General features: G+C 72.9%; 49 protein-coding genes and 1 other RNA gene (1 of these 50 cut by a window edge). 24 read left to right on the forward strand and 26 right to left on the reverse strand.

All coding sequences use genetic code 11. The annotated features are described in order from the left end of the window. Positions 1–847: bifunctional RNase H/acid phosphatase (locus tag ABT084_RS09610; RefSeq protein ID WP_351040135.1), on the forward strand; the 847-nt coding region annotated here is incomplete at its 5' end. Between the two features lie 99 nt (positions 848–946). Here ABT084_RS09610 and rnpB read toward each other — a convergent pair. After that, an RNA gene (gene rnpB, locus ABT084_RS09615) (RNase P RNA component class A) lies at positions 947–1,348 on the reverse strand. 181 nt (positions 1,349–1,529) lie between these two features. Then, positions 1,530–2,996: an RNB domain-containing ribonuclease gene (locus ABT084_RS09620; protein ID WP_351040138.1), complete on the reverse strand. Its 1,467-nt coding sequence runs from the start codon at positions 2,994–2,996 to the stop codon at positions 1,530–1,532. A gap of 111 nt (positions 2,997–3,107) precedes the next feature. Here ABT084_RS09620 and yaaA point away from each other — a divergent pair, with 111 nt between their 5' ends. Continuing rightward, the gene (gene yaaA / locus ABT084_RS09625; RefSeq protein WP_351040141.1) at positions 3,108–3,908 is read left to right on the forward strand and encodes a peroxide stress protein YaaA; all 801 of its coding nucleotides are present in this window, start codon (positions 3,108–3,110) and stop codon (positions 3,906–3,908) included. A 119-nt stretch (positions 3,909–4,027) separates the two neighbouring features. Here the strand turns inward: yaaA and ABT084_RS09630 are convergent, their stop codons facing one another. Continuing rightward, positions 4,028–4,777: a bifunctional DNA primase/polymerase gene (locus ABT084_RS09630; RefSeq protein ID WP_351040144.1), complete on the reverse strand. Its 750-nt coding sequence runs from the start codon at positions 4,775–4,777 to the stop codon at positions 4,028–4,030. Positions 4,778–4,969: 192 nt separating this feature from the next. Between ABT084_RS09630 and ddaH the strand changes: the two genes are divergently transcribed. Continuing rightward, a complete protein-coding gene (ddaH, locus tag ABT084_RS09635) occupies positions 4,970–5,965 on the forward strand; it encodes a dimethylargininase (protein WP_351040147.1) in 996 nt (331 codons plus the stop codon). Here ddaH and ABT084_RS09640 read toward each other — a convergent pair. Further along, the gene (locus ABT084_RS09640; RefSeq protein ID WP_351040150.1) at positions 5,962–6,981 is read right to left on the reverse strand and encodes a small ribosomal subunit Rsm22 family protein; all 1,020 of its coding nucleotides are present in this window, start codon (positions 6,979–6,981) and stop codon (positions 5,962–5,964) included. The genes ddaH and ABT084_RS09640 overlap by 4 nt on opposite strands. Before the next feature lie 9 nt (positions 6,982–6,990). Next, positions 6,991–8,337, reverse strand: coding sequence for a multidrug effflux MFS transporter (locus ABT084_RS09645; RefSeq protein WP_351040153.1), 1,347 nt, complete (start codon positions 8,335–8,337; stop codon positions 6,991–6,993). Between the two features lie 119 nt (positions 8,338–8,456). Here ABT084_RS09645 and ABT084_RS09650 point away from each other — a divergent pair, with 119 nt between their 5' ends. The 3 genes from ABT084_RS09650 (at position 8,457) to ABT084_RS09660 (ending at position 11,135) form a co-directional block, all read left to right on the forward strand. Then, a complete protein-coding gene (locus ABT084_RS09650) occupies positions 8,457–9,227 on the forward strand; it encodes an SDR family oxidoreductase (RefSeq protein WP_351040156.1) in 771 nt (256 codons plus the stop codon). 442 nt (positions 9,228–9,669) lie between these two features. Beyond that, positions 9,670–10,527 carry a PhzF family phenazine biosynthesis protein gene (locus ABT084_RS09655; RefSeq protein WP_351040159.1) on the forward strand — a complete coding sequence of 286 codons (858 nt, stop codon included), beginning with the start codon at positions 9,670–9,672 and terminating at the stop codon, positions 10,525–10,527. Then, complete coding sequence (locus ABT084_RS09660; RefSeq protein WP_351040161.1) at positions 10,524–11,135, forward strand: GNAT family N-acetyltransferase; 612 nt, start codon at positions 10,524–10,526, stop codon at positions 11,133–11,135. Before ABT084_RS09655 ends, ABT084_RS09660 begins: the two co-directional genes overlap by 4 nt. A gap of 21 nt (positions 11,136–11,156) precedes the next feature. Here ABT084_RS09660 and efeU read toward each other — a convergent pair whose 3' ends face one another. Genes efeU through efeO form a run of 3 tightly spaced genes read right to left on the reverse strand, consistent with a single transcriptional unit; the run spans position 11,157 to position 14,480 of the window. Continuing rightward, positions 11,157–11,993, reverse strand: coding sequence for an iron uptake transporter permease EfeU (gene efeU, locus ABT084_RS09665; protein WP_351040164.1), 837 nt, complete (start codon positions 11,991–11,993; stop codon positions 11,157–11,159). An 18-nt stretch (positions 11,994–12,011) separates the two neighbouring features. After that, complete coding sequence (gene efeB / locus ABT084_RS09670) at positions 12,012–13,331, reverse strand: iron uptake transporter deferrochelatase/peroxidase subunit (RefSeq protein ID WP_351040167.1); 1,320 nt, start codon at positions 13,329–13,331, stop codon at positions 12,012–12,014. Between the two features lie 12 nt (positions 13,332–13,343). Further along, the gene (efeO, locus tag ABT084_RS09675) at positions 13,344–14,480 is read right to left on the reverse strand and encodes an iron uptake system protein EfeO (protein WP_351040170.1); all 1,137 of its coding nucleotides are present in this window, start codon (positions 14,478–14,480) and stop codon (positions 13,344–13,346) included. A 206-nt stretch (positions 14,481–14,686) separates the two neighbouring features. On the opposite strand from efeO, the gene ABT084_RS09680 reads away from it, so the two are divergent. Together ABT084_RS09680 and ABT084_RS09685 are read left to right on the forward strand one after the other, a co-directional pair. Further along, positions 14,687–15,397, forward strand: a complete 711-nt coding sequence (locus tag ABT084_RS09680; RefSeq protein WP_351040173.1) for a PhzF family phenazine biosynthesis protein — start codon at positions 14,687–14,689, stop codon at positions 15,395–15,397. Between the two features lie 70 nt (positions 15,398–15,467). Then, positions 15,468–15,800, forward strand: coding sequence for a hypothetical protein (locus tag ABT084_RS09685; protein ID WP_351040176.1), 333 nt, complete (start codon positions 15,468–15,470; stop codon positions 15,798–15,800). Positions 15,801–15,842: 42 nt separating this feature from the next. Here ABT084_RS09685 and ABT084_RS09690 read toward each other — a convergent pair whose 3' ends face one another. Continuing rightward, positions 15,843–16,490 carry a biliverdin-producing heme oxygenase gene (locus ABT084_RS09690; protein ID WP_351040179.1) on the reverse strand — a complete coding sequence of 216 codons (648 nt, stop codon included), beginning with the start codon at positions 16,488–16,490 and terminating at the stop codon, positions 15,843–15,845. 138 nt (positions 16,491–16,628) lie between these two features. After that, on the reverse strand, positions 16,629–17,486 hold the full coding sequence (gene map / locus ABT084_RS09695; protein WP_351040182.1) for a type I methionyl aminopeptidase: 858 nt from the start codon (positions 17,484–17,486) through the stop codon (positions 16,629–16,631). Positions 17,487–17,544: 58 nt separating this feature from the next. On the opposite strand from map, the gene ABT084_RS09700 reads away from it, so the two are divergent. Then, a complete protein-coding gene (locus ABT084_RS09700) occupies positions 17,545–17,790 on the forward strand; it encodes a hypothetical protein (RefSeq protein ID WP_351040184.1) in 246 nt (81 codons plus the stop codon). Between the two features lie 47 nt (positions 17,791–17,837). Here the strand turns inward: ABT084_RS09700 and ABT084_RS09705 are convergent, their stop codons facing one another. Next, complete coding sequence (locus tag ABT084_RS09705; protein WP_351040186.1) at positions 17,838–18,440, reverse strand: hypothetical protein; 603 nt, start codon at positions 18,438–18,440, stop codon at positions 17,838–17,840. 94 nt (positions 18,441–18,534) lie between these two features. Here ABT084_RS09705 and npdG point away from each other — a divergent pair, with 94 nt between their 5' ends. Then, positions 18,535–19,239, forward strand: a complete 705-nt coding sequence (npdG, locus tag ABT084_RS09710) for an NADPH-dependent F420 reductase (protein WP_351040188.1) — start codon at positions 18,535–18,537, stop codon at positions 19,237–19,239. A 115-nt stretch (positions 19,240–19,354) separates the two neighbouring features. After that, positions 19,355–19,522, forward strand: a complete 168-nt coding sequence (locus ABT084_RS09715; protein WP_351040191.1) for a hypothetical protein — start codon at positions 19,355–19,357, stop codon at positions 19,520–19,522. Here the strand turns inward: ABT084_RS09715 and ABT084_RS09720 are convergent. Continuing rightward, the gene (locus ABT084_RS09720) at positions 19,512–20,309 is read right to left on the reverse strand and encodes a site-2 protease family protein (RefSeq protein WP_351040194.1); all 798 of its coding nucleotides are present in this window, start codon (positions 20,307–20,309) and stop codon (positions 19,512–19,514) included. The two genes, ABT084_RS09715 and ABT084_RS09720, sit on opposite strands and share 11 nt — an antisense overlap. 99 nt (positions 20,310–20,408) lie before the next feature. Here ABT084_RS09720 and ABT084_RS09725 point away from each other — a divergent pair, with 99 nt between their 5' ends. Continuing rightward, positions 20,409–23,750: an AfsR/SARP family transcriptional regulator gene (locus ABT084_RS09725; protein ID WP_351040197.1), complete on the forward strand. Its 3,342-nt coding sequence runs from the start codon at positions 20,409–20,411 to the stop codon at positions 23,748–23,750. Positions 23,751–23,797: 47 nt separating this feature from the next. On the opposite strand, the gene ABT084_RS09730 is transcribed toward ABT084_RS09725, so the two are convergent. The 3 genes from ABT084_RS09730 to panB form a co-directional block, all read right to left on the reverse strand. Next, entirely contained in the window at positions 23,798–24,649 is an 852-nt protein-coding gene (locus tag ABT084_RS09730) for an ABC transporter permease (RefSeq protein WP_351040200.1), read from the reverse strand. Then, positions 24,646–25,677, reverse strand: a complete 1,032-nt coding sequence (locus ABT084_RS09735) for an ATP-binding cassette domain-containing protein (RefSeq protein ID WP_351040203.1) — start codon at positions 25,675–25,677, stop codon at positions 24,646–24,648. Before ABT084_RS09735 ends, ABT084_RS09730 begins: the two co-directional genes overlap by 4 nt. 123 nt (positions 25,678–25,800) lie before the next feature. Then, complete coding sequence (panB, locus tag ABT084_RS09740; protein ID WP_502968880.1) at positions 25,801–26,661, reverse strand: 3-methyl-2-oxobutanoate hydroxymethyltransferase; 861 nt, start codon at positions 26,659–26,661, stop codon at positions 25,801–25,803. 318 nt (positions 26,662–26,979) lie between these two features. On the opposite strand from panB, the gene ABT084_RS09745 reads away from it, so the two are divergent. Next, entirely contained in the window at positions 26,980–28,008 is a 1,029-nt protein-coding gene (locus tag ABT084_RS09745; protein ID WP_351040209.1) for an endonuclease/exonuclease/phosphatase family protein, read from the forward strand. 62 nt (positions 28,009–28,070) lie between these two features. On the opposite strand, the gene ABT084_RS09750 is transcribed toward ABT084_RS09745, so the two are convergent. From ABT084_RS09750 to ABT084_RS09765, 4 genes are all read right to left on the reverse strand, one after another. Next, the gene (locus ABT084_RS09750; RefSeq protein ID WP_351040212.1) at positions 28,071–29,825 is read right to left on the reverse strand and encodes an NAD+ synthase; all 1,755 of its coding nucleotides are present in this window, start codon (positions 29,823–29,825) and stop codon (positions 28,071–28,073) included. 53 nt (positions 29,826–29,878) lie between these two features. Beyond that, complete coding sequence (locus ABT084_RS09755) at positions 29,879–31,051, reverse strand: DUF4190 domain-containing protein (protein ID WP_351040215.1); 1,173 nt, start codon at positions 31,049–31,051, stop codon at positions 29,879–29,881. 118 nt (positions 31,052–31,169) lie between these two features. Continuing rightward, positions 31,170–32,873: a multicopper oxidase family protein gene (locus ABT084_RS09760; RefSeq protein ID WP_351040218.1), complete on the reverse strand. Its 1,704-nt coding sequence runs from the start codon at positions 32,871–32,873 to the stop codon at positions 31,170–31,172. A gap of 94 nt (positions 32,874–32,967) precedes the next feature. Next, on the reverse strand, positions 32,968–33,483 hold the full coding sequence (locus tag ABT084_RS09765) for a hypothetical protein (protein WP_351040221.1): 516 nt from the start codon (positions 33,481–33,483) through the stop codon (positions 32,968–32,970). A gap of 72 nt (positions 33,484–33,555) precedes the next feature. Here ABT084_RS09765 and ABT084_RS09770 point away from each other — a divergent pair, with 72 nt between their 5' ends. Together ABT084_RS09770 and ABT084_RS09775 are read left to right on the forward strand one after the other, a co-directional pair. Then, positions 33,556–34,242 (forward strand): DUF998 domain-containing protein, encoded by a 687-nt coding sequence (locus tag ABT084_RS09770; protein WP_351040224.1) that lies wholly within the window; start codon positions 33,556–33,558, stop codon positions 34,240–34,242. Next, positions 34,239–35,183: an alpha/beta fold hydrolase gene (locus ABT084_RS09775; protein WP_502968881.1), complete on the forward strand. Its 945-nt coding sequence runs from the start codon at positions 34,239–34,241 to the stop codon at positions 35,181–35,183. The genes ABT084_RS09770 and ABT084_RS09775 overlap by 4 nt, the downstream gene beginning before the upstream one ends. On the opposite strand, the gene ABT084_RS09780 is transcribed toward ABT084_RS09775, so the two are convergent. From ABT084_RS09780 to ABT084_RS09790, 3 genes are all read right to left on the reverse strand, one after another. Further along, positions 35,168–35,587 carry a CBS domain-containing protein gene (locus tag ABT084_RS09780; protein ID WP_351040227.1) on the reverse strand — a complete coding sequence of 140 codons (420 nt, stop codon included), beginning with the start codon at positions 35,585–35,587 and terminating at the stop codon, positions 35,168–35,170. The two genes, ABT084_RS09775 and ABT084_RS09780, sit on opposite strands and share 16 nt — an antisense overlap. 144 nt (positions 35,588–35,731) lie before the next feature. Continuing rightward, complete coding sequence (locus tag ABT084_RS09785) at positions 35,732–36,502, reverse strand: DUF305 domain-containing protein (protein ID WP_351040229.1); 771 nt, start codon at positions 36,500–36,502, stop codon at positions 35,732–35,734. Further along, positions 36,499–37,167: a thioredoxin-like domain-containing protein gene (locus ABT084_RS09790; RefSeq protein WP_351040232.1), complete on the reverse strand. Its 669-nt coding sequence runs from the start codon at positions 37,165–37,167 to the stop codon at positions 36,499–36,501. The genes ABT084_RS09785 and ABT084_RS09790 overlap by 4 nt, the downstream gene beginning before the upstream one ends. A gap of 215 nt (positions 37,168–37,382) precedes the next feature. Between ABT084_RS09790 and glnA2 the strand changes: the two genes are divergently transcribed. Continuing rightward, the gene (gene glnA2, locus ABT084_RS09795) at positions 37,383–38,744 is read left to right on the forward strand and encodes a gamma-glutamylpolyamine synthetase GlnA2 (protein ID WP_351040235.1); all 1,362 of its coding nucleotides are present in this window, start codon (positions 37,383–37,385) and stop codon (positions 38,742–38,744) included. 78 nt (positions 38,745–38,822) lie between these two features. Here the strand turns inward: glnA2 and ABT084_RS09800 are convergent, their stop codons facing one another. Then, positions 38,823–39,734: a hypothetical protein gene (locus ABT084_RS09800; RefSeq protein ID WP_351040237.1), complete on the reverse strand. Its 912-nt coding sequence runs from the start codon at positions 39,732–39,734 to the stop codon at positions 38,823–38,825. Positions 39,735–39,878: 144 nt separating this feature from the next. Then, a complete protein-coding gene (locus ABT084_RS09805; RefSeq protein WP_351040240.1) occupies positions 39,879–41,978 on the reverse strand; it encodes a PIG-L family deacetylase in 2,100 nt (699 codons plus the stop codon). Positions 41,979–42,459: 481 nt separating this feature from the next. Between ABT084_RS09805 and ABT084_RS09810 the strand changes: the two genes are divergently transcribed. Further along, positions 42,460–45,447 carry a bifunctional [glutamine synthetase] adenylyltransferase/[glutamine synthetase]-adenylyl-L-tyrosine phosphorylase gene (locus tag ABT084_RS09810; RefSeq protein ID WP_351040243.1) on the forward strand — a complete coding sequence of 996 codons (2,988 nt, stop codon included), beginning with the start codon at positions 42,460–42,462 and terminating at the stop codon, positions 45,445–45,447. A 351-nt stretch (positions 45,448–45,798) separates the two neighbouring features. Further along, positions 45,799–46,521: a methyltransferase domain-containing protein gene (locus ABT084_RS09815; RefSeq protein WP_351040246.1), complete on the forward strand. Its 723-nt coding sequence runs from the start codon at positions 45,799–45,801 to the stop codon at positions 46,519–46,521. Between the two features lie 87 nt (positions 46,522–46,608). On the opposite strand, the gene ABT084_RS09820 is transcribed toward ABT084_RS09815, so the two are convergent. Further along, positions 46,609–47,520 (reverse strand): phosphatase PAP2 family protein, encoded by a 912-nt coding sequence (locus ABT084_RS09820; protein WP_351040249.1) that lies wholly within the window; start codon positions 47,518–47,520, stop codon positions 46,609–46,611. A gap of 113 nt (positions 47,521–47,633) precedes the next feature. Beyond that, entirely contained in the window at positions 47,634–48,659 is a 1,026-nt protein-coding gene (locus ABT084_RS09825) for a LacI family DNA-binding transcriptional regulator (RefSeq protein WP_351040251.1), read from the reverse strand. A 303-nt stretch (positions 48,660–48,962) separates the two neighbouring features. Between ABT084_RS09825 and ABT084_RS09830 the strand changes: the two genes are divergently transcribed. From ABT084_RS09830 to ABT084_RS09855, 6 genes are all read left to right on the forward strand, one after another. Continuing rightward, the gene (locus ABT084_RS09830; protein ID WP_351040254.1) at positions 48,963–50,237 is read left to right on the forward strand and encodes an extracellular solute-binding protein; all 1,275 of its coding nucleotides are present in this window, start codon (positions 48,963–48,965) and stop codon (positions 50,235–50,237) included. Between the two features lie 7 nt (positions 50,238–50,244). Then, positions 50,245–51,267 (forward strand): carbohydrate ABC transporter permease, encoded by a 1,023-nt coding sequence (locus ABT084_RS09835; RefSeq protein ID WP_351040257.1) that lies wholly within the window; start codon positions 50,245–50,247, stop codon positions 51,265–51,267. Next, complete coding sequence (locus ABT084_RS09840) at positions 51,264–52,184, forward strand: sugar ABC transporter permease (RefSeq protein ID WP_502968882.1); 921 nt, start codon at positions 51,264–51,266, stop codon at positions 52,182–52,184. The genes ABT084_RS09835 and ABT084_RS09840 overlap by 4 nt, the downstream gene beginning before the upstream one ends. A 45-nt stretch (positions 52,185–52,229) precedes the next feature. Continuing rightward, positions 52,230–53,831, forward strand: a complete 1,602-nt coding sequence (locus ABT084_RS09845; RefSeq protein ID WP_351040260.1) for a glycoside hydrolase family 13 protein — start codon at positions 52,230–52,232, stop codon at positions 53,829–53,831. Then, positions 53,819–54,835: a LacI family DNA-binding transcriptional regulator gene (locus tag ABT084_RS09850; RefSeq protein ID WP_351040263.1), complete on the forward strand. Its 1,017-nt coding sequence runs from the start codon at positions 53,819–53,821 to the stop codon at positions 54,833–54,835. Before ABT084_RS09845 ends, ABT084_RS09850 begins: the two co-directional genes overlap by 13 nt. 282 nt (positions 54,836–55,117) lie before the next feature. Continuing rightward, on the forward strand, positions 55,118–56,530 hold the 5' portion of the coding sequence (locus ABT084_RS09855; protein ID WP_351040266.1) for a carbohydrate-binding module family 20 domain-containing protein. The gene runs 294 nt beyond the window's last position; the window shows 1,413 of its 1,707 coding nt (coding positions 1–1,413); its start codon is at positions 55,118–55,120; its stop codon lies beyond the right edge, outside the window.

Below are 56,530 nucleotides of genomic sequence, written 5' to 3' on the forward strand. Positions count from 1 at the left end.
TCGACCTCCGCCACCGAGGAGCGCAGCACCTCGCTTAGGTCGATCGGCCGCCGCCGCGCTGTCCGGGGCCCGTACGGCGTCCCCGGCGGGCACGGCGGTGACGGCCGGGGCGACGGCCGGAGCGACGGTCGAGGCGGACACGCTGTTCGCGGACGCACCGGCCCAGGCTCCGGCTCCGGCTCCGGCCCAGGCGTCCGCGCCCGGCTGGGGGGCGCCCGACCTCGGGACGCCCGCCACCTTCGTGCTGCTCCGGCACGGCGAGACCGCCCTCACCCCGCAGAAGCGCTTCTCCGGCAGCGGCGGCAGCGATCCCGAACTCTCCCCGGCCGGCCGCCGCCAGGCCGAGGCCGTGGCCGCCGCGCTCGCCGCCCGCGGCACCGTGCAGGCCGTCGTCAGCTCCCCGCTGCGCCGCTGCCGCGAGACCGCGCAGGCGGTCGCCGACCGGCTCGGGCTGCCCGTCACGGTCGAAGAAGGGCTGCGCGAGACCGACTTCGGGGCCTGGGAGGGCCTCACCTTCGGCGAGGTCCGCGAGCGCTACCCGGCCGACCTCGACGCCTGGCTGAGCTCCGCGAAGGCCGCCCCCACCGGCGGCGGTGAAAGCTTCGCCACCGTCACCCGCCGGGTCGCGGCCGCCCGCGACCGGCTGCTGGCCGAACACCGGGGCCGCACGGCCCTGCTGGTCACCCACGTGACACCGGTCAAGACCCTGGTCCGGCTCGCCCTCGGCGCCCCGCCGGAATCGCTGTTCCGGATGGAGCTGGCGGCGGCCTCGCTCTCGGCGGTCGCCTACTACGCCGACGGCAACGCCTCGCTGCGGCTGCTGAACGACACCTCGCACCTGAGGTAGGAACGGGTCCGGGTCCGGGAACGGGTCCGGGAACGGGTCCGGGAACGGGTCCGGCCCGCACCCCGAGGGGTGCGGGCCGGAGCCGTGACAAAGGCGCGCAGACCGACACAAGCTGTACGCCGGGTTCTGTCGCCCGGTGATCTCGCGATCGCCGGGGAGACGGCCATCCATCTAGGACCGGCGTTGCCACCGGCCTCGTGCGGTCTACCCGCGGACTCGGGCGGGCAGCCCTCGAACGTCCGCGCAGAGCCGTCCGGAGACGACTCCTCTTGACCTTGCTCCGGGTGGGGTTTACCTAGCCGCCTGAGTCACCTCAGGCGCTGGTGGTCTCTTACACCACCGTTTCACCCTTACCCGGGACCGAAGTCCCGGGCGGTCTGTTTTCTGTGGCACTGTCCCGCGGGTCACCCCGGGTGGCCGTTAGCCACCACCCTGCCCTGTGGAGCCCGGACGTTCCTCGGCGGGATCCGGAGACCCCGACGCGGCCGCCCGCTTGTGTCGTTCTGCGCTGCGACCATGCTACCCGGCCCCCACCGGTGCTTGACCTTGACGCAACGGCAGGGTTTCTCCTGGGGCCATGCGGATCGCGCGCCCGCTCGGCGCCTCCGGCGGGCCACGGCCGTACGCTTCCACGCCGAGGACCCGCGCGCGCTGGTCGCGGCCCTGCGCGCGCACCGGGCCGCTACGCCACCGTGAACAGCACGCCCGCCGGGCCCGCCGCACCCACCGCGGCCGGGTCCGCGGCGGCCAGCCTGACCCGGATCCGGGAACCCAGGGGAAGCGGCGCGGCCGCGGACTCGACCCGGCCCACCACCGCCGGGTCCTCCAGATGGACCGTGCCGACCGTCGGCTCGCGGTCCTTGACGTCGATCACCGTGGCCTCGAAGGTCTCGCCCACGTGGTCCTTGAGCAGCGCCGCCTCCACCAGGTCCACGCAGCCCCGCTCCACCGCGTTGGCCAGCCGGGAGCCGTCCGCCATCTCCTGGGGCAGGGTCGCCAGCGCGGCCACCGCCCACTCCGGCGGGGCGGTACCGGCCACCGCGGCCAGGCACAGCTCGCCCGCGTACCGGTCGACCAGGCGCCGCAGCGGGGCCGTGCAGTGCGCGTACGGCGCCGCGACCGCCGCGTGCAGCGCCGGGGAGGGGACCTCGCCGTTCGTGAACGCCGTGTACCCGGCCCCGCGCAGCAGGGCCGTGCACTCCTGGAGGAACGCGGCGTGCGCGGGCCGGCTCGGGTCCAGGGAGCGGATGAGCTGCGCGTACGGCACGTGGTGCGGCCAGTCGATGCGCAGCGCCGAGGCGGTGCGCTGCAGCCGGCCGACCGCGCCGTCGGGGGCCGAGGGCAGTGTCCGCAGGATGCCGGTGCCCGACGCGATCATCAGGTCCGCCGCGGCCATGCCCGTCATCAGGGAGATCTGCGCGTTCCAGCCGTCGGCGGGGAGCGGGGCCCGGTAGGCCAGCGTGTACGTGCCGTCCTGCTCGACGACCTCCTGCTCGGGCACGTTCAGCGAGATCCCGCCGCGCTCGGTCTCCAGGGTCTCGCGCAGCCTCCCGATGTCCTCGAGCAGGGCGAGGGACTCCTCCGCGGTGCCGTCGTCGATGGCCTTCTGGACGCCCTCGTAGTCCAGCTTGGCCCGGCTCCGTACGAGCGCCCGGCGGACGTCGGTGATCTCCACCCGGCCCTCCGCGTCCAGGTCGAGCCGCCACAGCAGCGCCGGGCGGGTCTGGTCGGGCAGCAGGCTGGCCGCGCCCTCGGAGAGCACCGGCGGATGCAGCGGGACCTTGCCGTCGGGGAAGTACAGGGTCGTCACGCGGCGGTGCGCCTCGGCGTCCAGGGCGCCGCCGGGGGTGACGAAGGCCGCCACGTCCGCGATGGCGTAGTGCACCCGGTACCCGCCGCCCGGGCGGCGGGCCAGGTGCATGGCCTGGTCCAGGTCGGTGGAGGCCGGCGGATCGATGGTGAACAGGGGAAGGCCGGTGGCGTCGACGGCGGGGGTGGGCGGCCGGGACGCCTTCGCGGCCCGCTCGGCCTCCGCCCGTACCGCCGCGGGGAACTCCCGCGGCACGTCCAGCCGCGTCCGCAGGTCACGCAGCGCGGCCGACAGGGCAGCGCCGTCCGCTCCGGTCATGTGCATGTGACGGCGTGGCATGGACCGAGCCTATGGCCGGTGCGGCGGGGCGGCGCGGCGAGCCGTCTACTCTGGCCGGGGGGCCGCACCCCCCGCCGCGCGCCGTCCCGGCCGTACTGAAGGAGAACCACCGTGCTCGTGTTGCTGCCGCCGTCCGAAGGAAAGGCCGCCGGCGGCTCCGGCGCACCCCTGAAGGCCGAGGAGCTGTCCCTGCCGGGGCTGGCCCCCGCCCGGGCGGCGGTGCTGGAGGAGCTGGTCGAGCTGTGCGCGGCCGACGAGGAGAAGGCGCGCGAGGTGCTGGGGCTGAGCGAGGGGCTGCGCGGTGAGGTCGCGAAGAACGCGGGCCTGCGGTCCGCCGTCGCCCGGCCGGCCGGGGAGATCTACACCGGGGTGCTGTACGACGCCCTCGGGCTGGCGGACCTGCCGGCGGGGGCGCGGGCGCTGGCCGACGGGTCGCTCCTGGTCTTCTCGGGGCTGTGGGGCGCGGTGCGGATGACGGACCGGATCCCTTCCTACCGGTGCTCGATGGGTGTGAAGCTGCCGGGGCTGGGGGCGTTGGGTGCGTACTGGCGTGCGCCGATGGCGGAGGTCATGCCGGAGGTGGCGGGGGACGGGCTCGTGCTGGACCTGCGGTCCGCGGCCTATGGCTCCGCCTGGAAGCCGAAGGGGGAGGTGGCCGGGCGGACGGCCACCGTGCGGGTGCTGCACTCTCAGGTGGTGGACGGGGTGGAGAAGCGGTCGGTGGTGAGCCACTTCAACAAGGCGACCAAGGGGCGCCTGGTCCGCGACCTCCTCCTGGCCGGGGCGAGCCCCGCGACCCCCGCGGAGCTGGTCACGTCCCTGCGGGACCTGGGCTTCACGGTGGAAGCCACGGCCCCCCCGAAGCCGGGCCGCCCCTGGTCCCTGGATGTGATCGTGACCCAGATCCACTGACCCCCTGGGCGCCGCCCGGACCCGCGCCTCAAACGCCGGCGGGGCTGGATATGCCGGACCCGGGTCTCAGCCTGCGGCGGGGGCTCCAGCGGCCCAGGGGCCGGGCTACGGCGGGGGCTCTAGCGGCCCAGGGGCCAGGCTACGGCCTGGGGGGCTTGGGCCGCGGTGCCGGCGTAGTGGGCGCAGGCGTCCGTCAGGGTCTCCAGGAGCGTCAGGGGGTCCGGGAGCCCGTGCTCGATGCCCCGGATCCAGCTGACCGCCAGGTCACCCGGCAGGACGGCCGGGGGTACGAGGACGTAGCTGCCCCGGCAGTGCCACCGCAGCCCGGGGTGCTCGTCCATGGTCTCGGGATGGCAGTCCAGCTCGCACGGCCACCACTCGTCCTCGTCCTCAGGCGTCCCCCGCGTCGCGGTGAAGAAGAGCATCCGCGCGTGGTCGCCCGTACCCCCGGACTCGGCGACCGGCCCCACCTCGATACCGGCGGCCAGCAGCCGCTCCAGCGCGCGGTGCCCGGCCTCCAGCGGGACGTCCAGGACGTCGTGGACCATGCCGGTCGCGGTGATGAAGTTCGCCTCGGGCTGGTTCCGCGCCCAGCGTTCGACCTGCGCGCGGTCGGTGGTCGACTGCGTCTGCCAGGCGAAGGAGATCGGGTGCCGCGCGGGCGTGGGACAGCCGATGCGGTCACACGAACATCGGTAACCGGCGGGATGGGCGGCGGGCGACAGCGGCAGGCCCGCGGCGGCGACGGCCACGAGCAGCGCTTCACGCTCGCGTCCGGGATCTTCGGCGGCCGGTTTGGACCGGCGGCTCAGCCATTGGGAAATCCTGCTCTGCGGACCGCGCGTGACGCGGTCGGACCCTGACCCCATCTATCCCCTCACCTCACCGTTACCCCGGCAGACCCCACCATGGTCCCACCATCCTGCGCCCCGCATGACCGCTCCTTGCGACCGGGGGTCTCCGGGCGAGGGCCCTTATTCCGTCAACAACCCTTACAGAACAGCTGATTTCAGCCACGCCCCGCCCCGGGTCGCCCGCCGTTCGCGCACAGGTACGGGCCGGTGAGATTCGCCACCACGCTGCGGGAACACCGCCGCGACGCCCCCGCCGCACCGCCGCAACGCCGGACCGCCCCGGAAACCACCCAATCAGTTCACTGCGCCGTTCCGCCCGAGGAGAGACGATTCTCTTCACACTCGGTCCACGTCCGCCGTGAGGAGCTTTCTTTGCGCAGAGACGCCACACCCCGGCGTTACCTGATGTGCCCACCCGCGCACTTCAAGGTCACGTACTCGATCAACCCGTGGATGGATCCCACGAAACCGGTCGACCTGCCCCTCGCACAAGCCCAATGGGAAGACCTGAGGGACCGTTACCGCTCCCTCGGCCACACCGTCGAGACGCTCCGGCCGCAGCCCGGCCTGCCCGACATGGTCTACGCGGCGAACGGCGCCACCGTCATCGACGGCCGCGTCCTCGGCGCCCGCTTCGCCTACCCGGAACGCGCCGCGGAGGCCGAGGCGCACCTCGACTGGTTCCGGAGCCACGGCTTCACGGAGGTGCACGAGCCGTCCCACATCAACGAGGGCGAGGGTGACTTCGCGGTCACCCGGTCCTACCTCCTCGCGGGCCGGGGCTTCCGCTCCAGCCCGCTCTCGCACGACGAGGCCCAGGAGTTCTTCGGCCGCCCGGTGATCGGCCTCGACCTGGTCGACCCGCGCTACTACCACCTGGACACCGCGCTCTGCGTCCTGGACGGCGACGAGGTCATGTACTACCCGGAGGCCTTCTCGCCCGGCAGCCGGGCGGTCCTGCGCCGCCTCTTCCCGGACGCCCTGCTCGCCTCCGGGCAGGACGCGGCGGCCCTCGGGCTCAACGCGGTGTCCGACGGCCGGCACGTCCTGCTCCCGCAGGCGGCGGCGGGCCTGATGGCCCCGCTGCGCGCGCGGGGCTTCGAACCGGTCCCGATGGACCTGACCGAACTGCTCAAGGGCGGCGGCAGCGTGAAGTGCTGCACCCAGGAGCTGCGCCCGGCCCCCGGGGAGGTGCCGGTCTAGGCCGTCTCGGTGGGGACCGGCGGCCATTCCTGGCCCCAGTCGGCGTCCCGCGCCGCCTTGTACAGGTCACCGTGGCGCTTGGTCACGGTGGCCCGGGACAGGCCCGGCGCGTCACCGGCCGCCGGTCCGCACAGGTCCAGCAGGACGAGCCCCTTGCGGATCTGCGGCCTGCGGGTGATGCGCGCGGTGGCGGGCGTCACCGGCAGGCGGGTGGCGGCGACGTAACTGAACTTCTCGTCCTCGTAGGCGAGGGAGCCGCCCTTGACCTGCCGGTGCAGCGAGGAGCGGCTGACCCGGGCCGAGAAGTGGCACCAGTCCTCGCCGACCACGACCGGGCAGGTCCCGTCGTGCGGGCAGGGGGCCGCGACCCGCATTCCGGCCCCGATCAGCAGGTCGCGGGCCTCGCGCACGCGCAGGTATCCGTCGGGCGTGCCCGGCTCGATGATCACCACGGTCTGCGCCGCCCGGGCCGCCTCGGCGACCACGGCGCCGCGCGCCGCGGGGGTCAGCTCGCCCAGTACGTACGACACCGTCACCAGGTCGGCCTCGGGCAGCTCCAGCCCCGCGCCGATCACCGCGCGCCGCCACTCCGCGCCGCGCAGCACCTCCGAGGTGGAGGACCCGGCCAGCTCCCGGCCCAGGGTGAGCGCGGGCTCGGCCCAGTCCAGCACGGTGGTCCGCCGGGGCCCGTCCCAAGTCGCGTCGACCGCCCAGGTCGCGGCTCCCGTGCCGCCGCCGACGTCCACGTGCGAGGCGGGCGCCCAGTCGGGGGCCGCGCTCGCGAGGGCGTCCAGGGCGGCCCGTACCGCCTCGAAGGTCGCGGGCATCCGGTACGCCGCGTACGCCGCGACGTCGGAGCGGTCGCGCAGGACCGGGGCGTCCGTCGGGATCTGCCCCCGGTAGCTGGCGATCAGCCGCTCGACGGCGGCCGTGGCCTGCTTCGGGGGGAGTCCGTCGAGCAGTCCGCCGAGTGCGGAGCGGAGGGTGTCGGCGGAGGTGGGTACGGAGGGGTTCACCCGGAGAGTTTACGGCGCCGCCGGGGCCATGGGTTCCCGCGGCCGCCAGGGGCGGCACAGGCCCACGAAGCAGGCGACGGACAGCAGCGAGCACACCAGCTGCACCACGGCCATCGGCACCGCGGTGTGCTCGCCCGCGATCCCGACGAGCGGCGAGGCGACCGCGCCGACCAGGAACGACGAGGTGCCGAGCAGGGCGGAGGCGGAGCCCGCCGCGTGCGGGGTCCGCATCAGGGCCTGGGCGTTGGTGTTGGGCAGCAGCAGGCCCATCGCGGACATCAGCACGAAGAGCGCGGCGGCGACCGGGAGGAGCCCGGCCTTCCCGAGGACCCCGCTCGACATCACGAGCAGCGCCACCGAGGCGGCCGTGATGATCGCGAGGCCCACGGCGAGCGCCTTGTCCAGGCTGACCCGGCCCACCAGCAGCTTGCCGTTGATCTGGCCGACGACGATCAGGCCGACGGAGTTGATGCCGAAGAGCAGGCTGAACTCCTGCGCGGAGGCGCCGTAGATCTCCTGGACGACGAAGGGCGACGCGGAGATGTAGGAGAAGAGGACGGCGAAGGCGAAGCCGCCCGCCAGGGTGTACCCCGCGAAGACCCGGTCGGCGAGCAGCCCGCGCATGGTGCGCAGGGCCGCGCCGACCCCGCCGGTCTGGCGGCGCTCCGGCGGCAGCGTCTCGCCGAGTCCGCGCCAGACCAGGACGGTGAGGAGGGTCCCGACGCCGGTCAGGACGAGGAAGACGCCGCGCCAGTCGGCGAAGCGCAGTACCTGACCGCCGACGAGCGGCGCGACGATGGGGGCGGCGCCGGAGATCAGCATGAGGGTGGAGAAGAACCGGGCCATCTCGACGCCGTCGTACAGGTCGCGCACGGCGGCCCGCGCGATCACGATCGCGGCCGCGCCGGCGAGGCCCTGGACCAGCCGGAAGCCGATGAGGAGCTCGACGGTGGGCGCGAAGGCGCAGACGGCAGTGGCCAGGACGTACACGACCATGCCGGTCAGCAGCGGGGTGCGGCGCCCCCACTTGTCGCTCATCGGACCGATGACCAGCTGGCCGAGGGCCATGCCGATGAGGCAGGCGGTCAGGGTGAGCTGGATGGTGGCGGCGGGGCTGCTCAGCGAGCTGGTGACGGCGGGCAGGGCCGGGAGGTACATGTCCATGGACAGGGGCGGGAGGGCGGTGAGCCCGCCGAGTATGAAGGTGACGAGCAGCCCGGTCCGGCGGGCGGCCGAGACGCTGGCGGCGGCGGACGGGGTGTCCGCGGTGGGTGCGGTGTCCGCGGTGTCCGGGATGTCCGGGGTGGGGGTGGGGGTGGGGGGTGTGGGGGTCGCCGCGGGACCTCTCTCCGTCATACGAAACTCCGTCTTCTCGTCAGTCGTCTTGTCGGTTCTTCACACCCCTGGCCGACCCATGCTCTCAGCTATCGGAACGGTCGGGGGCCCGGGCGCCCGCTCCCGTACCCTGCGGCCTCATGAACGCAAGCACGAAGAAGATCGCCGTGGTGACCGGTGCGGGCTCGGGCATCGGGCGTACGGTCGCCCTCGCCCTGGCCGGTGCGGGCTGGAGCCTGGCCCTGGCGGGCCGCCGTCCGGAGGCCCTGGAGGAGACGGCCGCGGCGGCGGGTGCGGGGGCCGGGGCGGCGGAGGTTCTGTGCGTGCCCACCGATGTGAGCGATCCGGGTGACGTGGACGCGCTGTACGCGGCGGTGGCCGGGCGGTACGGGCGGCTCGACCTGCTGTTCAACAACGCGGGCACCTTCGGGCCGGGCGGGGTGGCGCTGGAGGACATCAGCTACGCGGCGTGGAAGCAGGTCGTCGACGTCAACCTGACCGGGTCCTTCCTCTGCGCGCAGGGGGCGTTCCGGATGATGAAGGACCAGGACCCGCGGGGCGGGCGGATCATCAACAACGGATCGATCTCCGCGCACGTGCCGCGGCCGAACTCGATCGCCTACACCGCGACCAAGCACGCGATGACGGGCCTGACGAAGTCGCTGTCGCTGGACGGGCGCCGGTACGGGATCGCCTGCGGGCAGATCGACATCGGCAACGCGGCGACGGACATGACGGAGCGGATGCAGACCGGGATCCTGCAGGCGGACGGGCGGATGGCGGTGGAGCCGGTGATGGATGCGGGGGATGTGGGGCGGACGGTGCTGCACATGGCCGAGCTGCCGCTCTCGGCGAACGTCCAGTTCGCGACGGTGATGGCGACGTCGATGCCGTACATCGGCCGAGGCTGACCGGGCCCCGGGGTCCTCAATCGCCGGACGGGCTTGATGTGGGCCGGGGTTCAGCTCCACCGGACGGGCTTGATGTGGGCCGGGGTTGGCGGGGCCATTTCAGCCTCGCCGGCGTTTGAGGCGCGGGTCTGGGCGGAGCCCAGGGGGGTGGCGCGCGGTCGGGGTCGCCTGCGGCTGGCGTTCCGGGCGCTGCCCGGTCCCGGTCCTCAATCGCCGGACGGGCTTGATGTGGGCCCGGGTTCAGCTCCGCCGGACGGGCTTGATGTGGGCCCGGGTTCAGCTCCGCCGGACGGGCTTGATGTGGGCCCGGGTTCAGCTCCGTCGGACGGGCTTGATGGGGGCCGGGGTTCGCCGGGGCATTTCAGCCTCGCCGGCGTTTGAGGCGCGGGTCCGGGCGGGGCCCCGGGGGAATGTGGGGGGCGGGGTGGGGGTTGGGGTGGGCATGACTTCTGATGTGCTGCGGTACACCGCGTTTTCCGGCGCGGCCGACGGGGGGAACCCGGCCGGGGTCGTGCTCGACGCGAGCGGGCTCGGCGACGACCGGATGCTGGAGATCGCCGCCGAGCTGGGGTACAGCGAGACGGCGTTCCTGACCGCCCCGCCCCACGGCCTCGGCACGGCCGGCCGCGCCTTCACCGCCCGGTACTTCAGCCCCAAGGCCGAGGTCCCCTTCTGCGGGCACGCCACCATCGCCACCGCCATCGCCCTGGCCGAACGCATCGGCCCCGGCGACCTCGTCTTCGCGACTCCCGCCGGGACCGTGCCCGTCTCGGTGGAGGCGACCGGCGAGGGCCTGCGCGCCACCCTGACCAGCGTCGAGCCCCACCTGGAGGAGATCGGCGCGGCCGACCTCGCCGAGGCACTGGCCGCCCTGGACTGGCCCGCCGCCGACCTCGACCCGGCCTTCCCGCCGAAGATCGCCTACGCGGGCGCCCGCCACCTGGTGCTCGGCGCCGCCACCCGCGAGCGCCTCACGGACCTGGCGTACGACGTCCCCCGCCTGGAGGCGCTGATGCGCCGCCTGGACCTCACCACGGTCCAGCTGGTGCACCGCGCCGGGTCCGACGTCTTCCACGTCCGCGACCCGTTCCCGGTCGGCGGGGTGTACGAGGACCCGGCCACCGGAGCCGCCGCGGCGGCCTTCGGCGCGTACGCGCGCGAGCTGGGTCTCGTACCCGACGACGCCGTCCTCACCCTGCACCAGGGCACCGACATGGGCCGCCCCGGAGTGCTGACCGTCGAGCTGCGCGCGGGCGACCCCCGCGTCCGCGTCGGCGGCGCGGGAACCCGCATCCGGTGAGCGTGCTCGCCTACGACGCGGCCGATGTGCCCCCCGCACTCGCCGCGCAGGCCGCCGCCCTGGAGGAGCAGGCCTGGCCCGGCAGCACCCCCGGCCACGACCCTGCCCTCGCCCCCCGCGTGATGCTGCTCCTCGACGAGCCGGGCGCGGGCGCGGAGGCGGGCACGGGGACGGGGACGGAGCCGGGCGCGGGGACCGTCGCCGCGGCCCTGACCCTGCTGCACAAGGAGATCCGGCACGCGGGGCGCACGTACCGCGCCGCCGGGCTGAGCGCGGTGGTGACCCGGGCCGACGCGCGCGGCCGCGGCCACGGCGGCCGCCTGGTCGCGGCGGCGCGGGCCGCGCTGGCGGACCGGCCGGGGCCGGACCTGGCCCTGTTCAGCTGCGACCGGGAGCTGGCCCCCTTCTACGAGGCGGCCGGCTTCCGGCGGCTGCCCGGCACCGTCCTGGTCGGCGGCACCCCGGAGGATCCGCTGGCCACCGACGCGCCCGGCATGGACAAGGTGGTCATGGCGGCCCTGTTCAGCGAGACGGCGAAGGCCGACCCGGCCGCTTTCGCGGGGACCCGGATCGGCCTGTACCCCGGGACGATCGACCGGCTCTGGTAGCCCGGCGGGCGCCCGGAAGGACTACTTCCCGGCGCCCACCGCGGTCTTCTGCGGCGCCGGCGACTTCGCGTTGTAGAGGAACAGTGCCAGCACGGGGACCAGGTACAGCGCCCACACGGAGAGCTGGAGCACGGTCGGGTCCGGCTGGAAGTTGAAGGTCCCCTTGAGCAGGGTCCCGTACCAGCTGTCCGCCGGGATGGCCGCGCTGATGTCGAAGGCCCTGCTGTTCAGACCGGGCAGGAAGTCCGCCTCCTGGAGGTCGTGGACGCCGTACGCGAGCACGCCCGCGGCGACGACGACGAGCATGCCGCCGGTCCACTTGAAGAACTTCGCCAGGTTGATCGACAGCGCGCCCCGGTAGAAGAGCCAGCCCAGCACGATCGCGGTGCCGATGCCGAGCAGTACGCCGATCAGCGGACCCGCGCCGTCACCGGCCGCGTGCACCGAGCGCCACACGAACAGCGAGGTCTCCAGGCCCTCCCGGCCGACCGCCAGGAACGCGGTGGTCACCAGCGCGCCGGTGCCCATCGCGAGCGCCGCGTCGAGCTTGCCCTGGAGCTCGCTCTTCAGGTGCCGCGCGGTGCGCTTCATCCAGAAGACCATCCAGGTCACCAGGCCGACGGAAATGATCGACAGGCTGCCGCCGATCGCCTCCTGCGCCTGGAACGTCAGCTCCGAGGTGCCGAACTCCAGCCCGGCGCCGAACGCCAGCGACAGCGCGGCGGCCAGGCCCACGCCGAGCCACAGCGGCCCCAGCTTGTCCTTGTTGCCGGTCTTCACCAGATAGGCGATGAGGATGCAGACGACGAGGCTGGCTTCCAGCCCCTCGCGCAGCCCGATCAGGTAGTTGCTGAACACGTCGGTTCCTCCCCGCCCCTATGCGAACAGCGTCCGGCCCCACCAGTCGTCCTTGTCGCGGACGCCCGGCGGGACGGCGAAGACGGCCGAACCCACGTGCTGGATGTATTCGTTGAGCGCGTCGTTCTTCGACAGGCTCCGCTGCACCGGCACGAACCCCTTGCGGATGTCGCGCATGTACGCCAGGAAGAACAGGCCCGCGTCGAGGCGGCCCAGCCCGTCCGTGCCGTCGGTGAAGGAGTAGCCGCGGCGCAGGATCGTCGCGCCGTTGTTGCTGTCCGGGTGCGCGAGACGCACGTGGGCGGTCGGCTTCATCGCCTTGAGGAACGGCTCGTCGCGCTCCTTGGACTTGCCGACCGGCGCGCCCTCGCCCTTGTCGCGGCCGAAGACGTCCTCCTGCTCCTGCAGGCCGGTGCGGTCCCAGGTCTCGATGTGCATCCGGATGCGGCGGGCCACCAGGTACGAGCCGCCGGTCATCCAGTCGCTGCCGTCGCCCGCGGCCGCCCACACGTGCTGCGCGAGGGCCTTCTCGTCGGTGCCCGCGACGTTGCGGGTGCCGTCCTTGAAACCCATCATGTTGCGCGGGGTCTGCGCGTCGGGCGTCGTGGACGAGGTCTTGCCGAAACCGAGCTGCGACCAGCGCACCGCGATCTTGCCGAAGCCGATGCGGGCCAGGTTGCGGATGGCGTGCACCGCGACCTGCGGGTCGTCCGCGCAGGCCTGGACGCACAGGTCGCCGCCCGAGCGGGCCGGGTCGAGGTTGTCGCCGGGGAAGGCCTCGAGGTCCACCAGGGCGTCGGGGCGCCTGCCCTCCAGGCCGAAGCGGTCCTTGGCGAACAGGCCGGGGCCGAAGCCGATGGTCAGGGTCAGCCGGGACGGCTTGAGACCGACGGCCTCGCCCGTGTCGTCCGGCGGGGCCTGCGCGAGGCCGCCGAAGGCGCCCTCGCCGACCGGCTGGCCGGCGGTCATCAGCCGGGCCGCCTCGGTCCAGTCCTTGAGCAGCTTGATCAGCTCGGCGCGGTCCTTCGTCGTCACGTCGAACGCGGCGAAGTGCAGCCGGTCCTGGACGGCGCTGGCGATACCCGCCTGGTGCTCGCCGTGGAAGGGCACGGCCGAGCCCGCGGAGGCCGCCGGGACGGGGTCGGACCCGCCGCTCAGAGCGGCGACCGTGCCGCCGGCCGCCGCGGCGCCGAGCGCGAGCCCGGCCCCGCCCCAGCCGAGGACGGAGCGGCGCGAGGGCGCGGCGCCCTTGCCGGGGGCGACGCCGGCGGCGACGTCGGTGGAGCCGGCCGGGGCGCTGTCGGAACCGGGCGCCTGGTCGGGAGTGGTGTCGGACATCGGTGCCTCCCCTTACTTCGCGACGGCGGCGGCGAGCTTGGAGAGCGGCTCGGCCAGCGCGTTGACGCCGTCCGAGAGCTCCTTGCGCTCGGGGGCGCCGACCTTGTCGTACGAGGTGAACTCGTAGCCGTTCTTGTCCGCGCGGTACTTGTCCAGCAGCGTGTTCAGCGCCGTGAACTGGGTGTCCAGCTGCTGGGTGAGCGCCGGGTCGTTCTTGGTGGCGGTCGCCTTGAGCAGCTCGTACGCCTTCTGCGCGCCCTCGACGTTGCCCTTGAAGTCGACGAGGTCGGTGTGGCTGTAGGTCTCTTCCTCGCCGGTCACCTTGCCGGTGGCGACCTCGTCGAGGAGCTCCTTGGCGCCGTTGGCCATCGAGGTGGGGGTGATCTCCGCAGTGCCGATGCGCTTCTGCCAGTCGGTGACGTCGGTCATCAGCTGGTCGGCGAGCTTCTTCTCGTCGTCACCGATCTTGTTGTCGGCCCACAGGGCCTTCTCGAGGCGGTGCCAGCCGGTCCAGGTCTGCCCGGCCTCCAGGCCGTCCTGGCGGACGTCGATCTTCGGGTCGATGTCGCCGAAGGACTCGGCGACCGGCTCGGTGCGCTCCCAGCCGATGCGGGAGGTCGCGTACGCCTTCTTGGCGGCCTCGACGTCGCCGGCCTTGACCGCGTCCACGAAGGCCTGGGTCTTGGGGAGGGTCTCGTCGGCCTGCGCCTGGACGTACTTGCGGTACTCGGCGACGGCCGCGTCCAGCTCGGGGCTGCGCTTCTCGCCGCCGTTGCCGGTGACCTTGAGTTTCTGGCGGATGCCGTCGCCCTTCATGCCGGGCTTGCAGGCCACCTCGTAGTCGCCGGGCTTGATCTCGGCGGTGATGGTGGCCTTGGTGCCCGGGCCGATGTTCTCCTTCTCGGTCACGATCCGGCCGTCCGGGAAGTACACGTACAGCTCGGTGACCTTGGAGCCCTTGTTCTCCAGCTCGAACTGGACCTTGCCCGCCGGGGTCTCCTTCTTGGAGACGTCACAGGCGGTGTCCGAGGCCGCGACCTTGATCGCCCCGTCGCCCGCGTCGCTCTTCTGGGAGCAGCCCGTGACGGCGGTGAGCGCGGCCACGGCGGCGGCCGCGGTGAAGACGGTGAGGCGGGCGGCGGATCGCATGCGGGCTCCTGGCGAAGGGGAAGGCTGGTGAGGCGGACCTAACTTAACCGAGGCTTACCTGACCGATACCCACCCGTCCAGTGATTCAGCTCTCACCTTTCGATGGCGGACACGGCGGCGTCACGGACCCTCCATGGTCACCCCAAGGGAAGGTCAAGCGCAGGTCAAGCCGATACGGGGCGACCGCCCCGTGCTTCAATTCGCGCGTGAACGATCTCGACGTACTCAAGGTGTTCTGCGCGGGCGACGGGCGGTTCGGCAACCTCCTGGGCGTCGTGCGCGACGGGAGCCGCATCCCGGACGACGCGGCCCGGCAGGCGCTGGCCGCCGAACTCGGCTACAGCGAGACGGTGTTCGTCGACGACCCAGAGCGCGGGGTCGTCGACATCCGGACGCCCGGCACCCGGATGGCCTTCGCCGGGCACCCGCTCGTCGGGGTCGCCTGGCTGCTGGACATCGAGGAGCTGAGGCCGCCAGCGGGCGCGGTATGGGCTCGCGACGACGGCGAGTTCACCTGGATCACGGCCCGCGCCGAATGGGTCGTGGGCAAGCGGACCGAGCAGTACGCCAGCGCGGCCGAGGTCGAGGCGCTGCCCGCCCCGCCGCCGGGCGAGGGCTGGCTGTACGCGTGGGCCTGGGAGGACGAGCGGGCGGGCCGGGTCCGGGCCCGCGGCTTCCCGCGCAGACATTCGTGCGGTGACAGCCGCTCCTGTGGAGCCGGGGCTTGCCCCGGGGCGGCGATCGTGGAGGACGAGGCGACGGGCTCGGCGGCGCTGCTGCTGACGGCCGAGCTGAACCGGGCCCTGAACATCACCCAGGGCGCGGGCTCCCAGATCCTCACCGCCCCGGGCCCGGACGGCACGATCGACATCGGCGGCCGGGTGCGCTTCGCCACGCAGATGCCGGGCGCGAACTGAGTACGCGGACGCCGTGAAGTGAGTACGTACGCCCTCGGCCGGGCCGGCCCCCGGCGGGTCCAATGAGGTCATGAACCCGACCTCGCCGACCGCCGGCCACCCCGCCGCGACCCAGGAGCGCCTGCTGGTGCCCCTGCTCTTCACCGTCCTGGTGCTGGTGGCCTCGGCCTTCGGCTACGCGACCTCGTACCTGCCCGACGCCCCGGTGTGGCTCTGCGCGGGCTACCTGGTGCCGCTGGGCCTGGCGCTCTCCACCTGGCTGCCGCCGCGCACCCCGGGCCGGACCGCCGGGAGGATCGCGGCCGGGGTCGGCGGGGTCGTCCTGGCTCTGACCTACGCGAAGGCCGTGGAGGCCGTGCTCTTCGTCGCCGCGATCGGCCTGTGGCTGGTCCACGGCGACTAGGCCCGACTGGGCCGTCTCTTTCGGCTCTTGCCCGGCCCGCGCTCAGGCGCTGAGCGGAAACTGGGCGCCCAGCTCGCGGAAGACGGCTCCGTTGAAGTCGAAGGCGCGCTTGCACTCGTCGACGATCCGCTGCTTCTCCAGGTCGTCCGCGCCGATCGCGTCCAGCAGCTCGCGGTAGCCGCGCTTGAAGGCGGCCGGGTTCGTGATGGCCTCGAAGACGTAGAACCGCACGCCGTCGCCCTTGCGTGCGAAGCCCCAGGTGCGCTCGGCCTTGTCGCGGATGATCTGGCCGCCGGACAGGTCGCCGAGGTAGCGGGTGTAGTGGTGGGCGACGTATCCGCCCGGCCACTCGGCGGCGCAGGCGGCCACCCGGTCGGCGTACGCGCGGGTCGCCGGCAGGGCCGCCACCCGCTCGCGCCAGTCGGGCCCGATCAGGTGGGCCAGGTCGCGCTCGATCTCGGCGACGCGCATGAGTTCGGGCTGGATGAACGGGCCCGCGACCGGGTCGTCCTTGAGGGATTCCGCCGCGTCCTCCAGCGCCCGGTACACGAACCAGAGCTGTTCGGTGTAGCGGGTGAAGGCGTCGACGCCGAGCCGGCCGCCGAGCAGGTCGCTCATGAAGGCCGAGGTCTCGGCCTGTGTGTGCTGCTCGTGCGAGGCATCGCGGATCACCGTGGAGAAGGCGTGCAAGACGGACCTCCAGAGACCGAAGGGCGGGAAGGCGGCACGACCGATCTTCCTGCTTAGGCTTACCTAAGTCAATCGGTTACCGACGTCCTGTCGGTAAAAATGTACGCCTCGCCCGCCGTCCTGTCAGCGGTGCGTTCGCTACGGCAGCGTGAGGATGTCCGCCCCCGTGTCCGTCACCACCAGCGTGTGCTCGAACTGCGCGGTGCGCTTGCGGTCCTTCGTGACGACCGTCCAGCCGTCCTTCCACATGTCGTACTCGTGCGTGCCCAGCGTCAGCATCGGCTCGATGGTGAAGGTCATGCCGGGCTCGATGACGGTGGTGGCGTGCGGGCTGTCGTAGTGCGGGACGATCAGGCCGGAGTGGAAGGACGAATTGATGCCGTGCCCGGTGAAGTCCCGGACCACGCCGTAGCCGAAGCGCTTGGCGTACGACTCGATGACGCGGCCGATGACATTGATCTGGCGGCCCGGCTTGACCGCCTTGATGGCGCGGTTCAGCGCTTCGCGGGTGCGCTCGACGAGCAGGCGCGACTCCTCGTCGACGTCGCCGCACAGGTAGGTGGCGTTGTTGTCGCCGTGCACGCCACCGATGTAGGCGGTGACGTCGAGGTTCACGATGTCGCCGTCACGCAGCACCGTGGAGTCCGGGATGCCGTGGCAGATGACCTCGTTGACGGAGGCGCAGAGGGACTTGGGGAACCCCCGGTAGCCCAGGGTCGACGGGTAGGCGCCGTGGTCGCACATGTACGCGTGCGCGACCCGGTCCAGCGCGTCGGTGGTCACCCCGGGGGCGATCAGTTTGGCGGCCTCCTCCATCGCCCGGGCGGCGATGCGGCCGGCGATGCGCATCGCCTCGATGGTCTCGGCCGTCTGCACCTCCGGTCCGGTGTACGGAGTGGGCGCGGGCTTGCCCACGTACTCGGGCCGGCGGATGTTTCCGGGAACGGAAAGGGCGGGAGAAAGCTCGCCTGGAACGAGCAGTGACTGGCCAGACATGCGAACGAGTGTATCCAGCGGGGATCGGGCAGCATGGCGGCAGAGGAAGGAGCACCGAATGGCTCTGTTCAAGAAGCGCCAGGTGGGCAAAGCGGGCGAGTGGTACTACTGCCTCGTCCACAACAAGGTCGAGGAAGGGCCGGAGTGTCCGGCCAAGGACCGCTTCGGTCCGTACGCCACGCCCGAGGAGGCGGGTCATGCGATGGAGACCGCCCAGGAGCGGAACCTGGAGTGGCAGAACGATCCCAAGTGGAACGACAAGTCCCGGGAAGAGGCGGAGGGCGAGGGCGGGAGCACCCCCTAGGGCCGGGGCGCGGGGGCCGGCCGGGTCCGGGTAGCGGCCGCCCGCGGCTACCAGCGGCTGGGCGGCGGCGCGGTCAGCTGCTCGGCCAGCCGCGCCAGCCGGTCCCGGAACCGGTGCGGAGTGCGCTGCGCCGGGACGCTGTTCTCCCCGGCCGCCGCGCTGACCAGGTGCGCCGCCGTGTCCAGGTCCAGATCGGCGCCGTCGGGCACGGACAGCGCGTCGTGCGCCAGGGTGGCCAGCTCCCGGTCCCCGCCGTCGAGGGACAGGACGGTCGCCCCCGCGCGGCGCGCGTCGTGCACCCGCTCCAGCAGCCCCGCACCGGGCCGCTCCGGGGCCACCACCAGCAGCGTGTGCCCGCGCCGGGCCGCCGCGAGGCGCCCCAGGCCCACCGACAGGTGCGGCGGCTCCCCGGGCAGCACCCGGTGGCGCACCAGCGTCGGCGCCAGCTCCGGCAGCCCGGACCAGGCCGCCTCGTCCACGAGGTGGGCGGCCAGGTGCCAGGGCTCGTACTGCTCGGTGCCCACCAGGAGCAGCGGGCCGCCCGCCGGTGCGACCGAACGCCGCAGCGATCCCGCGAAACGGCGGGCGGCCCCGGGCCACTCCGTACCCGCGAGCACCTCGCGCAACAGGGCGACTCTGACGGCATCCATGCGCGGCATCCTGCACCACGGACGGCGCAATCGGGCCCGGTTGCCACCCGCTCACCCATTCGGCCTTGCGCTACCCGGCAGTACGCTCGCCCCCATGACTTCCACAGACAGCACCCAGAAGCCCCCGGCGAAGGACCCCCGGGACCTTCCCGACGTCTCCGGCCTGGTCGTCGGCGTCCTCGGCGGCACCGGGGACCAGGGCCGCGGCCTCGCCTACCGGCTCGCCCGGGCCGGCCAGAAGGTGATCATCGGCTCCCGCGCCGCCGACCGCGCCGAGAGCGCCGCGGCGGAGCTGGGCCTCGGCGTGGAGGGCGCCGACAACGCCGAGTGCGCCCGGCGCAGCGACATCGTGATCATCGCGGTGCCGTGGGACGGGCACGCCAAGACTCTGGAGACGCTGCGCGAGGAGCTCACGGGCAAGCTCGTCGTCGACTGCGTCAACCCGCTGGGCTTCGACAAGCAGGGTGCGTACGCCCTCAAGCCCGAGGAGGGCAGCGCCGCCCAGCAGGCCGCCCTGCTCCTGCCGGACTCGCGCGTCACCGCCGCCTTCCACCACCTGTCGGCCGTCCTGCTCCAGGACGAGTCGGTGGACGAGATCGACACCGACGTGATGGTCCTCGGCGAGGTCCGCGCGGACACCGACCTGGTCCAGGCCCTGGCCGCCCGCATCCCGGGCATGCGCGGGGTGTTCGCGGGGCGGCTGCGCAACGCCCACCAGGTGGAGTCGCTGGTCGCCAACCTGATCTCGGTCAACCGCCGTTACAAGGCCCACGCGGGCCTGCGCGTCACGGACGTCTGAGCGGGCGTCCGCGCGGAGGCCGGTGCGGAGGTCCGAGCGGGCGTCCGCGCCGTCTCCGCGATGGGGGACACTGGAGGGGATCGGCCCCGTTCAGTGCCCCCGAGGAGTTCGGCCCATGCCCCGCCTTGCCGTGTTCGCCCTTGTCGTCTGCGTCCTGTCCGTGGCCGCGGCCGTCGTCGCCTTCGTACAGGGCAGCTTCCTCGGCATCGTCTGGGTCCTGCTGGCGGGCGTGACCTCGAACATGGCGTGGTTCTACCTGCGCAAGGCCCGGCTCAGCCGCTGACGCCGCAGATCCCGCTGCCCTCACGCCAGAACGTGTACAGCTCGCGGCCGCAGTAGGTCTCGAAGTCGGAGACGCCGAGCTTGCCGAGGACCGCGTTCACGAAGTCGAAGAAGAACGCGTTGACCCCCGGGATCCACAGCAGGGCGAAGACCGCGATCAGGCCGAACGGCGCCAGCGGTTCGACCTCGCGGCGCACGGTGTACGAGAGCCAGGGCTCGATCACGCCGTAGCCGTCCAGGCCCGGCACCGGCAGGAAGTTCAGGATCGCCGCCGAGACCTGGAGCAGCGCCAGGAAGCCGAGCGCGAAGCGGAAGGCCCGCGGCACCCCGTCCAGCGCGTCCAGCCAGAACGGCGCCGTGCACACGACGGCGAACGCCACGTTGGTCAGCGGCCCCGCCGCCGAGATCAGGCTGTGCTTCCACCGCCCCCGGATCCGCCCGCGCTCGATGTACACGGCCCCGCCGGGCAGACCGAGCCCGCCCAGGATCACGAAGACCACCGGGAGCACGATGCTCAGCACCGCGTGCGTGTACTTCAGCGGGTTGAGCGTCAGATAGCCCTTGGCGCCCACCGACAGGTCCCCGCTGTGCAGGGCGGTGCGGGCGTGCGCGTACTCGTGCAGGCACAGCGAGACGATCCACGCGGACGTGACGAAGAGGAACACGGCCAGTCCGGGACTGGAGGCGTATCCGGTCCACACGGCCCAGCCGGTGACGCCCATGACCGCGGCGATTCCGAGAAACACCGCGCTGATCCGCCGCTCACCGCGACCGCCTTGATGACCCATGCCGCGAAACCTATCCCAGGGGCCCGCGCGGCCGGATCCCGCGTCGGCCCGTCGCGTAATCCCGGTGGGTTCGGGCGCCGGGCCGGTGACAATGGGCCGGTGCGTTACGCGATTCTCGGCAGTGCCCAGGCAATTCGTGGCGACGGAACCCCCGTCGCCCTCGGCGGAGCACGCCTGCGCGCGCTCCTGACCGCGCTCGCGCTGCGCCCCGGGCGGGCGGTGGCGGCCGAGGTCCTGGTGGACGAGGTCTGGGGCGACGAACCGCCCCAGGACGCGTCCGGCGCCCTGCAGGCCCTGATCGGGCGGCTGCGCCGGGCCGTCGGGCACGGGGCCGTCGCCTCCGAGGGGGGCGGCTACCGGCTCACCGCCGAGCGCGACGACATCGACCTGTACCGCTTCGAACGCCTCGTCCGCAGCGCGGCGCGGCACCTGGAGGCGGGCGATCCGGAGCGGGCCGCCGCGCTGTACGACGAGGCCCTGGCCCTGTGGCGCGGGCCCGCCCTCGCGGACCTGCCGGACCCGGCCGCCGAGGCCGCGCGCTGGGAGACCGTACGGCTGGACGCGCGCCGGGGCCGCCTCGGCGCGGCCCTGGCCCTGGGCGAGGCGGAGCGGGCGCTGCCCGAGCTGACCGCCCTGTGCGCCGACCTGCCCCTGGACGAGCCCCTCCAGGTGCTGCGGATCCGGGCGCTGCGCGACGCGGGCCGCCCCGCCGAGGCCCTGGCCGCCTACGACGGCGTACGCCGTGAGCTGGCCGACCGGCTCGGCGCCGACCCGGGGCCCGCGCTGCGCACGCTGCACACGGAGCTGCTGACCCCGCCGCCCGCGGCCCCCGCCGCCGCGCCCGGGCCCCTGCCCGCCGCCGCCCCCGCCCCGGCCGCCGTACCCGTGGCCGCCGACGGGAACCTGCGCGCCCGCCTCACCACCTTCGTCGGCCGCGAGGACGACATCCGGGTCATCGGCGCGGACCTCACCCGGGCCCGGCTGGTCACCCTCCTCGGCCCCGGGGGCGCGGGCAAGACCCGGCTGTCCCAGGAGGCCGCCGAGGCCCACGCCGGCGCCGCCGCGGAGCACTGGCCCGACGGGGTGTGGATGGTCGAACTGGCCCCGGTCGAGGACCCCGAGGACGTGGCCGAGGCCGCCCTCGCCGCCCTCGGCGCCCGCGAGACCAAGCTGCGCACCGCCGCCGAGGAACTGCGCGTCCTCACCGGACAGACCGGCGACGACCCCCTGGACCAGCTCACCGAGCACTGCGCCCGGCGCCGCCTGCTGCTCCTCCTCGACAACTGCGAGCACGTCATCGGCGCCGCAGCCGAGCTGGCCGAGCGGCTGCTCACGCACTGCCCGGGCGTGCGGATCCTGGCCACCAGCCGCGAACCCCTCGGCGTGCCGGGTGAGCTGCTGCGGCCGGTGGAACCGCTGCCGGACCCCATGGCGGTCCGGCTGTTCGCGGAGCGCGGCGCCGCGGCCCGGCCGGGGTTCACCGTCGAGGACGATCCGGCCGCCGCCGCCGAGATCTGCCGCCGCCTGGACGGCCTCCCGCTCGCGATCGAGCTGGCGGCGGCGCGGCTGCGGCTGCTGACCCCGCGGCAGATCGCGGACCGTCTGGACAATCGTTTCCGCCTGCTGACCAGCGGCAGCCGTACGGTCCTGCCCCGGCAGCAGACCCTGCGCGCGGTGGTCGACTGGTCGTGGGACCTCCTGGACGCGTCCGAACGTACGGTCCTGCGCCGCCTGTCGGTCTTCGCGGGCGGCTGCGACCTGACCGCCGCCGAAGCCGTCTGCGCGGACGGCGGCGACGCCCGGGGCGCGGACGGCATCGCCGACGTCGCGGACGTCCTCGGCTCCCTCGTCGACAAGTCCCTGGTCGTCGCCGCCCCCGGACCGGACGGCGACATGCGCTACCGGCTGCTGGAGACCGTGGGCGAATACGCCGCCGAGCGGCTCGCGGCGGCCGCCGACGACCAGGACGCCACCGGCCGCCGCCACCTCGTCCACTACCGCGAACTCGCCCGCACCACGGACCCGCTGCTGCGCGGGCGCGGCCAGCGGGAAGCCGCCCGGCGGCTCGCCACCGAGTACGAGAACCTGCGCACCGCCCTGCGCCGCGCCGTCGCCACCCGCGATGCGGGCGAGGCGCTGTGCCTGGTCCACGCCCTCGTCTGGTACTGGCAGATGAAGGACCTGCGGGCCGAGATGCGCCACTGGACCAACGCCGTCGGCGCCCTCGGACCGGATCCCTTCGCGGCGCCCACCGTCCCCGCGCAGCCCGTGTACGAACAGGTCGTGGACGCGCCCCCGCCGTACACCGGGGAACTGCTCACCGAGGCCTGGCGCGGCATCCGGCTGCTCCAGCTCGCCGCCCTCGACCAGAGCAACGAGGGCTGGTTCGCACCGGAGGTCCGCCCGCTGATCGACGGCATGGCCGCCACCTACCGCCCGGGCCTGCCGCAGACCTGCCGGTATCCCGGATCCCTGTGGATCTACGCCGCCATGATCGGCGGGCACCCCGGGCTGCTCCGCGAGATCGCCGACACCACGGTGGAGACCGCCCGGAGCCTCGGCCACCGCTGGGAGCTGGGTTCCGCGCTCCAGCTGCGCGCCAACGTCCTGGCCAACCGCGCCGACTGGGCCGGGACCGCGGCCCGGGACGCGGAGGAGAGCCTGGCGATCTTCGAGGAGCTGGGCGACGACTGGGGCTGCGCGGAAGCCCTTTCGGCCCGCGCGGAATCCCGCGAGAAGCGCGGCGAGTACGCCCTGGCCGCGGCGGACTACCGGGCGGCCATCGGGCACGCCGAACGGCTCGGCGCCCGGGGCCAGGTCCTGGTGCTGCGGGTCCGGATGGCCGGGGCCCTGCTGGAGGACGGCGGCGGCGAGGAGGCGGAGGAGATCCTCACCGACGTCCTGAGGTCCGAGCAGCGCTTCGGCGACGAGGCCACTCCCGCCGCCCGGATGTTCCTGGCGAGCCGGCTCGGCTCCAGCGGCCGGATTCCCGAGGCCCGCGTCCAGATCCGGGCGCTGCGCGAGGACTTCAGCTTCGGCCTCTACGTCATCTTCGACGGGTTCCTCCAGGGCCTCACGGCGTGGCTGGACAACCAGGACGGCAAGTACGAGGAGGCCCTCGCGCAGGTCAGGTTCGCGCTGGGCATGGTGCAGGACCCGCTGGCCATGATGGTCGCTCCGCAGATGCCGGCCGTGTACCTGCTGTCCGCGGCCGAGGCGCACGCGGGACTCGGCGGCGCGGACCACGCCCGCACCGCGGCCCTGCTGTTCGGTGCCTACCGGGCCCTGTTGCCGCCGGCCCACGTGCCCGTCACCACGGAACGCGAGGGCGTCGCCCGCGTCGGGGAGCGGGCGCGGGCGGAGCTGGGCGACGCCGCCTTCGACGCGGCGTACGCCGAAGGCGGCGGCCTCTCCCTGGAGGAGGCCACCGCCCTCATCTGACCCGCTGCGGGCCCGGGACGCGATCCGGTCCCGCCCGGATCAGGTCGTCAGGTCTTGTTGCGGAACTTGCGGACCGCGATCGGCATGGTGACCAGGGTGATGCCCACCGACCAGGCCAGGGTGATCCACACGGAGTTCCCGATCGGCGTGCCGTTGATCAGGGCGCGGGCCGCGTCGGCCAGGTTGGACAGCGGGTTGTAGTCGGTGAAGGACTGCAGCCAGCCGGGCATCGTGGTCGGCGGGGCGAAGATCGAGCTGCCGAACTGGAGCGGCATCAGGACCAGCATCGCCATGCCCTGCACGGCCTGGGCGGTCTTCATGGTGAGACCGAGCAGGATGAAGATCCACATCAGCGAGGCGCCGAAGACGGCCGCCAGGCCGATGGACGCCAGCAGGTCCAGGACCGAGGTCTTGATGGACAGGCCCAGCATGAAGCCGACGGCGAGCAGGATGGCGATCGCCACCATCATGCGGCCGACCTCGACGACGATCTTGGCGATGAGCACCGAGGACCGGGCGATGGGCATGGACCGGAAGCGGTCCATCACGCCCTTCTTGAAGTCGTCGTTGACGCCGGTGCCGACGCCCATCGCGATGTTCATGCCCATCATGGCCATCAGGCCCGGGACGACGTAGTTGACGTACTCCTGCTGGTTCCCCTTGCCGGAGATCGCGCCGCCGAAGACGAACACGAACAGCAGCGTGAAGATGATCGGCATCAGCAGGACGTCGAACATCGACTCGGGGTCCTGCTTGATCTGCAGGACGTTGCGGCGGGCCAGCGCGCCGATGTGGCGCAGGTGGGCGCGCAGGCCCAGGCGGCCCTCGTCGCTCACGGCCGCCGGCCCGGAGACCGAGGCGCGGCGGGTGGGGGCGGGCTTCGTGGTGACGGTGCTCATGCCGCGACCTCCTCGGTCTGGTGGGCGTCCACGGGGGTGGCCTTGTGGCCGGTGATGGAGAGGAAGACCTCGTCCAGGCTGGGCAGGTAGGTGCCCAGGTCCGCGATGGCGTAGCCGCGGGCGGCCAGCAGGCCCACCACCGCGGTCAGCTGCTCGTCGCTCAGGATCGGGACCAGGAGCACGCCCTCGTCCGGTACGGCCTGCGAACCGGCGACGCCGTCCAGGCCGGTCTCGGCCAGCGAGCGGGCCATGCCCGGCAGGTCGGCCGGGTCCGCGGGGCGGATCTTCAGGGTGCGGCCGCCGACGCGGGCCTTCAGCTCGTCGACCTTGCCGTTGGCGATGACCTTGCCGTGGTCGATGACCGTCAGCTCGCTGGCGAGCTGCTCGGCCTCCTCCATGTACTGGGTGGTGAGCAGGACCGTCGCGCCCTCGGCGACCATCCGCTGCACCTCGTCCCACACCTCGTTGCGGGTACGGGGGTCCAGACCGGTGGTCGGCTCGTCCAGGTAGAGCACCGCCGGGCTGCCGATCATGGACGCGGCGAGGTCCAGGCGCCGCCGCATGCCGCCGGAGTAGTTCATGACGGCCTTCTTGGCCGCCTCGGTCAGCGAGAACCGCTCCAGCAGCTCGTCCGCGCGGCGGCGGGCGTCCTTGCGGGACAGGTCGAGCAGCCGCCCGATCATGTAGAGGTTCTCCCAGCCGGAGAGCTTCTCGTCGACCGAGGCGTACTGGCCGGTGAGGCCTATGGTGCGGCGCAGCTGCCGCGGCTGGCGGACCACGTCGAAGCCCGCGACGACCGCGGTGCCGGCGTCCGGGGTGATCAGGGTGGAGAGGCAGCGGACCAGGGTGGTCTTCCCGGCGCCGTTCGGGCCGAGGACCCCGAGGACCGTGCCCTCACGGACATCCAGGTCCACGCCGTCCAGGGCCTTGGTCTCGCCGTAGTGCTTGACCAGTCCCCGTACTTCCACCGCGTGGGCGCCGTGTGCCCCACGGCCGGGGTTGTTGTCGTTTCGCGTCATGTCCCTCATGGGACCAGAGGCCACTGACAAAGCACCGACAGCCGACCGACAGCGGCCGGGAGGCCCTGTCGGCCGGCTGTCGGCCGGCTCGGGATCAGTCCCGGACCAGCTCCGGATCAGTCCCGGATCGGATCAGTGGACGCTGTGCTCCTCCAGCGGGAACGTTCCGCCGACCACGTCCTCGGCGAAGGCCTTCGCCGCGTCCGTCATCGTCGCCCGCAGGTTCGCGTACTGCTTCACGAAGCGCGGCATCTTCCCGCCGGTCAGGCCCATCATGTCCGTCCACACCAGCACCTGGGCGTCGCACTCCGCGCCCGCGCCGATGCCGACCGTCGGGATGTGCAGGGACCGGGTGACCTCGGCGGCCAGCTCGGCCGGGACCAGCTCCAGCACCACCGCGAAGGCGCCCGCGTCCTGCGCCGCCTTCGCGTCCCGCAGCAGCTGGTGCGCGGCCTCGTCGCCGCGCCCCTGCACCCGGTACCCCATGGCGTTGACGGACTGCGGGGTCAGACCCAGGTGGGACATGACGGGGATGCCGGACTGCACGATCAGCTCGGTCTGGGCCAGCGAGCGCTGGCCGCCCTCCAGCTTGACCGCGCCGACCCCGGCCTCCTTGACGAGGCGGGTGGCGCTGCGCAGCGCCTGGACCGCGCCTTCCTGGTACGAGCCGAACGGCAGGTCGCCGACGACCAGGGCGCGGCTGGTGCCGCGGACGACCGCCGCCGACAGGAGGGTCATCTCCTCCATCGTGACGGGGACGGTGGTCTCGTAGCCGAGGTGACAGTTGCCCATGGAGTCGCCGACGAGCACGACCGGGATCCCGGCCTCGTCGAAGACGGACGCGGTCATCGCGTCGTAAGCGGTGAGCATGGGCCACTTCTCGCCGCGTTCCTTGGCGAGCATCAGGTCACGGACGGTGATGCGACGGCTGCCCTTGCCCCCGTAGAGCGTCGGGGCGGCGGCTTCGCGGGCAGGCGAAACGGCATGCGTCATTGCAACTGCTCCTTGTGTCATCTCGAGGCACCCTCACGGCGTCCCCGGACTCACCCACCATGGTGGCACCCCCGCGCCCCGGCGCGTAAGTGGCGCGATGACCGGTCCGTCACATCCGCGCGCGCGTCCGCCGCCTCCCCAGCCGCCCGCGAGGCGCGCCCGAGCCAATGTGCGCGTTTCGTGACAAGCGGAACCTTCCCCGTACGGCCGTTCGTCCTCCGGGTTGTGCGTGCCGGGACGGACGGCGCGCATGGCTTCGTAGATCGCCTAGGGTCAAGGGGCGGGGACGGAGCGCGAGCGCGGCAGTGAGGGCATGGCATGGCACAGGCGTACATGACGGAGACGGGGAACGGCGGTCCGGAGCCTCGTCCCTCCGGATCCGGCCTCCGCAGCCGACTGACCGCCCTGCGCAAGGATCCGGGGATCTGGCGGCGCGGCATCGTGACGGCCGCCGTGGCCCTGCTCATCGCCCTCGTGATGATCTTCCACGCCCGGCTCCCCAACGACGTGGGCAACCTCGGCAGCCTCACCGAGACCTTCCTGCCCTGGCTCGCCGTGCCCATCGTGATCCTGCTGGTCATCGGCATCGCGCGGAAGTCGGCGACGGCGCTGATCGCGCTCGTGCTGCCGTCCGTGGTCTGGGTCCACCTCTTCGGCGGACTGGTCACCGACAAGTCCGGCTCCGGCGGCAACCTCATGGTGGCCAGCCACAACGTCGACGCCGACAACCCCGACCCGCGCGGCACCGCCGCCTCGCTCACGAAGTCCGGGGCCGACGTGCTGGCGCTGACCGAGCTCAAGGCGAGCGCCGTCCCGGTGTACGAGGAGGCGCTCGCCGCCACGTACAAGTACCACGCGGTCGAGGGCACCGTCGGCGTGTGGAGCAAGTACCCGCTGTCCTCCAGCAAGCCCGTCGACATCAAGATGGGCTGGACCCGCGCCATGCGGACCACCGTGGACACCCCCTCCGGCCAGGTCGCCACCTACATCGCCCACCTGCCCTCGGTCCGGGTGAAGCTGAACGCGGGCTTCACCGCCACCCAGCGCGACAACAGCGCCGGCGCCCTGGGCGCCGCGCTCGCCGGGGAACCGCTGAAGAAGGTCCTGCTCCTCGGCGACCTCAACGGCACGATGAACGACCGCGCCCTGTCCGAGGTCACCTCGCAGATGCGCTCCACGCAGGGCGCGGCGGGCGACGGCTTCGGCTTCAGCTGGCCGTCCCAGTTCCCGATGGCCAGGATCGACCAGATCATGGTCCGCGGCATCAAGCCCGAGGCCTCCTGGACCCTCCCGCGCACCGGCAGCGACCACCTGCCGATCGCGGCCCGGCTCACGATCCGCCCGTAGCGCGGACTTCCCCCGCAAGCGGCCTCCCTCCTCGGCGGACACCCGCCGAGGAGGGAGCGGCGTCACGCCTGCTCGCGCCAGCCGTTGGTGATCGGCAGGCGGCGGTCCTTGCCGAAGCCCTTCGCGGAGATCTTGGTGCCCGGCGGGTACTGGCGGCGCTTGTACTCCGCCGCGTCCACCATCCGCAGCGTCTTGGCCACCAGGGCGGCGTCGTACCCGGCCGCGACGATCGCCTCCATACCCTGGTCCCCGTCGACGTACAGCGCCAGGATCGCGTCCAGCACGGGATAGTCCGGCAGCGAGTCCGTGTCCACCTGGCCCGGGCGCAGCTCGGCGCTCGGCGGCTTCTCGATCGAGGCGACCGGGATCGGCGGGGTCTCGCCGCGCTCGACGGCGGCCCGGTTGCGGTAGCGGGCGAGCCGGAAGACGTCCGTCTTGTAGACGTCCTTGATCGGGCCGTAGGCGCCGACGGAGTCGCCGTAGAGGGTCGAGTAGCCGACGGCCAGCTCCGACTTGTTCCCCGGGGCCAGCACGATGTGGCCCTCCTGGTTCGACACGGCCATCAGCAGGGTGCCGCGCAACCGGGACTGCAGGTTCTCCTCGGCCAGGCCGGTCAGGCCCAGCGCCCCCATGTAGGCGTCGAACATCGGCTCGATCGAGACGGTCCGCAGGTGCAGACCGGTGCGCTCGGCCAGATCGGCCGCGTCGCCCTTGGAGTGGTCCGAGGAGTACTTCGAGGGCATCGAGATGCCGTGGACGTTCTGCGCGCCGATCGCGTCGCAGGCGATCGCGGCGACGAGCGCGGAGTCGATGCCGCCGGAGAGCCCGATCAGGACCGAGTGGAAGCCGTTCTTGCGGACGTACGCGCGCAGCCCCACGACCAGCGCGTCGTAGATCTCCTCGTCGTCGTCGAGCCGCTCGGCGTACCCGCCGGTGACCACGGCCTCGAACGGCTCCACCGGCTCCTCGGACAGGATCACCCGGTCGATCCGCAGACCGTCCGCCACCACGCCCTCGACGGGCGTCGGGGACGCGGCGGGCAGGTCCAGGTCGACCAGCACGCAGCCCTCGGAGAACTGCGGGGCGCGCGCGATCACCTCGCCGTCCGCGCCGACGACGATCGAGTCGCCGTCGAAGACCAGGTCGTCCTGGCCGCCCATCATGGCCAGATAGGCGAGGGTGCAGCCCGCCTCCCGGGCGCGCCTGCGGACGAGTTCGAGGCGCAGGTCGTCCTTGTTGCGCTCGTACGGGGAGGCGTTGACGGAGATCAGCAGGCCCGCCCCGGCGGCGCGGGTCGCCGGGACCCGGCCGCCGTCCTGCCAGAGGTCCTCGCAGATGGCCAGGGCCACGTCCACGCCGCGCACCCGGATCACCGGCTGGGTGTCGCCCGGCACGAAGTACCGGAACTCGTCGAAGACCCCGTAGTTGGGCAGGTGGTGCTTGGCGAAGCGCAGGGCGACGCGGCCGCCGTACAGGACGGCCGCCGCGTTCTCCGGGGAACCGGCCGGACGGCCGAGCCGCGGCGCGGCCTCCTCCGTCCGGTCGAGGTAGCCGACGACGACCGGCAGCTCCCCGAAGCCCTCCGCCGCCAGCCGCTCCGCGAGATCGCGGAGGGCGGCGCGCGAGGCCTCGACGAAAGAACCGCGCAGGGCGAGGTCCTCGACGGGGTAGCCGGTCAGCACCATTTCGGGGAACGCCACCAGGTGGGCGCCCTGCTCGGCGGAGTGCCGGGTCCAGTGCACGACCGAGTCGGCGTTGGCGGCGATGTTGCCGACGTGCGAGTCGATCTGATTCAGAGCGAGACGAAGTTGAGGCACGGCCTCAGTCTAATCACTAATCGTCTTTCTGACGCGATGTACCGCCGGGTGCCTCAGCCGAGCGTGCCGCTCCAGATGGCGCCGTCGTACTTGGAGATGCCGGGCGCGATCTCGAACTGGATGCCCTTGGTGCCCTCGGGCAGGCCGAAGGCGAAGACGCCGGTGGCCGACTGGCCGGGCAGCAGCGAACCCGAGAACGGGTGCTCCACCGTGAAGTCGTACATCCGCTTCGACTCCAGCCCCTTGTCGTCCCGCGCGGACGGCAGGGCGGCGCGCAGCTCGAGCTTGTCCTTGGAGTTGTTGGTGATGCTGACGGTCACCTTCGCCGCGAACTTCGGGCGGCTCGGGTCGTACTTGTTGGGCTCCGGGGTGTAGCCCGCCGCCTCCTTGACCGTGACCTCGACCCCGTCGTCGTACCGGAAGGTCTGGCCGAAGGGCAGCGCCGAGGTCTTGCCCGGGACGTCCGCCTTGGGGCTCGGGCTCGGGCTCGCGTCGTCGTACTCGTCGTCGTAGCCGTCGCCGAAGGGGCTGCTGTGCGTGTGCGGCAGGCCCTTGTTGACCTGGTCGTCGATGTCGTTGACGATCCGGCTGGTGAAGTACGTACCGGCCCCCGCGGCGCACAGGCCGAGCACGCCGAGCACCGTGCCCGCGACGGCGAGGCCCTTGCGCGGAGCGCCCTTGGACGCCTGGACCATGCCCGCGATGCCGAGACCGATCCCGACCAGCGCCAGCAGCGCGCCGCCCCAGAAGAGGAACGGGATGAAGCCGACCGGGATGCTGACCAGGCCGAGGACGAGGGCGGCCACGGCCATGCCGTTGTTCTGCGGGGCGGTCGAAACGCCCGGGTAGGGCAGGTTGGCGTACCCGCCGGCCGGCGGGCCCCACGGGTTCGCGGGGGGCATCGGCTGTCCGTACGGCTGCGCGCCCGGCGCCCCCGCAGCCCCGGCGGACGGCGGTCCGAAGGGGGACGGCGACGGCGGCGCGAACGCCGACGGCGCGGGAGCGGCGCCGCCCGGCGGGGTCTGCGGCGCGGCGGGCGCGGCGGCCTGCGCGGGCACGGCCGGACCCCCGATCATCGTCGCGGCGTCGTGCACCGAGCGGGCCGGCGGCGCGGGGGTGGCGGCGGGTACGGGCGCGGGTGTGCCCTCGGCTTCCGTCGGGGGACCGGACGGCGCGGCCGCGGGCGGCGTGGCGGCGGACGGGTTCGAGGGCTTGCTCAGGTCCAACGAAAGATCCTCTTGTATGGGTGGCGGCGCGGTGATCTTCCACCCTGCCACGCGCCGCACCCCCGGCCAACCGGATTGCCGGCTCCCGGTTCACCCCCGGAAGCCGGTCCCCGGGCGGCTAGCGCTGGTAGCCCAGCACCGTCATCATCCCGGCCTCCGCGTGGTAGACGTTGTGGCAATGCAGCATCCACAGCCCCGGGTTGTCGGCGTCGAAGTCGGCCGTCAGCGAGGCGCCGGGCAGGATGACCGCGGTGTCCTTGCGGGCGCCGCCCGGCTGCCCGCCGAGCGCGAAGGTGTGCCCGTGCAGGTGCAGCGGGTGCCACATCGTTGTGGAGTTGTTGAACTCCAGCCGGATCCGTTCGCCCGCCTTCACGGGGCGCCGCTGGTCCGCCGTGTAGGGCTCCCCGTCGAACGCCCAGTCGTACGCCGCCATCCCGCCCGTCAGCTTGATGCGCAGCGTCCGGTCGGGGGCGCGGTCGGCGAGCGCCGCGGCCCCGGCGGCCCGCAACCGGTCAGCGGTCAGGGGTGCGGCGGCCAGCTCGGCGGGGCGGGTCGCGGCGGTGGGCGCCGCCCCGGGCGCGGTGCGCAGCAGCGCGAGCGCCGAGGCGGCGGCCCCCTTGCCCTCGGCGAGCGCGGTCAGCGGGAACACTCCGTCCCCGGCGGTGACGAGGACGTCGTACCGCTCGCCCATGCCGAGCAGCAGCGAGCTGGTCCGCGCGTGCTCGACCGGGTAGCCGTCGGTGTGCGTGACCGTCAGCTCGTGGCCGCCCAGGGCGATCCGGAAGGCGGTGTCCCCGCCCGCGTTGATGATCCGCAGCCGGATCCGGTCGCCCGGGCGGGCGGTGAAGACCGAAGGGTCCTGCGGGGTGCGCCCGTTGACCAGATAGTGCGGGTACGCGACGTCGCCGGTGTCCTTGCCGAGGACCGGGCTGCCCTCCCCGCCCATGAGCATGCGCGAGGGGCCGGCGGGGGCGGGGGAGCCCGTCATGGCACCCATGTCGTGCCCGCCGTGACCACCCTGGCCCGCGCCCCCGCCCATGCCCTTGCGGAGTTCGGCGAGGACGGCGTCCGGGGTGGAGCCGTCGATCCCGTCCAGCCAGTCGTCCAGCACCACCACCCACTCCTTGTCGTAGGCGAGCGGCTCCCGGGGGTCCTCGACGATCAGGGGGGCGTACAGCCCGCGGTCCTGCTGGGCCCCGGAGTGCGGATGGAACCAGTACGTCCCCGGGTGCGGTACGGCGAAGCGGTACGTGAACGACGCGCCCGGGGCGATGTCCCGCTGGGTGAGCCCCGGCACCCCGTCCATGTCGTTGCGCAGGGCCAGGCCGTGCCAGTGCAGGGAGGTGGCCCGGGGCAGGTGGTTGGCGAGGGTCAGGGCGAGGGTGCCGCCCGCGGTGACCCGCACCTCCTGGCCGGGCAGCCGGTCGCCGTACGCCCAGGAGCGGACGGTGCGGCCCGCGCCGAGGTCCAGCGGGCCCGCGGTGGCGGTCAGTCGCACCTCGCTGACCGGGCCGGTGGCCTTGCGGGCGGCCTCGGCGGCCCGGACCTCGGGGCCGGCCGGGTCGACGTACCCGCCGGGCGCGGCCGGCGCGGCGGAGCCGTTGCCCGTGGAGCCGTTGGCCGGGCCGTGGCCCATGGACGCGTGGTCCATGCCGGAACCGGATCCGCCGGAACCGCCGGAGCAGGCGGCGAGCAGCGCGGAGCCGGCCACGGCTGCGGAGGCGCCGAGCACGGCGCGCCGGGTGGGGAAGGAAGCGGGAGGGGTGAGGGGAGCGGGAGGGGTGGGGGAAGCGGGAGGGATGAAGGAAGCGGGAGAGCGCATGGGAGTGCACCTCGTGGGTGTGGTGACGCGTGGGTGGACGGGCGCCGTCTGCTGCCGCCGCCGCGGGCACGCGGGGGCGACGGCGGGGCCCGTCCTATACGCGCAGCACCGTCAGCCGGTCGAGGAGTTCCCGGGCCGTGGGCGGATCGGGCCCGCCCCGCGCCCGGCCGCCCGGGGCCGCGGGCCGCCGCGCGGCGGCGTCGGCCGCGGTGCGCGCGAGCGTGAGCACGCTCAGCAGGGTGACCCCGGCCAGCAGCACGGCCAGGCACACCGACATCGGGTCCATCGCCATCCCGCCGCCGGGCCCGCGCACGGCCGCCCGCCCGGGGGACGGGGGGACGCCGGCGGCCCGCGGGGCGTCGGCGGGCTCGTGGGCCTGCCCGGCGTCGGCGGCACCGTGGTCCTGCCGGGCTTCGGCGGGCTCGTGGGCCTGCCGGGCCGCGGGCATCGCGTGGGCAACGGTGTGGGCGGGCGGTGCGTCCTGTCCGGCAGGGGAGTCGTCCGGGTGGCCCAGCGTGTGCATGGTGACGATGCCCAGCAGCAGCGCGGCGAGCAGCGGCACCCGGGACCACCGGGAGGCTCGCGGTGCGAAGCGGGCACGGTCCGTCATGCGCGGGAGCTTACCCCGGGTGGGTATCCGATGATCCGACCGACCCCCGTCCTGCTTAGGATTGGTCCCACTATGTCCACAAACGGTACACGGCGGGTAGCCGCCCTCCTCGGTCTCGGCGCCGCCGCCTACACCGCGTGGGTGCTCGAAGTCGTCCTGTCCACCGGCCTGAACCCCATCGAGACGTACGTCAGCGAACTCGCCGCCCAGGACCAGCCGCTCGGCGGCCTCTTCCGGGCGACCGACTTCACCGCGGGCCTGCTGGCCTTCGCGGGCGGCCTGTTCGCCCTCTCCAGGCTCCGCGCCCACCCCGGGTCCCGCCGCCCGTGGGCCGTGACCGGCTGGGCGGGCGTCACGCTCTTCGGCGCGGCCACCGCCGCCGACGCCTGGCTGCCGCTCAGCTGCACCCCGACCGCCGATCCCGTGTGCGCCTCCCGGGAGACCGCCGGGCTGGTCCCCGCCACCCATCAGGCCCACGCCATCAGCAGCAGCCTGGCCATGACCGGAGCCCTCGTCGGCATAGTGGCGCTCACCGTCGCCGCCCGCCGCTACGGCTGGTGGGCCCCGCTCGCCCGCTACGGCCCGGTGCTCGTGACGCTGGAACTCCTCGCCACCGCCTGGACCCTGGGCGCGATCGCCCTGTTCACCGCCGGACGCGGGACCTGGGCGCTCGGCGCGGGCCAGCGGCTCCAAGTGCTGTTCGTCGCGTTGTGGCTCGGCCTGCTGGCGTACTCCGTCCACAAGGAGCGCCGGACGTGACGGGGCATGAGGGGGGCGTGGGGCCGGTGGGCTTCGAGGGGTTCGTCCGGTCCACCGACGGCGTGCCGCTGCACGTCGTGGTCGAGGGCGCGGGCCCGGTCTGCGTGCTCGCCGCCGGGCTCGGGCTCTGCTGGTTCGACTGGGACGCGGTGGCCGCCCTGCTGGCCCCGCACCGCACCGTCGTCCGCTTCGACCGCCCCGGCCACGGGCTGAGCGCCCCCGCCGCCGCGCCGCCGACCGCCGCGGGGGAGGCCCGCCGGATCGCGGCGCTGCTCGACGCGCTCGGCCCGGCCGGGCAGGCCCCGGCCACGGTCGTCGGCCACTCCCTCGCCGGGTTCCACGCCGAAGCCTTCGGCCGGCTGTACCCGGCCCGCACCGCCGCGCTGGTCCTGCTCGACAGCAGCGTCGAGGAGGCGCCCCGGCCGCCACGGCTCCCGGCCGCCGTACGGGACGCCGCCGCGCGGGCGCTCGAGCGGGCCGTCACCGCCGCCGGGCTGCCCGCCGCGCTCGGCCCGGCGCTGCGGCGCGCCGGGGTACGTGCCTCCCGGACCGGCGGCGCCGACCCGGCCGCGGGGGAGTCCGTACGCCGCTGCTACCGCACCGGCCGCGTCTGGCGGGGGACCCTGCTGGAGAACGCCCGCTACCCGGACGTGGCCGCCGACGTGCTCGCCCTGCGCGCGGAGCGTCCGCTGCGCGCGCCCGTCACGGTCCTCGCGGGGTACGACGCCTCCGCGCGCCCCGCCGCGCTCCACTGGCTCGGCCGCCAGGCGGACCTCGCCGACCGCCTCGGCGCCCGCTTCGAGGTCGCCGAGCCCTCCGGGCACATGGTCATGCTGGACCGCCCGGACCAGGTGGCCCGGGCGGTCCTGGACGCACCGCGCGGTCCTGGACGCACCGCGCGGTCAGTCCCGCGCCTGGGCCCCGGTCAGCCCCGGGCGTAGACCTTCTCGGCCCAGCCCGCTATCTGTTCCTCCGACAGGTGGCGGGCCAGGTCCGCCTCGCTGATCATGCCGACCAGCCGCTTGTCCCGGATCACCGGCAGCCGCTTGATCCGGTGGCTCTGCATCTCGTCGAGCACGGCCGACACGTCCGCGTCCGCGTCGATCCAGCGCGGGGTGCCCCGGGCCATGTCCCCGGCCGTGGTCTTCGCCGGGTCGTGGCCCTCGGCCACACAGCCCACGACGATGTCCCGGTCGGTCAGGATCCCGCAGAGCCGTTCGTTCTCGTCGCTGATCGGCAGCGCCCCCACGTTCAGGCGCGCCATCAGCTGGGCAGCCCGGTCCAGGGTCTCGGTGGCGGGGATCCACTGGGCCCCGGGATGCATGATGTCTCCGGCGGTGGTCATCGCGTCAACCTCCTGAGCACGCCGTTTCGCCGGGCGCGGGTGCGTCCGTGGCGGCGTGACCATCCTGGGTCGCCCGTTCGGCCCACGCGAGCGCACACGGCCGTACGGGTGACCCGTACCCCCGCCCCCTCCCGCCGCGCCCCCCTACGGGCGCGGCGCGGCCCCGCGCTTGCCCAGCATGTCGGCCATCAGGGCCAGCTCCGACTGCTGCGCCTCGACCATGCCCTGGGCCAGCTTCCGCTCGGCCGGGGTCCGGCACAGCGTCGCGCAGCCCCGTGCCATCGCGACCCCGCCCTTGTGGTGGTCGGTCATCAGCTGGAGGTAGAGGACCTCCGCGTCCCGGCCCTGGAGGGTGTCCAGCCGCGCCAGCTCCTCCTTGGTGGCCATGCCGGGCATCAGCGCGCCGGGCTTGGTCGTGGCGCCGCCCATGGAGTGCCCGGCCATCCCGTCCGTGCCGGCCATCCCGTCCGTGCCGGCCGTCCCGTCCGTGCCCGCCGCGCTGCCCATGCCGGTCATCCCGTCCATGGCGCCCGGGGACGCCCCGGCGCCGCTCCCGCTCATCCAGGCCATCGGCGGCTCGCCGGGCGTGGCCTTCGGCAGCCCCCACATGTCCAGCCAGCCCAGCAGCATCCCGCGCTGGTTCGCCTGCGTGTTGGCGATGTCGTAGGCGAGGCTCCGCACGGCCTCGTCCTGGGTGCGGTCGCGCACGATGAACGACATCTCCACCGCCTGCTGGTGGTGCACCGCCATGTCCCGGGCGAACCCCGCGTCCGGGGAGGACACGGCGGGCGCCCGGCCGCCGTCGTCCGCCCCGGCCGAAGAGGTCCCGTTCGCCGCCGCGATCATCGTCGCCCCGGCCGCGAAGAGCAGGGCCAGGAAGACCGCGCCGAGCGCCGCCCAGTACGTACGGCTCACTTCTGGTCCAGGCCGCTCGTGCAGGCCGCGCCCGGCTCGGGGGTCTGCGCGCCCTGGACGTACGTACTGAAGAACTTGTCCACGCGCGGGTCCGTCGCGCTGTCCACGCTGAGCTGCTTGCCCCAGGCGCTGAGCATGATCGCGCCGGACTGCTCCTTGTCCGGGCTCATCAGCGTGTACGGGGTCTTGGCCACCTTCGCCGCGAGCGCGTCGACATCGGCCTTGGCGGCCTTGTCGTTGTACGTGACCCACACCGCGCCGTGCTCGAGCGAGTGCACCGCGTTCACCTCGGGCAGCGGGTTCTTGTAGACGTCACCGTTGCAGTTCATCCAGCGCGGGTTGTGATCACCGCCGACCGGCGGGTTCATCGGGTACTTCACCGGGGTCTCGACGTGCTGGCGGCCGAGCTTCTTGGCGTCCCAGCTCGCCACGCCCGTCACCGGGTCCATCACGGAGGCCAGGGGGGCGTTCTTCTTCTCGGTCTGCTTGTCGGTCTGCTTCTTCAGCATGTACCCGCCGAAGCCGAGAAGGCCCGCGACGAGCACCGTGGAACCGGTGATGACCAGGATCTTGTTGCGCCGGTCGCGGGCCTTCTCGGCCCGGCGCATGTCGGCTATGCGCGCCTTGCGGGAGTGGTCCTGGGTGTTGCTGGACTTGCTCGCCATGTCAGTCCTTCTGCGGGGAGGGGCGGGCGGGGGGACCCCTATGGGCGCAGATGGTAATGCTCATGACGGGTCCAAGGTCAGTGCGGGGGTGCCGCGAGCTCCTCCGGGTGCGTAATCTGGCGGAAACCACCGCTCGCGATACTGGGTCCTGCCCGACCGTGCCCACGGACGCTTGATAGTGGTGCACAGGCCGTCTGAACTGCGAGGATGAAGGCATGGACAAGCAGCAGGAATTCGTCCTCCGGACGCTCGAGGAGCGCGACATCCGCTTCGTGCGCCTGTGGTTTACCGACGTACTGGGCTTCCTGAAGTCCGTCGCGGTCGCCCCCGCGGAGCTGGAGCAGGCCTTCGACGAGGGCATCGGCTTCGACGGCTCGGCGATCGAGGGCTTCGCCCGGGTCTACGAGTCGGACATGATCGCGAAGCCGGACCCGAGCACCTTCCAGATACTGCCGTGGCGGGCGGAGGCCCCCGGTACCGCGCGGATGTTCTGCGACATCCTGATGCCCGACGGCTCCCCGTCCTACGCGGACCCGCGCTACGTCCTCAAGCGCATCCTGAACAAGACCTCCGACCTGGGCTTCACCTTCTACACCCACCCGGAGATCGAGTTCTTCCTGCTCAAGGACAAGCCGCTGGACGGCACCCGGCCGGTCCCGGCCGACAACTCGGGATACTTCGACCACACGCCGCAGAACGTCGGCATGGACTTCCGCCGCCAGGCGATCACCATGCTCGAATCCATGGGCATCTCGGTGGAGTTCAGCCACCACGAGGGCGCCCCGGGCCAGCAGGAGATCGACCTGCGCTACGCGGACGCGCTCTCCACGGCCGACAACATCATGACCTTCCGCCTGGTCATGAAGCAGGTCGCCCTCGAACAGGGCGTCCAGGCCACCTTCATGCCGAAGCCGTTCTCGGAGTACCCCGGCTCGGGCATGCACACCCACCTCTCCCTCTTCGAGGGCGACCGCAACGCCTTCTACGAGTCGGGCGCCGAGTACCAGCTCTCGAAGGTCGGCCGCTCCTTCATCGCGGGCCTGCTGCGGCACGCCGCCGAGACCGCCGCGGTCACCAACCAGTGGGTGAACTCCTACAAGCGCATCTGGGGCGGTTCCTCCCGCACCGCCGGCTCCGGCGGCGAGGCCCCGTCGTACATCTGCTGGGGCCACAACAACCGCTCGGCCCTGATCCGCGTCCCGATGTACAAGCCGGGCAAGACGGGCTCCTCCCGCATCGAGGTCCGCTCGATCGACTCGGGCGCCAACCCGTACCTGACGTACGCCGTCCTCCTGGCCGCGGGCCTCAAGGGCATCGAGGAGGGCTACGAACTCCCGGCGGGCGCCGACGACGACGTCTGGGCCCTCTCCGACGCGGAACGCCGCGCGATGGGCATCGAACCCCTCCCGCAGAACCTGGGCGAGGCCATCTCCCTGATGGAACGCAGCGAACTGGTCGCGGAAACCCTGGGCGAGCACGTCTTCGACTTCTTCCTGCGCAACAAGAAGCAGGAGTGGGAGGAATACCGCTCGGAGGTCACGGCCTTCGAACTCCGCAAGATGATGCCGGTGCTGTAAGGCGCTGACACGGTGGACGGAAGCGGTCCCGGTCCCCTTTCGGGGGCCGGGACCGTCGCCGTTCGCCGGGCCTGGGGATCAGACCCGGCGGAGGGTCACCAGCTTGGTCTTGGTCGTCGTGGTGACCTGGCCGCCGTCGGGGTCGAAGGCGCGGGCCGCCAGGTCGAGGGCGACCGTGCCCGGGACGAAGGGGACGGGGACGTCCGCGAGGTTGCGGGCCGGGGCGGTCCACGGGACGGCCGTGCCCGGGGTGCACACGACCTCGATGGCACCCACGATGCCGTGGGTGGTGGTGTGCTTCAGCTGCTGGACCGCCGTGCCGCTGATGTACAGGGTGACGGGCTTGGAGCAGGTGATCGTGCCGTGCACCGCGGCGGGGGCGGTCGCGGTCGTGGCCTTGCCGTCCGCCGCGATGGTCAGGCCGAGGGCCAGGTGGGCCGGTACCGCGGCCGGGGTGATCTCCAGCCGGCCGCTCAGGACGTTGCGGTCGTCGCAGTCCTCGGTGTAGTACGCGACCAGCGACTTCAGCGTGCGGCCCGGGCCCCACTCCAGCTTGGTGATGGTGAAGCCGCCGGTGAGGGTGGCGCAGCCGGCGCGGTAACCGTTGACGAGCAGGCTGGGCTCGGCGGGGCGTCCGCCGGTCTCCGGGAAGCGGACCGCGTCCGGGTACGAGCCCACCGCCAGCTCCTGGCCCGCGGGCGCGGCCAGGTCGACCGTCCACGGGTCGCCCGGGCGGTTGATGCTCACCGAGACCGAGCCGTGGTCGGCGGCGGCGGTCGCGCCGAAGACGTCGCCGCTCATCGAGTCGTACGTACGGGACTGGTCGTCGCCGCCGCTGCCCGGGTCCCCCTGCCAGGTGAACGAGCTGTTGCCGACCGGTGCGGCGTGTGCGACGGCCGCGCCGCCGAGCAGTCCGGCGGCGGCCGGAAGGACGACGGCCAGCAGGGCGGCCGAGCGGACCAGGCCGCGTCCGGGCATGCGTATCTTCACTGTGTGGTTCCCCCGGGTGACATGTGTGACGTCAGTGGTGCCAGTGACGTCAGAGACGTCAGTGACGTGTGGTCAATTGTCGGTTCATGATCCGAACGTGCCGATTCTGGCTCGTCGGTCCGGGGGCCGGCAAGGAGTATCCGGTCAGGGGTGCGTGACCGCCGGGCGCCAGATCGTGCGCGAGACGCGGTTGAGGTCGGCGACTTCCGGGAGGGTGGTCGTGACGTGCAGCTCCGCGTCCAGGCCCAGCACCGTCGTGGTCGTGGCACCGGCCGCGTCCAGGACGCTCGCCGGGGCGCCCGCGTACAGCATCTGGGACTCGGTCCAGGCGGGCGCCCCGCCGAGGCCGGTGGTGCTGATGGTGCCCGTGTCGGCGCGGCCCGTCAGCAGCCGGCCCGCGACGCTCACCGCGCCGTACCCGGCCCGGCCGCCCGCCTCCGCCACGCTCGAGACGAGCGGCTTCGGGCCGCCTGCCGTGATCAGCGCGGTGCGCACCTCGCCCGAGTCGGGGCGGCGGAAGTAGAGGCGTACGCCGTCCCCCTGGGCGGTGGCCGACACCGGGCCCGTGGTGGCCGGGAGGCCGGTCGCGAAGGGGCCCTGGAGGGGGCCGCCCGGGGCCTGCTGGGTCCACACCAGCACCGACTTGGAGGTGGCGGCGTACACGTGGTGGCGTCCGGCGGCGTCGGTGATCGCCACCGGCTCGCCCTGGAGGTCCTCGCCGCCGAGCTTCTGCCACGGACCGAAGCCGCCGCCCGGGGTCTGCTGCTCGCGGGCGCGCAGGGTGTGCAGCGCGTCGCGGACGTACACGGTCACGCGGCCGTCGGACCCGACGACGACCGTGGGGCCGCCGAGGTCCGAGGTGCCGACCTCGTCGGAGGCCTCTGGGGTGCCCAGCACCTCCCAGGCCCCGAACGCGCCGTCGGGGGCGCCCTGGACGGCGTACACGACCTCGCGCCGGTAGTCCTGCGGGCGCGCGCCCGGGGTGGTGCGGGTGCCGAGCACGGCGACCCGGCCGTCCGGGAGCCGGGCGGCGGTCGCGCCCGGGTCCATGCCGGAACCGGGCAGCAGCACGGGGCCGGCCCACTCGGCCTGCGGGCCCGTGCGGGTCCAGTACGCCATGCGGCCGTCGAGGACGGAGAAGGCCCACAGGCGGCCGCCCACGCCGTCGGTGAGCCAGGAGGTGTCGTCGCCGCGGGAGTAGCGGATGCTCTGCGCCCAGTTGTGGCCGGTGGGGCGGGGGGCGACCTTGCGGTCGCCGCAGCCGGACGGGCTGCCGCAGTAGTCGGTGCCGTCCAGCCAGGCGTAGGTCTTGAGGTAGTTCACCTTCGCCTCGACCGTCTGGGGGTCGAGGGTGTGGGGCAGGACGCTGTTGCCGTAGCCGAGGTAGCTCTGCACCGAGAAGTGCGGCCGGGCGGTCACCTCGGCGTAGCGCTCGGTGGCGGCCTGGACGAAGCGGGCGCCGTACATGTGGTCCTGGTGGTCGGTTATCTTCCCGTCCTTCGGGTACCGGCCGGGCGTCGGATCCTGCGTCCGTATCGTCGTCGGCTGGTACTGCTCCAGGATGCCCGTTATCGCCTGTATGACCTGTTCTTTGGTGTAGGTGAAGGTCTGCTTCACCGGGGTGCCGGAGGTCAGCAGCGAGGGCAGCGCGGGGACCCGGCCGTTCCACAGGCCGCGCAGGCTCTCGGGGCGGTCGTCGGAGACGCTGCGGGCCTCGGTCAGCTGCATCCAGACGAGGTTGATCTGCGGCTTGGCGACCAGCACGTCCTGTTCGGCCCAGCCGCCCCCGGCGGTGGGGACCGCGGTGCGCTTCCAGGCGCTGGTGCGGTCGCCGGTGGCCATCTGGGCGTAGGCGGACCGGATGCCGTTCTGCCGGGCCTCGGAGTAGTGCGCCCGGTCGCCGGCCCGCACCGGATCGCTGAACGGCGGTCCGGCGGCCTCGTTCCTGCCGTCGGCCTCGCCGGAGGTGAGATAGGTGGTGGTGACCTTGCGCCCGGAGAGCAGCGAGCGGCTCAGATCCGGGTTCATGAAGAAGAGGTCGTCGTCGGGGTGGGCGACGATCTGCAGCACCGACCCGGCGGTGGTGCTCGCCGGTACGGCCGCCACCTGGCGGCCCGGGTCCTGCGCGCCGCCGCCGGACCCGGAGGTCAGGTCCTCGCCGTAGGCGACCGCGAACACACCGGTGGCACCGGCGGTGAGCGCGGTGAGCAGGGTCGCCAGGCGGATGCGGCGGGAAACGGGCATCGGTCACGCCTCGAGGTCGTTCGGGTGCGGGAAAACCGCCGTGTAGTCAGATAGAGGTCAATACGGCGGACTTGGTTCACCGATTTCACCGATGACTCCACTGCTTCCGGTCGTGACCGGATTTGATTGTGCACCGTGGTCGCGCGTGGCTGGAAAATGATCAGAATGCGGACGTATGGAGTCCATGGCGATCACCCCAACTCGTGGCGAATTGCCCGATTTGGGCATCGGTCACCGAGCGCCCCGCCGTCAGCCCCCGGGCCGTGGTCACCGGGTCGGAGCCCCACACTCCGGCCCGGTCTGTGACTTCGGACACGCCGGGCCATCCCGGGGCTCCCGGCCGGCGTGCGAGCGCCGGTTCGCACATCGGGCAATTCGCCTCATGCTGCTCATCGGTGAGCCGGGAGCCCGATCCGGCTAAGGTCGACCGAGGCAGAGCCAGGGCAGACTCTGCGTCGCGGCAGGAGCGGGAGGCGGCGGGATGACGGTTCCCGGACGCAGGAGCAGCACCTTCATCCGGCTGGTGCGCAGCGGGTTCACGGACCCCTCGGCCGCCGCGCGGCTGCTCGACGCCGACGCGCTGGCCGCCGTCCGCGCGGACCCCGTGCTCCTCGACGCCCTCGGCGCGACCGCCGACCCCGACCTCGCCCTGCTCGGCCTCGTGCGGCTCGCGGAGGCGCAGTCTCCCGACGACCTCCCGCTGCTCCTCGACACGCTCGTCAGCGCCAAGCCCCTGCGGGACCGCCTGCTCGGCGTGCTCGGCGCCTCCGAGGCCCTGGCCGACCACCTCGCCCGCCACCCGCACGACTGGCGGGCCCTGGTCACCTACGAGTCCGCCGACCTGCACCCCGGTCTCGCGGAGTTCGAGCGCGGCCTCGCCGACGCCGCCGACCCCGTCGCCCTGCGCGTCGCGTACCGCCGCTGCCTGCTCTCCATCGCCGCCCGCGACGTCTGCGGCACCACCGACGTCGCCCAGGCCGCCGCCGAACTCGCCGACCTCGCCACCGCCACCCTCCGCGCCGCCCTGCGCATCGCCACCGCCGCCGCCCCCGACGACGCGGCCCAGTGCCGGCTCGCCGTCATCGCGATGGGCAAGTGCGGCGGCCACGAGCTGAACTACGTCTCCGACGTCGACGTCATCTTCGTCGGCGACACCGCCCCCGGAGCCGACGAGGGCAAGGCCGTCCAGGCCGCCACCCGCCTCGCCTCCCACCTCATGCGGATCTGCTCCGAGACCACCGTCGAGGGCACCATCTGGCCCGTCGACGCCAACCTGCGCCCCGAGGGCAGAAACGGTCCGCTCGTCCGCACCCTCGCCTCCCACCTCGCCTACTACCAGCGCTGGGCCAAGACCTGGGAGTTCCAGGCCCTCCTCAAGGCCCGCGCCGTCGCCGGGGACCCCGACCTCGGGGCGCAGTACATCGACGCCATAACGCCGCTCGTCTGGCAGGCCGCCGAACGCGACAACTTCGTCGCCGACGTCCAGAAGATGCGCCGCCGCGTCGTCGACAACATCCCCGCCGCCCAGGTCGAACGCGAACTGAAACTCGGCCCCGGCGGCCTGCGCGACGTCGAGTTCGCCGTCCAGCTCCTCCAGCTCGTCCACGGCCGCAGCGACGCCACCCTGCACTCCGGCACCACCCTCGACGCCCTCCAGGCCCTGGCCGCGGGCGGCTACGTCGGGCGCACCGACGCCGCGCAGCTGGGGGACGCGTACCGCTTCCTGCGCGCCATGGAACACCGCATCCAGCTCTACCGGCTGCGCCGCACCCACCTCGTCCCCGAGGACGACGCCGACCTGCGCCGCCTCGGCCGCTCCATGGGACTGCGCACCGAACCCGTCGCCGAACTCCACAAGGCCTGGCGCCGCCACGCCTCCGTGGTCCGCCGCCTGCACGAGAAGCTCTTCTACCGGCCGCTCCTCGACGCCGTCGCCCAGCTCGCCCCCGGCGAGACCCGGCTCTCGCCGCGCGCCGCCGGACAGCGCCTCGAAGCCCTCGGGTACGCCGACCCGGGCGCCGCGCTGCGCCACCTCGAGGCGCTCTCCTCCGGGGTCAGCCGCAAGGCCGCCATCCAGCGCACCCTGCTGCCCGTGCTGCTGGGCTGGTTCGCGGACTCCGCCGACCCCGACGCCGGCCTGCTCGGCTTCCGCAAGGTGTCCGACGCCCTCGGCAAGACCCCCTGGTACCTGCGGCTGCTGCGCGACGAGGGCGCCGCCGCCGAGAACCTCGCCCGCGTCCTGTCCGCCGGGCGCCTCGCCCCCGACCTGCTGATGCGGGCCCCCGAGGCGGTGGCGCTGCTCGGGGACACCGGCGGCCTGGAGCCCCGTACGTACGACGCCCTCGCCCAGGAGGTACTGGCCGCCGTCAACCGGGCCGACCACCCCGAGGCCGGGGTCGCGGCCGCCCGCGGCGTGCGGCGGCGCGAGCTCTTCCGCACCACCGCGGCCGACATCATCGGCTCCTACGGCACCGAGGACAATCCGGCCGAGGAGGACCCCGGCGCCCTCGTCGACCGGGTCGGCAACGCCGTCTCCGACCTCACCGCCGCCACCATCGCGGGCGCGCTGCGCGCCGCCGTCCGCGGGCAGTGGGGCGACACCCTGCCCACCCGCTTCGCCGTCATCGGCGTCGGCCGCTTCGGCGGCCACGAGATGGCCTACGGCTCCGACGCCGACGTCCTCTTCGTCCACGAGCCGCGCGAGGGCGTCGACGAGCAGGAAGCCGCGAAGGCCGCGCGGACCGTCGTCGCCGAGATGCGCAGACTGCTCCAGCTGCCGACCGCCGACCCGCCGCTGCTCATCGACGCCGACCTGCGGCCCGAGGGCCGCTCCGGGCCGCTCGTACGGACGCTGCCCTCCTACGCCGCCTACTACCGGCGCTGGGCTCTGACCTGGGAGAGCCAGGCGCTGCTGCGGGCCACGCCGGTCGCGGGGGACGCCGAGCTGGGAGCGCGCTTCATCGACCTGATCGACCCGCTGCGGTACCCGATGGAGGGACTCGGGGAGGACGCCGTCCGCGAGATCCGGCGGCTCAAGGCACGGATGGAATCGGAACGGCTGCCGCGCGGGGCCGACCCGACCCTGCACACGAAGCTGGGCCGGGGCGGGCTGAGCGACGTCGAGTGGACGGTGCAGCTGATCCAGATGCGGCACGCGTGGGTGGAGCCGGGGCTGCGGACCACGCGGACCCGGGAGGCGCTGGCCGCGGCGCACGCGGCGGGGCTGATCCCGACCGAGGACGCGCAGACGCTGGACGAGGCGTGGGTCCTGGCGACGCGGGTCCGCAACGCGGTGATGCTGGTGCGGGGGCGGGCGGGGGACACGTTTCCCTCCGACGCGCGGGAGTTGGCGGCGGTGGGGCGCTACCTGGGGTACGGGCCGGGGAAGGTGGGGGAGATGCTGGACGACTACCGCCGCATCACCAGACGCGCCCGCGCCGTGGTGGACGACCTCTTCTACGGCGCCTGACCCCGCCCCGCGGCTGGGTTGTTTTCAGCCTCGCCGGCGTTTGAGGCGCTCCCGGAGGGTTGTCCGGGGGAGAGCCGGATTCTGGACGTTGCCCGCGGGCCGGTCTTGCCTCCGGCGGCGCCTCAATCGCCGGCGGGGCTGAAATTTGGCGGCCCGGGGTGCGAGGCGGGGCTGGGGTTGGCTGGCCGGGGCTGGATTTGGCCCCGCCCGACGGGCTTGGCGGGGCTCGGTTTGGCCGGTTGGGGAGGTTCCGCTTCGTCGGCGTATGGGGCGCCCCCCGGGGGTATGGGTAAGCAGGCCCCGCGTCGGCATGGCGCGGGGTGTTCAGCCGGACCACCCCAGGAGCACCGCATGGCGCCCGCCGACCGTTACCTCAAGGCATGGGACGGGTTCTGGGAGCAGAGCTCCGGCGCCGAGGGCGAGGCCTTCTGGGACGCCGGGAGCGCGCTCACCGCCGAGCGCGACATCCGGCTGCTCGAGCCGTACGCCGACCCCCGCCTCCCCATCGCCGACCTCGGCTGCGGCAACGGCACCCAGACCCGCTTCCTCGCCACCCGCTTCGCCGCGGCCGTCGGCGTGGACCTCTCCGCCGCCGCCGTCGCCCACGCCCGCCGCGCCGACCCGGCGCAGGCGGCCGCGTACGAGCAGCTCGACCTGACCGACGGGCGGGCCGCCCACGCCCTGCATGCGCGGCTCGGGGACGCCCACGTCTACCTGCGGGCCGTCCTGCACCAGAGCGACCCCGAGGACCGCCCCGCCGTGGCCGCCTCGGTGGCCGCCGTCCTCGGGGACACCGGCCGGGCCCTGGTGCTGGAACCCACCGACGGGGCCGAGGCCGTCCTGCACACCATCGGGCCGACCCCCAAGCTGCTGCGGGTCAGGGAACACGACCTGCGCCCCGGCCGGGTCGCCGACGGCGAGGTCGCGGAGCTGCTGCGCGGCGCCGGGCTGCGGATCCTGGAGCAGGGCGCGACCACGCTCACGATGAGCGAGGTACGGGCCGACGGGACGCCCGTCGGACTCCCGGGCCGGTGGTTCGTCGCCGCGAAAAGCGAAGGCCGAGAGCGAGTCTGAGACCAGACCCGGGATCAGACCCGGGACCAGACCCGGGATCAGACCCGGGATCAGACCCGGGACCAGACCCGGGCCCCAGGACCAGGACTAGGCCCGCGACCGCACCCGCCGCACCCGCCGCAGCAGCGCGGCCGCCGCCGGGTGCGGGCCGGTGTGCAGGGGATGGCGCGGCAGGCGGTGCGGGAGGGCCCCGTACCAGGCGCGGGAGACGGTGTAACCGAAGGCCAGGCAGAGCGCCCCGCCCGCCGCGTCCAGCCAGAAGTGGTTGGCGGTGGCCACGATGACGACCAGCGTCGCCGTCGGGTACAGCAGGCCCAGGATCCGGGCCCAGGGCGCCGAGGCGACCGCGAAGACGGTCAGCCCGCACCAGAGCGACCACCCTATGTGCATGGACGGCATCGCCGCGTACTGGTTCGACATGTGCTTGAGGTCGCCGGAGGCCATCGAGCCCCAGGTGTGGTGCTCGAGCACGGTGTCGATGAACCGCGTGCCGTTCATCAGCCGGGGCGGCGCGAGCGGGAACAGGTAATAACCGACCAGCGCCACACCCGTGGTGGCGAAGAGGACCAGCCGGGCGGCGGCGTACCGCCCCGGATGGAAGCGGTAGATCCACACCAGCACGCCGATCGTCACGATGAAGTGCAAGGTGGCGTAGTAGTAGTTCATGCCGACGATCAGCCACGTCACCGAATCGACGGCGTGGTTGACGCTCCGCTCCACCGCGATGCCCAGGGTGTTCTCGACGCGCCAGATCCAGTCGGCGTTCGCCAGCGCGGCCGCCTTCTCCTCGGGCACCGAGTTGCGGATCAGCGAGTACGTCCAGTAGCTCAGCGCCAGCAGCAGGACCTCGAACCAGATCCGCGGCCTGCGCGGCGCGCGCAGCCGGTCCAGGAGCCGGCCGGTGGATCCCCGGCGGTCCTCGATGCGCCCGCCCTCGGGCACGGCGGGTGACGAGACGTCCGTCCTGGTATCCAGTGTCTTCACGCTCGCTTCACCCATGGGAAAAGAGTCTGTCAGATAGCGTGCCTGCTCCGATCATCCTCCGGGACGGTCCTCCCCGCACGGGGCTCCGACCTGCGGACGATCTCCTGCGAACGAACCGCAGGTCAGGCCTACTGTCCGCGGCCGGGCCCGGAGGCCGTGGAGCCGCGCACCACCAGCTCGGGCAGGAACACGAATTCACTGTGCGGCGCAGGCGTCCCGCCGATCTCCTCCAGCAGGGTCCGCACGGCGGCCTGCCCCATCGCCTGGACCGGCTGCCGGATGGTGGTCAGCGGCGGATCGGTGAACGCTATGAGGGGCGAGTCGTCGAAGCCGACGACCGAGACGTCCTGCGGCACCCGCAGCCCCTGCTGCCGGGCGGCCCGTACGGCGCCGAGCGCCATCATGTCGCTGGCGCACACGATGGCCGTGCAGCCGCGGGCGATGAGCGCGGTGGCCGCGGCCTGTCCGCCCTCCAGCGTGTACAGCGAGTGCTGGATCAGCTCCTCGGTGGCCGCCTCGTCCAGCCCGAGCCGCTCGCGCATGCCCAGCCGGAACCCCTCGATCTTGCGGAGCACCGGCACGAAGCGCTTGGGCCCGACGGCCAGCCCGATCCGGGTATGGCCGAGCGCGGCGAGGTGGGTCACCGCGAGCTGCATGGCGGCCCGGTCGTCGGGGGAGACGAAGGGGGCCCGCACCTTGTCGGAGAAGCCGTTGATGAGGACGTACGGGACACCCTGACCGCGGAGCTGGTCGTAGCGGCCCATGTCGGCGGTGGTGTCCGCGTGGAGACCGGAGACGAAGATGATGCCCGAGACCCCGCGGTCCACGAGCATTTCGGTCAGCTCGTCCTCGGTGGAGCCGCCGGGCGTCTGGGTGGCCAGCACCGGCGTGTACCCCTGCCGGGTGAGGGCCTGCCCGATCACCTGCGCGAGCGCGGGGAAGATGGGGTTGTCCAGCTCGGGCGTTATGAGCCCGACGAGGCCCGCGCTGCGCTGACGCAGCCGCACGGGGCGTTCGTAGCCGAGGACGTCGAGCGCGGCCAGCACGGATTCGCGGGTGCCCGCGGCCACGCCGGGCTTGCCATTGAGGACCCGGCTGACTGTGGCTTCGCTGACCCCCGCCTGAGCTGCGATGTCGGCAAGCCGCGCGGTCATGGGAGTGGACTGTACCGGTCGTACGTCCCGTTGCGCACCAGGTGCGCACAGGGTGTGTGCACAGGGCGGCATTCAGCCACATTCAGCCGCCGGGCGCCGCGCGCGGCCGCGTTTCTGGAAGCGCTTGCAAGCCCTCGCCCGGTCCCACCAGCAAGTTGCGGCAACCTTCCGGACACGCAGATGTAACGATCACCAGGTCTTGCAGAAAATTGCCGCAAGGTCTTTCCGTCGGCTTTCAGGCTTGTTACGTTCCTGGCAACTCGGGACCGCGAGGACGCGGCCGGGATCATCGAAGGAGTTCATATGCGGCGTGGCATAGCGGCCACCGCGCTGGTCGCGGCTCTGGCGCTCGCGGCGACGGCTTGCGGCGGCGACAAGAACGACAACGGCGGCGGCGACAGTGCCGGTGGCGAGATCTCCGGCACGGTCACGTGGTGGGACACCTCCAACGACACGGAGAAGGCGACCTTCCAGAAGATCGCCGAAGCGTTCACCGCCCAGCACCCGAAGGTGACCGTCAAGTACGTCAACGTTCCTTACGGCGACGCGCAGAACAAGGTCAAGAACGCCTTCAGCAGCGGCGCCGAGGCCCCCGACGTCATCCGCGCCGACGTCGGCTGGGTCGCCGACTTCGCCTCGCTCGGCTACCTGGACAAGGTTCCCGCCGACGCGGCCAAGAAGGTCGACGCCGAGTTCCTGCCCCAGGCGGCCGCCAGCGGCAAGTACGAGAGCCAGCTCTACGCCGTCCCCCAGGTCATCGACTCCCTCGGCCTCTTCTACAACAAGAAGATGCTGGCGGACGCGGGCGTCAAGCCCCCGACCAACCTGGAGGAGCTCAAGACCGCCGCCGCCGCGATCAAGGCGAAGACCGGCAAGACCGGCCTCTACCTGCGCGGCGACGATTCCTACTGGTCGCTCCCCTTCATCTACGGCGAGGGCGGCGACCTCGTCGACGCCAAGACCAAGACGGTCACCATCGACAACGCCGCGGGCATCAAGGCCTTCAAGGACGCCCGCGACCTGATCACCTCCGGCGCGGCGGTCACCAACGCCACCGACGGCTACGACAACATGCAGACCGCCTTCAAGTCGGGCGAGGTCGCGATGATGGTCAACGGCCCGTGGGCAGTCAAGGACACCTACTCCGGCGCCCAGTTCGCCGACAAGGCCAACCTCGGCGTCAGCACCGTCCCGGGCGGCTCCGTCAAGGTGGGCGCCCCGCAGGGCGGTCACGACCTGGCCGTCTACGCCGGGTCCAAGAACCGGACGGCCGCGCACGCCTTCGTCGAGTACATGACCTCCCAGGAGGTCCAGGTGCAGGCCACCAAGGAACTGAGCCTGCTGCCGACCCGCACCGCCGCCTACGAGGCGCCGGACGTGAAGAGCAACGAGATGGTCGCGTTCTTCAAGCCCGCCGTGGACAAGGCCGTCGAGCGCGCCTGGATCCCGGAGAACGGCTCCCTCTTCGAGCCCCTCAAGCTCCAGTTCACCAAGGCGGTCACCGGGACGTCGAGCCCGGAGGACGCGGCCAAGGCGGCCGGCGTCGAGTTCCGCAAGATCCTCAAGGGCTGGAAGTAACACAACGATGGCTGCTGAGACCAGCCAGTCAGTGGTGAAGGCCGCGGGCGACGACGTCGCCCGCGGCCGGAGCCGCGGGACTGACCGCAAGCCCGGGGCCCGCCCCGGCCGGATCCGGCGCGCGCTGGCCACCCACTGGTACGCCTGGACGATGATCACCCCCGTGGTGCTCGTCCTCGGCGTGATCATCGGGTGGCCGCTGGTCCGCGGGATCTACCTGTCGTTGACCGACGCCAACGAGCGCAACGTCGCCCGTACGATCGGCCCCAACACCATCGACGCGACGTACGAGTTCGTCGGGCTCGACAACTACACGGCCGCGCTGAGCGACCCCGTCTTCCTGGACCGGCTCGTGTGGACGGTGATCTGGACCGTCGCGTGCGTGTCCATCACCTTCACCCTCGGCCTCGGGCTCGCCACCATCCTGAACCGGGACTTCCGGGGCCGCGCCGCCTACCGCATGGCGCTCATCCTGCCCTGGGCCGTCCCCGGCTTCGTCTCCGTCTTCGCCTGGCGGTTCCTCTTCAACCGCGACAACGGCATCCTGAACAAGGTCCTCGAAGGCGGCGGCATCTCCGCCGTGCCGTGGCTCGACGACCCCACCTGGGCCAAGCTCGCCGTCATCACCGTCAACGTCTGGCTGGGCATCCCCTTCATCATGGTGGCCCTGCTCGGCGGCCTCCAGTCCATCCCCGGCGAGCTGTACGAGGCCGCCGAGATGGACGGCGCGAGCCCCTGGCAGCGCTTCCGGCACATCACCCTGCCGGGGCTGCGCACGGTCAGCATGACGGTCATCCTGCTCTCCACCATCTGGACCTTCAACATGTTCCCGGTGATCTTCCTGCTCACCCGGGGCGGCCCGGGCGACTCCACCGAGATCCTGGTGACCCAGGCCTTCCGGCAGGCGTTCGTGACCAGCCCGCGCGACTTCGCCGGCTCCGCGACCTGGGGCGTCCTGATCCTCGCCCTGCTCATGATCTTCGCGCTGGTCTACCGGCGTTCGCTGCGCAAGCAGGGAGAGGTGTGGTGACCGTGACCACCCCCAGCACCGCCAGTACCCCCACTGCCGCCGACACCGCAGACACCGCAGACACCGCAGACACCGCCAAGGCGGTGCGCCCGCGCGGGCAGCGCGGGCCGCTCGCCTCCGTCGCCCTGCACGCCACCCTGGTCGTCGCGGCCGTCATCGCCGTCTTCCCGGTCCTGTGGATCCTGCTGACCTCGATCAAGCCGCCGCAGCAGGCGGTCAGTACCGACTTCATCAAGGACCCCACGCTCGACAACTACCGCTATCTGGTGGACCACACGGCCTTCTTCACCTGGTTCGGCAACTCGGTGCTGGTCGCGGGCATCACCACCGTGCTCGGCGTGTTCATCGCCGCGACCACCGGATACGCGGTCAGCCGGTTCCGCTTCCCGGGCATGAAGCCGCTGATGTGGACCCTGCTCGTCACCCAGATGTTCCCGATGGCCATCCTCATCGTCCCGCTCTACAACCTGATGGGAGAGCTCGGGCTGCTCAACCAGCCGCTCGGCCTGATCATCACCTACCTCACCATCGCGGTGCCGTTCTGCGCCTGGATGATGAAGGGCTTCTTCGACACCATCCCGATCGAGATCGACGAATCCGGACGGGTCGACGGCCTCAACCCCTTCGGGACCTTCTGGCGGCTGATCCTCCCGCTGGCCCGGCCGGGCCTCGCGGTCACCGCCTTCTACTCGTTCATCACCGCCTGGGGCGAGGTCGCGTACGCCTCCGCCTTCCTGGTCGGCGACGACAACCTCACGCTGGCCGGAGGTCTGCAGACCTTCGTCACCCAGTACACCGCCAACTGGGGTCCGATGGCGGCGGCTTCCGTCCTCATCGCCATCCCCGCGGCGATCTTCTTCCTCTTCGCCCAGCGTCACCTCGTCGCCGGTATGACCGCGGGCGCGACCAAGGGCTGACCACCCTCCCGACGCGTACACCGGCCCGATCTCTCCAAGGACGACATGACCCAGCACCTCGCCGACGCTCTTCCCACCCCGACCGGCACCCAGCCCGGCTGGTGGCGGGAAGCGGTGATCTACCAGGTCTATCCGCGCAGTTTCGCCGACAGCAACGGGGACGGGATGGGGGACCTCGAAGGGATCCGCACCCGGCTGCCCTACCTCAAGGAACTGGGCGTCGACGCCGTCTGGCTCAGCCCGTTCTACGCCTCCCCGCAGGCCGACGCGGGCTACGACGTCGCCGACTACCGGGCCATCGACCCGATGTTCGGCACCCTGCACGACGCCGACGCCGTGATCCGCGAAGCGCACGCGCTGGACCTGCGGATCATCGTGGACCTCGTCCCCAACCACTGCTCCGACCAGCACGAATGGTTCAAGCAAGCACTCCGGGAAGGCCCGGGGACCCCGCTGCGCGAGCGCTTCCACTTCCGGCCCGGGCGCGGGGCGGCCGGTGAACTGCCGCCGAACGACTGGGAGTCGATCTTCGGCGGGCCGGCCTGGACCCGGGTCGCGGACGGGGAGTGGTACCTGCACCTCTTCGCGCCCGAGCAGCCCGACTTCAACTGGGAACACCCCGCCGTCCAGGACGAGTTCCGCTCCATCCTGCGGTTCTGGCTGGACCTCGGCGCCGACGGCTTCCGCATCGACGTCGCCCACGGCCTCGTCAAGGCCCCCGGCCTGCCCGACCTCGGCCGCGACGAACAGCTCAAGCTGCTGGGCAACCAGGTGCTGCCCTTCTTCGACCAGGACGGCGTCCACGAGATCTACCGCTCCTGGCGGACCGTGCTGGAGGAGTACGCGGGCGACCGCATCGGGGTCGCCGAGGCGTGGACCCCGAGCGCGGACCGCACCGCGCTCTACCTGCGGCCCGACGAGCTGCACCAGGCCTTCAACTTCCAGTACCTGAACACCGGGTGGGACGCGGCGGCGCTGCGCGCGACCATCGACGAATCACTCGACGCGATGCGGCCCGTCGGCGCTCCGACGACCTGGGTCCTGTCCAACCACGACGTGGTGCGGCACGTGACGCGCTACGGCGGCGGCGCGCAGGGCCTGGCGCGGGCGCGGGCGGCGGCGCTGCTGATGCTGGCGCTGCCCGGTTCGGCGTACGTGTACCAGGGCGAGGAGCTGGGTCTGCCCGAGGTGGTCGACCTTCCGGCCGAGGCGCGTCAGGACCCGGCGTTCACGCGCGGCTCCGGCCAGGACGGGCTGCGCGACGGCTGCCGGGTGCCGATCCCGTGGTCGGGCGAGGAGGCTCCGTACGGCTTCGGGTCCGGCGGGAGCTGGCTGCCGCAGCCCGCCGAGTGGGCGGGGCTGAGCGTGGCCGCCCAGAGCGGCGACCCGCAGTCCACCCTGGAGCTGTACCGCGCCGCGCTGCGGATCCGGCGCGAGCGCGCCGAGCTGGGGGCGGGGGACGCCGTGGAGTGGCTGGAGGCCCCGGCCGGGGTGCTGGCGTTCCGGCGCGGGGAGTTCGTCTGCACGGTGAACACGGGGAGCGCGGCGGTACGTACCCCCGCGCCCGGAACCGTGCTGCTGGCCAGCGGCCCGCTGGCCGACCCGGACCTGCTCCCGGCCGACACGGCGGTGTGGTGGCAGGGGTGACCTCCCCCCTACGGCTGACGGACATCGCCGCGCAGGCCCAGGTCAGCGAGGCGACCGTCAGCCGGGTGCTCAACGGCAAGGCGGGCGTCGCGGCCGGCACCCGGCACAAGGTGCTGGCCGCGCTCGACCTGCTCGGCTACGAACGGCCCGTACGGCTGCGGCGGCGCAGCAACGGGCTCGTCGGGCTGCTCATCCCCGAGCTGACCAACCCGATCTTCCCGGCGTTCGCGCAGGTCATCGAGCAGGCGCTGGCGGGGCACGGGTACACCCCGGTGCTGTGCACGCAGACGCCCGGCGGGGCCACCGAGGACGAGCTGGTGGAGCAGCTGGAGGAGCGCGGGGTGACGGGGATCGTCTTCCTGTCCGGGCTCCACGCCGACACCTCGGCGGATCCCTCGCGCTACCGGCGGCTCGCGGCGCGGGGGGTGCCGTTCGTCCTGATCAACGGCTTCAACGAGCGGGTGCACGCCCCCTTCATCTCCCCCGACGACCGGGCGGCGGCGGACATGGCGGTGCGGCACCTGGAGGACCTCGGGCACCGGCGGATCGGGCTGGCCATCGGGCCGACCCGCTACGTCCCCTCGGCCCGCAAGGAGCAGGGCTTCCTGGCCGCGGTGCCGTCGGCCGAGGCGGAGGGGCTGATCCAGCGCACCCTGTTCACGGTGGAGGGCGGGCACGCGGCCGGGGGCGCACTGGTGGACCGGGGGTGCACGGGCATCGTGTGCGGCAGCGATCCGATGGCGCTGGGTGTCATCCGGGCGGTCCGTGAGCGGGGGCTGCGGGTGCCGGAGGACGTCTCGGTGGTCGGCTTCGACGACTCCCCGCTGATCGCCTTCACCGATCCGCCGCTGACCACGGTCCGGCAGCCGGTGCGGGCCATGGCTACGGCGGCGGTGGGGGCCCTGCTGGAGGCGGTGGGCGGCACCCCGGTCCAGCGCACGGAGTTCGTCTTCCAACCGGAACTGGTCGTCCGCGGCTCGACGACCCAGGCGCCGCGCCTCTGACCCCGGTGGCGTACGTGGCAAACCCAGCCCCGCCGGCGTTTGAGGCGCGGGGTCCGGGGGGAGCCCCGTGCCTCCGGCGGGCCCTCAAATGCCGGGCGGGCTGGATGTGCCTCGGCTGGGCCGGGTTGGCCCGGGCAGGGCCGCGGGTGCCCGCCCCCACCGCCGCACGAAACAATTCTGCAATCTCTTGCGCAAAGTCTTGCAACACTCCGGGGCGCCCCCTACGGTCGCGACCAATCCCCACCTCCCCACATCCCCGCCCTCTGCGCCAGGAGGCCCCCCATGCCCCGCCCCCGCACCCACAGAGCCGTGGTCGCGATCACCGCCGCCCTCACGGCCGCCACCCTCACCACCCAGGCGCCGCAGGCATCCGCCGCGCCGCCCTCCGAGCGGGACGTCACCGCCGTCCTGTTCGAGTGGAACTTCGGCTCCGTCGCCAAGGCCTGCACCGACACCCTCGGCCCCGCCGGTTACGGCTACGTCCAGGTCTCGCCTCCCCAGGAGCACATCCAGGGCCCCCAGTGGTGGACCTCGTACCAGCCCGTCAGCTACAAGATCGCCGGCCGGCTCGGCGACCGCGCCGCCTTCAAGGCGATGGTCGACACCTGCCACACCGCCGGCGTGAAGGTCGTCGCCGACTCCGTCATCAACCACATGGCCTCCGCCGACGGCACCGGCACGGGCGGCAGTTCGTACACGAAGTACAACTACCCCGGGCTCTACTCCGGCGCCGACATGGACGACTGCCGCGCCACCATCTCCAACTACCAGGACCGGGCCAACGTCCAGAACTGCGAGCTGGTGCAGCTCGCGGACCTCGACACGGGCGAGGACTACGTACGGGGCCGCATCGCCGGATACCTGAACGACCTGCTCTCCCTCGGGGTCGACGGCTTCCGGATCGACGCCGCCAAGCACATGCCGGCCGCCGACCTCGCCAACATCAAGTCCCGGCTCACCAGCCCGAACGCCTACTGGAAGCAGGAGGCGATCTACGGCGCGGGCGAGGCCGTCTCGCCGAGCGAGTACCTCGGCAACGGCGACGTGCAGGAGTTCCGCTACGGCCGTGACCTCAAGCGGATCTTCCAGAGCGAGAACCTCGCCTACCTGAAGAACTTCGGCGAGGCCTGGGGGTACATGCCGAGCGGCCAGGCCGCCGTGTTCGTCGACAACCACGACACCGAGCGCGGCGGTGACACCCTCAACTACACGTCGGGCGCCACCTACACGCTCGCCAACGTCTTCATGCTGGCGTGGCCCTACGGCACCCCGGACGTGCACTCGGGCTACGCGTTCACCGACCGCGACGCCGGGCCGCCCAACGGCGGCGCCGTGAACTCCTGTTACTCCGACGGGTGGACCTGCCAGCACGCCTGGCGCGAGATCTCCTCGATGGTGGGCTTCCACAACGCGGCGCGCGGCCAGTCCGTCACCAACTGGTGGGACAACGGCGCGGACCAGATCGCCTTCGGGCGCGGCGCGAAGGCGTACGTGGCCATCAACCACGAGGCGTCGGCGCTGACGCGGACCTTCCAGACCTCGCTCCCGGCGGGCGACTACTGCGACGTACAGAGCGGCAGAAACGTCACGGTGAACGGCTCCGGCCAGTTCACGGCGACCCTCGGCGCGGACACCGCCGTCGCCCTGCACGTGGGCGCCCGCACCTGCTCCGGCGGCAGCACCCCGCCGCCCGCC

The sequence above is a fragment of the Streptomyces sp. NPDC002138 genome, assembly GCF_040296485.1.
Lineage (GTDB): Bacteria > Actinomycetota > Actinomycetes > Streptomycetales > Streptomycetaceae > Streptomyces.

Bases quoted from the DNA above. Each gene is read 5' to 3' on its own strand.
- ABT084_RS09780 (WP_351040227.1), bottom strand. From the start codon at position 35,587: ATGACCACCGCCGGAGACATCATGCATCCCGGGGCCCAGTGGATCCCC.
- ABT084_RS09715 (WP_351040191.1), top strand. From the start codon at position 19,355: ATGCCCCGCCTTGCCGTGTTCGCCCTTGTCGTCTGCGTCCTGTCCGTG.
- ABT084_RS09790 (WP_351040232.1), bottom strand. From the start codon at position 37,167: ATGGCGAGCAAGTCCAGCAACACCCAGGACCACTCCCGCAAGGCGCGC.
- ABT084_RS09730 (WP_351040200.1), bottom strand. From the start codon at position 24,649: ATGAGCACCGTCACCACGAAGCCCGCCCCCACCCGCCGCGCCTCGGTC.
- ABT084_RS09645 (WP_351040153.1), bottom strand. From the start codon at position 8,337: ATGACGGAGAGAGGTCCCGCGGCGACCCCCACACCCCCCACCCCCACC.
- ABT084_RS09650 (WP_351040156.1), top strand. From the start codon at position 8,457: ATGAACGCAAGCACGAAGAAGATCGCCGTGGTGACCGGTGCGGGCTCG.
- ABT084_RS09685 (WP_351040176.1), top strand. From the start codon at position 15,468: ATGAACCCGACCTCGCCGACCGCCGGCCACCCCGCCGCGACCCAGGAG.
- ABT084_RS09825 (WP_351040251.1), bottom strand. From the start codon at position 48,659: ATGACCGCGCGGCTTGCCGACATCGCAGCTCAGGCGGGGGTCAGCGAA.
- efeB (WP_351040167.1), bottom strand. From the start codon at position 13,331: ATGTCCGACACCACTCCCGACCAGGCGCCCGGTTCCGACAGCGCCCCG.
- ABT084_RS09700 (WP_351040184.1), top strand. From the start codon at position 17,545: ATGGCTCTGTTCAAGAAGCGCCAGGTGGGCAAAGCGGGCGAGTGGTAC.
- ABT084_RS09815 (WP_351040246.1), top strand. From the start codon at position 45,799: ATGGCGCCCGCCGACCGTTACCTCAAGGCATGGGACGGGTTCTGGGAG.
- panB (WP_502968880.1), bottom strand. From the start codon at position 26,661: ATGACGCATGCCGTTTCGCCTGCCCGCGAAGCCGCCGCCCCGACGCTC.
- ABT084_RS09630 (WP_351040144.1), bottom strand. From the start codon at position 4,777: ATGGGGTCAGGGTCCGACCGCGTCACGCGCGGTCCGCAGAGCAGGATT.
- ABT084_RS09760 (WP_351040218.1), bottom strand. From the start codon at position 32,873: ATGCGCTCTCCCGCTTCCTTCATCCCTCCCGCTTCCCCCACCCCTCCC.
- ABT084_RS09835 (WP_351040257.1), top strand. From the start codon at position 50,245: ATGGCTGCTGAGACCAGCCAGTCAGTGGTGAAGGCCGCGGGCGACGAC.
- ABT084_RS09770 (WP_351040224.1), top strand. From the start codon at position 33,556: ATGTCCACAAACGGTACACGGCGGGTAGCCGCCCTCCTCGGTCTCGGC.
- ABT084_RS09820 (WP_351040249.1), bottom strand. From the start codon at position 47,520: ATGGGTGAAGCGAGCGTGAAGACACTGGATACCAGGACGGACGTCTCG.
- ABT084_RS09805 (WP_351040240.1), bottom strand. From the start codon at position 41,978: ATGCCCGTTTCCCGCCGCATCCGCCTGGCGACCCTGCTCACCGCGCTC.
- efeO (WP_351040170.1), bottom strand. From the start codon at position 14,480: ATGCGATCCGCCGCCCGCCTCACCGTCTTCACCGCGGCCGCCGCCGTG.
- ABT084_RS09705 (WP_351040186.1), bottom strand. From the start codon at position 18,440: ATGGATGCCGTCAGAGTCGCCCTGTTGCGCGAGGTGCTCGCGGGTACG.
- ABT084_RS09810 (WP_351040243.1), top strand. From the start codon at position 42,460: ATGACGGTTCCCGGACGCAGGAGCAGCACCTTCATCCGGCTGGTGCGC.
- ABT084_RS09845 (WP_351040260.1), top strand. From the start codon at position 52,230: ATGACCCAGCACCTCGCCGACGCTCTTCCCACCCCGACCGGCACCCAG.
- ABT084_RS09655 (WP_351040159.1), top strand. From the start codon at position 9,670: ATGACTTCTGATGTGCTGCGGTACACCGCGTTTTCCGGCGCGGCCGAC.
- ABT084_RS09765 (WP_351040221.1), bottom strand. From the start codon at position 33,483: ATGACGGACCGTGCCCGCTTCGCACCGCGAGCCTCCCGGTGGTCCCGG.
- ABT084_RS09735 (WP_351040203.1), bottom strand. From the start codon at position 25,677: ATGAGGGACATGACGCGAAACGACAACAACCCCGGCCGTGGGGCACAC.
- ABT084_RS09745 (WP_351040209.1), top strand. From the start codon at position 26,980: ATGGCACAGGCGTACATGACGGAGACGGGGAACGGCGGTCCGGAGCCT.
- glnA2 (WP_351040235.1), top strand. From the start codon at position 37,383: ATGGACAAGCAGCAGGAATTCGTCCTCCGGACGCTCGAGGAGCGCGAC.
- ABT084_RS09620 (WP_351040138.1), bottom strand. From the start codon at position 2,996: ATGCCACGCCGTCACATGCACATGACCGGAGCGGACGGCGCTGCCCTG.
- npdG (WP_351040188.1), top strand. From the start codon at position 18,535: ATGACTTCCACAGACAGCACCCAGAAGCCCCCGGCGAAGGACCCCCGG.
- map (WP_351040182.1), bottom strand. From the start codon at position 17,486: ATGTCTGGCCAGTCACTGCTCGTTCCAGGCGAGCTTTCTCCCGCCCTT.
- ABT084_RS09830 (WP_351040254.1), top strand. From the start codon at position 48,963: ATGCGGCGTGGCATAGCGGCCACCGCGCTGGTCGCGGCTCTGGCGCTC.
- ABT084_RS09720 (WP_351040194.1), bottom strand. From the start codon at position 20,309: ATGGGTCATCAAGGCGGTCGCGGTGAGCGGCGGATCAGCGCGGTGTTT.